Source organism: Sporosarcina luteola, from assembly GCF_007991495.1.
Taxonomy (GTDB): domain Bacteria; phylum Bacillota; class Bacilli; order Bacillales_A; family Planococcaceae; genus Sporosarcina; species Sporosarcina luteola.
The window spans coordinates 1-42,236 of sequence record NZ_BJYL01000031.1; the positions used below are offsets into that span (position 1 = coordinate 1).

Annotated in this window: 36 protein-coding genes, 1 tRNA gene and 1 pseudogene; 12 read left to right on the forward strand and 26 right to left on the reverse strand. The window is 40.9% G+C overall.

Features of this window, described 5'->3' with window-relative positions; translation table 11 throughout:
- Nucleotides 1-816: 816 nt before the first annotated feature.
- Nucleotides 817-2,868 (reverse strand): putative bifunctional diguanylate cyclase/phosphodiesterase, encoded by a 2,052-nt coding sequence (locus SLU01_RS11565; protein WP_170232685.1) that lies wholly within the window; start codon nucleotides 2,866-2,868, stop codon nucleotides 817-819.
- Nucleotides 2,869-3,087: 219 nt separating this feature from the next.
- Here SLU01_RS11565 and SLU01_RS11570 point away from each other — a divergent pair, with 219 nt between their 5' ends.
- A complete protein-coding gene (locus tag SLU01_RS11570) occupies nucleotides 3,088-3,558 on the forward strand; it encodes a YkyB family protein (protein WP_246110967.1) in 471 nt (156 codons plus the stop codon).
- A 40-nt stretch (nucleotides 3,559-3,598) separates the two neighbouring features.
- Here SLU01_RS11570 and SLU01_RS11575 read toward each other — a convergent pair.
- From SLU01_RS11575 to SLU01_RS11595, 5 genes and pseudogenes are all read right to left on the reverse strand, one after another.
- Nucleotides 3,599-4,474: pseudogene (locus SLU01_RS11575) on the reverse strand (NAD(P)-dependent oxidoreductase); the annotation flags it as partial.
- Nucleotides 4,475-4,617: 143 nt separating this feature from the next.
- Entirely contained in the window at nucleotides 4,618-5,859 is a 1,242-nt protein-coding gene (locus tag SLU01_RS11580; RefSeq protein ID WP_147058468.1) for a hypothetical protein, read from the reverse strand.
- A complete protein-coding gene (locus tag SLU01_RS11585) occupies nucleotides 5,802-7,010 on the reverse strand; it encodes a DUF58 domain-containing protein (protein ID WP_147058470.1) in 1,209 nt (402 codons plus the stop codon). The genes SLU01_RS11580 and SLU01_RS11585 overlap by 58 nt, the downstream gene beginning before the upstream one ends.
- Nucleotides 7,010-7,945 carry an AAA family ATPase gene (locus SLU01_RS11590; protein ID WP_147058472.1) on the reverse strand — a complete coding sequence of 312 codons (936 nt, stop codon included), beginning with the start codon at nucleotides 7,943-7,945 and terminating at the stop codon, nucleotides 7,010-7,012. Before SLU01_RS11590 ends, SLU01_RS11585 begins: the two co-directional genes overlap by 1 nt.
- 26 nt (nucleotides 7,946-7,971) lie before the next feature.
- A complete protein-coding gene (locus SLU01_RS11595) occupies nucleotides 7,972-8,139 on the reverse strand; it encodes an aspartyl-phosphate phosphatase Spo0E family protein (protein ID WP_246110968.1) in 168 nt (55 codons plus the stop codon).
- A 341-nt stretch (nucleotides 8,140-8,480) separates the two neighbouring features.
- Between SLU01_RS11595 and SLU01_RS11600 the strand changes: the two genes are divergently transcribed.
- Both SLU01_RS11600 and SLU01_RS11605 read left to right on the forward strand, forming a co-directional pair.
- Nucleotides 8,481-8,669 (forward strand): YkvS family protein, encoded by a 189-nt coding sequence (locus SLU01_RS11600; RefSeq protein WP_147058476.1) that lies wholly within the window; start codon nucleotides 8,481-8,483, stop codon nucleotides 8,667-8,669.
- 48 nt (nucleotides 8,670-8,717) lie between these two features.
- Nucleotides 8,718-9,347: a hypothetical protein gene (locus tag SLU01_RS11605; protein WP_147058478.1), complete on the forward strand. Its 630-nt coding sequence runs from the start codon at nucleotides 8,718-8,720 to the stop codon at nucleotides 9,345-9,347.
- A gap of 277 nt (nucleotides 9,348-9,624) precedes the next feature.
- Here the strand turns inward: SLU01_RS11605 and SLU01_RS11610 are convergent, their stop codons facing one another.
- Nucleotides 9,625-10,065: a MarR family winged helix-turn-helix transcriptional regulator gene (locus tag SLU01_RS11610; protein ID WP_147058480.1), complete on the reverse strand. Its 441-nt coding sequence runs from the start codon at nucleotides 10,063-10,065 to the stop codon at nucleotides 9,625-9,627.
- A gap of 79 nt (nucleotides 10,066-10,144) precedes the next feature.
- Nucleotides 10,145-11,572, reverse strand: coding sequence for an ATP-binding protein (locus SLU01_RS11615; RefSeq protein ID WP_170232686.1), 1,428 nt, complete (start codon nucleotides 11,570-11,572; stop codon nucleotides 10,145-10,147).
- A 188-nt stretch (nucleotides 11,573-11,760) separates the two neighbouring features.
- Here SLU01_RS11615 and SLU01_RS11620 point away from each other — a divergent pair, with 188 nt between their 5' ends.
- Nucleotides 11,761-13,503, forward strand: coding sequence for a B12-binding domain-containing radical SAM protein (locus SLU01_RS11620; RefSeq protein WP_147058484.1), 1,743 nt, complete (start codon nucleotides 11,761-11,763; stop codon nucleotides 13,501-13,503).
- A gap of 147 nt (nucleotides 13,504-13,650) precedes the next feature.
- On the opposite strand, the gene SLU01_RS11625 is transcribed toward SLU01_RS11620, so the two are convergent.
- The 7 genes from SLU01_RS11625 to SLU01_RS11655 all read right to left on the reverse strand — a co-directional run bounded on the left by SLU01_RS11625 (nucleotide 13,651) and on the right by SLU01_RS11655 (nucleotide 25,252).
- Entirely contained in the window at nucleotides 13,651-15,000 is a 1,350-nt protein-coding gene (locus SLU01_RS11625) for a TrkH family potassium uptake protein (protein WP_147058486.1), read from the reverse strand.
- A 130-nt stretch (nucleotides 15,001-15,130) separates the two neighbouring features.
- On the reverse strand, nucleotides 15,131-15,877 hold the full coding sequence (locus SLU01_RS11630; protein WP_147058488.1) for a TerC family protein: 747 nt from the start codon (nucleotides 15,875-15,877) through the stop codon (nucleotides 15,131-15,133).
- A 315-nt stretch (nucleotides 15,878-16,192) separates the two neighbouring features.
- Nucleotides 16,193-19,258, reverse strand: a complete 3,066-nt coding sequence (locus tag SLU01_RS11635) for an efflux RND transporter permease subunit (RefSeq protein ID WP_147058491.1) — start codon at nucleotides 19,256-19,258, stop codon at nucleotides 16,193-16,195.
- A gap of 168 nt (nucleotides 19,259-19,426) precedes the next feature.
- Nucleotides 19,427-21,001, reverse strand: a complete 1,575-nt coding sequence (locus SLU01_RS11640; RefSeq protein ID WP_147058492.1) for a peptide chain release factor 3 — start codon at nucleotides 20,999-21,001, stop codon at nucleotides 19,427-19,429.
- 146 nt (nucleotides 21,002-21,147) lie between these two features.
- Nucleotides 21,148-22,638, reverse strand: coding sequence for a UDP-N-acetylmuramoyl-L-alanyl-D-glutamate--2,6-diaminopimelate ligase (locus SLU01_RS11645; protein WP_147058494.1), 1,491 nt, complete (start codon nucleotides 22,636-22,638; stop codon nucleotides 21,148-21,150).
- 13 nt (nucleotides 22,639-22,651) lie between these two features.
- The gene (locus SLU01_RS11650) at nucleotides 22,652-23,701 is read right to left on the reverse strand and encodes a M42 family metallopeptidase (protein ID WP_373866415.1); all 1,050 of its coding nucleotides are present in this window, start codon (nucleotides 23,699-23,701) and stop codon (nucleotides 22,652-22,654) included.
- 165 nt (nucleotides 23,702-23,866) lie between these two features.
- A complete protein-coding gene (locus SLU01_RS11655; RefSeq protein ID WP_174842647.1) occupies nucleotides 23,867-25,252 on the reverse strand; it encodes an aldehyde dehydrogenase in 1,386 nt (461 codons plus the stop codon).
- 318 nt (nucleotides 25,253-25,570) lie between these two features.
- Here SLU01_RS11655 and SLU01_RS18010 point away from each other — a divergent pair, with 318 nt between their 5' ends.
- Nucleotides 25,571-25,723 (forward strand): hypothetical protein, encoded by a 153-nt coding sequence (locus SLU01_RS18010; RefSeq protein ID WP_170232687.1) that lies wholly within the window; start codon nucleotides 25,571-25,573, stop codon nucleotides 25,721-25,723.
- Between the two features lie 39 nt (nucleotides 25,724-25,762).
- Here the strand turns inward: SLU01_RS18010 and SLU01_RS11660 are convergent, their stop codons facing one another.
- On the reverse strand, nucleotides 25,763-26,602 hold the full coding sequence (locus tag SLU01_RS11660) for a DNA-3-methyladenine glycosylase family protein (RefSeq protein ID WP_147058498.1): 840 nt from the start codon (nucleotides 26,600-26,602) through the stop codon (nucleotides 25,763-25,765).
- Nucleotides 26,603-26,725: 123 nt separating this feature from the next.
- Between SLU01_RS11660 and SLU01_RS11665 the strand changes: the two genes are divergently transcribed.
- Nucleotides 26,726-26,798: transfer RNA gene (locus SLU01_RS11665), tRNA-Val, on the forward strand.
- Nucleotides 26,799-27,252: 454 nt separating this feature from the next.
- A complete protein-coding gene (locus SLU01_RS11670) occupies nucleotides 27,253-27,513 on the forward strand; it encodes a translation initiation factor 2 (RefSeq protein WP_147058500.1) in 261 nt (86 codons plus the stop codon).
- 362 nt (nucleotides 27,514-27,875) lie between these two features.
- Here SLU01_RS11670 and SLU01_RS11675 read toward each other — a convergent pair whose 3' ends face one another.
- Complete coding sequence (locus SLU01_RS11675) at nucleotides 27,876-28,202, reverse strand: four-helix bundle copper-binding protein (protein WP_147058502.1); 327 nt, start codon at nucleotides 28,200-28,202, stop codon at nucleotides 27,876-27,878.
- A gap of 144 nt (nucleotides 28,203-28,346) precedes the next feature.
- Nucleotides 28,347-28,757, reverse strand: coding sequence for a phage holin family protein (locus tag SLU01_RS11680; protein ID WP_147058504.1), 411 nt, complete (start codon nucleotides 28,755-28,757; stop codon nucleotides 28,347-28,349).
- A 280-nt stretch (nucleotides 28,758-29,037) separates the two neighbouring features.
- Between SLU01_RS11680 and SLU01_RS18245 the strand changes: the two genes are divergently transcribed.
- On the forward strand, nucleotides 29,038-29,331 hold the full coding sequence (locus SLU01_RS18245) for a phospholipase (protein WP_147058506.1): 294 nt from the start codon (nucleotides 29,038-29,040) through the stop codon (nucleotides 29,329-29,331).
- A 43-nt stretch (nucleotides 29,332-29,374) separates the two neighbouring features.
- On the opposite strand, the gene SLU01_RS11690 is transcribed toward SLU01_RS18245, so the two are convergent.
- The gene (locus SLU01_RS11690) at nucleotides 29,375-30,694 is read right to left on the reverse strand and encodes a sodium-dependent transporter (RefSeq protein ID WP_147058508.1); all 1,320 of its coding nucleotides are present in this window, start codon (nucleotides 30,692-30,694) and stop codon (nucleotides 29,375-29,377) included.
- Nucleotides 30,695-31,107: 413 nt separating this feature from the next.
- Nucleotides 31,108-31,623, reverse strand: coding sequence for a GNAT family N-acetyltransferase (locus SLU01_RS11700; protein ID WP_147058528.1), 516 nt, complete (start codon nucleotides 31,621-31,623; stop codon nucleotides 31,108-31,110).
- Nucleotides 31,624-31,780: 157 nt separating this feature from the next.
- Here SLU01_RS11700 and SLU01_RS11705 point away from each other — a divergent pair, with 157 nt between their 5' ends.
- Nucleotides 31,781-32,941, forward strand: coding sequence for an acyl-CoA dehydrogenase family protein (locus SLU01_RS11705; RefSeq protein WP_147058510.1), 1,161 nt, complete (start codon nucleotides 31,781-31,783; stop codon nucleotides 32,939-32,941).
- Nucleotides 32,938-33,495, forward strand: coding sequence for an SLOG family protein (locus SLU01_RS11710; RefSeq protein WP_147058512.1), 558 nt, complete (start codon nucleotides 32,938-32,940; stop codon nucleotides 33,493-33,495). The genes SLU01_RS11705 and SLU01_RS11710 overlap by 4 nt, the downstream gene beginning before the upstream one ends.
- 231 nt (nucleotides 33,496-33,726) lie before the next feature.
- Here the strand turns inward: SLU01_RS11710 and SLU01_RS11715 are convergent, their stop codons facing one another.
- Nucleotides 33,727-35,517, reverse strand: coding sequence for a S9 family peptidase (locus SLU01_RS11715; protein ID WP_147058514.1), 1,791 nt, complete (start codon nucleotides 35,515-35,517; stop codon nucleotides 33,727-33,729).
- A gap of 169 nt (nucleotides 35,518-35,686) precedes the next feature.
- Here SLU01_RS11715 and SLU01_RS11720 point away from each other — a divergent pair, with 169 nt between their 5' ends.
- Complete coding sequence (locus tag SLU01_RS11720) at nucleotides 35,687-35,944, forward strand: DUF4190 domain-containing protein (protein WP_246110969.1); 258 nt, start codon at nucleotides 35,687-35,689, stop codon at nucleotides 35,942-35,944.
- A 52-nt stretch (nucleotides 35,945-35,996) separates the two neighbouring features.
- Here the strand turns inward: SLU01_RS11720 and SLU01_RS11725 are convergent, their stop codons facing one another.
- The 4 genes from SLU01_RS11725 to SLU01_RS11740 form a co-directional block, all read right to left on the reverse strand.
- The gene (locus SLU01_RS11725) at nucleotides 35,997-36,404 is read right to left on the reverse strand and encodes a DUF4870 domain-containing protein (protein WP_246110970.1); all 408 of its coding nucleotides are present in this window, start codon (nucleotides 36,402-36,404) and stop codon (nucleotides 35,997-35,999) included.
- A gap of 100 nt (nucleotides 36,405-36,504) precedes the next feature.
- The gene (locus tag SLU01_RS11730) at nucleotides 36,505-37,215 is read right to left on the reverse strand and encodes a hypothetical protein (protein WP_147058516.1); all 711 of its coding nucleotides are present in this window, start codon (nucleotides 37,213-37,215) and stop codon (nucleotides 36,505-36,507) included.
- Between the two features lie 102 nt (nucleotides 37,216-37,317).
- The gene (locus tag SLU01_RS11735; protein WP_147058518.1) at nucleotides 37,318-38,112 is read right to left on the reverse strand and encodes a VLRF1 family aeRF1-type release factor; all 795 of its coding nucleotides are present in this window, start codon (nucleotides 38,110-38,112) and stop codon (nucleotides 37,318-37,320) included.
- Nucleotides 38,113-38,382: 270 nt separating this feature from the next.
- Entirely contained in the window at nucleotides 38,383-38,616 is a 234-nt protein-coding gene (locus SLU01_RS11740; protein WP_147058520.1) for a PepSY domain-containing protein, read from the reverse strand.
- Nucleotides 38,617-38,748: 132 nt separating this feature from the next.
- On the opposite strand from SLU01_RS11740, the gene SLU01_RS18015 reads away from it, so the two are divergent.
- Nucleotides 38,749-38,922 carry a YfhD family protein gene (locus SLU01_RS18015; protein ID WP_170232688.1) on the forward strand — a complete coding sequence of 58 codons (174 nt, stop codon included), beginning with the start codon at nucleotides 38,749-38,751 and terminating at the stop codon, nucleotides 38,920-38,922.
- A gap of 58 nt (nucleotides 38,923-38,980) precedes the next feature.
- Here the strand turns inward: SLU01_RS18015 and SLU01_RS11745 are convergent, their stop codons facing one another.
- Nucleotides 38,981-42,151, reverse strand: coding sequence for an ATP-binding cassette domain-containing protein (locus SLU01_RS11745; protein ID WP_147058522.1), 3,171 nt, complete (start codon nucleotides 42,149-42,151; stop codon nucleotides 38,981-38,983).
- Between the last annotated feature and the right edge of the window lie 85 nt (nucleotides 42,152-42,236).

Sequence of the window (42,236 nt, forward strand, 5' to 3'; positions counted from 1 at the left end):
GGGGGGGGGGGGCGGTGAGCCTCCTCGGTCGCTTCGCTCCACTGCGGTGTCTCACCTGTCCCGCTAATCCCCCAGGAGTTGCCGCCTTCCGCTCCAATCAACTAATTATTCCCGTTATACGTTTGAAGATTCCTAAAAGGCAGTCTGGACTTTGTCTTCCACTAATAAAACCGGTTTCATTTTTTAAAATGGGGCAATTGGCCAAACCAGCCTGGATTTAATCGGTGAGTTAGGTGACATTCGATGCTTTTAGAATCTGAGTCAGATCAATGCATATGCAGGGAATCAATTCAATAATATCAATCGGGCAAGCTCTAGTATCAGATTGGATTAATAATTGAGGGAACGTTAGGTTGAGGAAAATCCTTATTTCACGATCATGACAACGATCTTATCGTGAACGAAAAGATATAATTCAATCGTAGATTATTATGACCCTTTTAGTAAACCCCACTATAGCACATCAGACCTAACAAAAAATCAAATATTCGTTAGGTCTATTTGTCTTAACTATTTTTATTTACCCGGATCCACCTGTTGCTTGGAGTGGAGGCGCTCGACTCCTGCGGGAATAGCATGAGCCTTGAGACCCCACAGGGCGCATGCCTTTCGCGACCGAGGAGGCTCAAGCCATGCCCGCGGAAAGCGAGCGCCGGAACGGAAAGCAACAGACTGTTGACAGCACTTTGTCCCTTTAGTTCATTCAAATAGAATAAATCAGAAAAACAATTGACTACAGGAAAGAAAACATCCGCTTGAAGCGAAAATCCGGTTTTAAAAAAAATGTCCTTCATTTTTGTTGAAGGACAGTTTTTATTAAGACCATGAAAAATACTTTTCAACTACTTGCGCAGCCGGAATCGCCTTGCTGTATAAAAACCCTTGCGCTTTATGACAATCCGCCTCTTTAAGAATTTGAGCCTGTAAGTCTTTCTCTACACCTTCAGCAATTACTTGCATACCAAGATTATGTGCAAGATTAATAATCGTCTTAGCGATTGCTTCATTCTTTTCATCCAGCTCAATGTCCTTAATGAACGAACGGTCAATTTTAATAATATCAATTGGATATTGTTTTAAATAACTGAGAGATGAATAACCTGTACCAAAATCATCAACCGAAATGGTCACACCAATTTTCTTCAGCTTTTGTAATGTTGACAGTGTATCCCTCATATTCATTAAAGCGGATTCCGTTATTTCAACCTCAAATGAGGATGCATAGATCCCGTATTTTTCAATTAAGCTTTTAGCTTTCTCTGCGAACTCACCTGTGCGGAATTGCTTCGGCGAAATATTAACTGCAATTCGCACTTGGCGAAATTGTTTATCCTGCCATTCTTTCAATTGCTTGCATACATTTTCCAATACCCAGTCCCCTATTGTATGAATGAGACCGGATTCCTCGGCCATCGGGATAAATTGCGCTGGTGAGACAAAACCGAACTTCCGATTATTCCACCTTAATAACGCTTCAAAGCTATCAATTTTTCCCGTTTGCAAATTGACTTGTGGTTGGTAATGTATTTCAAGTTCATCAAATTCAATGGCACGACGCAGATGGGATTCCATTATGGCGGCATCCGTAAACGAAGTATTCATCTCTTCTTTATAAAACCGGTAATGGGAACGTCCGCGCTCCTTTACAAATAACACAGCTTGTTCCGCTTTTTTCAACAAATCATCCAATCCTGTTCCGTCATCAGGATAAACGGAAATACCTATTGATGATGAAATGAAATATTCTTGATGCTTGTAATAAAACGGCTTTGTGAAGTCGCTTAAAATTCGCTGTGCAATCTTTTCCGTTTTTTCAATGGAATCATTTCGAAGCAACAAGATATATTCATCGCCTCCATTTCTATAAAGTTTGCCTGATTGCGGGCAGACCATTTTGATTCGTTCAGCGATCATTTTCAAGATTTCATCAGCACCCGTCCTTCCAATTGAATCGTTAATCATTTTAAACCGATCCAAATCCAGGTGAACGAATGAAAGCTTTTCATCACTGCGGAGCGCATATTCTGCATCCTCTTCGAAATGCTCCTTTAATGCTCGACGGTTCCATAACCCCGTTAATTGATCATGGTAAGATAAAAACAGTAATCTTTCATTATTTTTCAGATGGGAAGATGTATCCCTTAAAATCAAATGAATTTCCTCTATATCCCCTTGAACCCAAACTGGAATCGTTTTCAAATAGGCCGTTAAATATTGTCCTTTCTTGTGGGAAAATGTGATGCCTTCCATTTCGATTGATTCTCCTGAAAATGCGGAATATAGGAATGAACCAAATTCCTCCACCTTCTCTTCCCCGATCAAATCGAAAATGGATCGTCCGGTCAATTCCTTCAAACGGTAACCGAACGTCTGATGGACAGATAAATTTGCATATGAAATTCGATTTTGACGATTGACTGTAATGATCGGGTCAAGATTATGATTAATGACCGACATATACTTTTGTTCATATTCCCTTCGCAACTTCTTCTCCATCATTAACTCATCTTGCGATCTTAATTCAATAAGAAACAGTTGATCATACTCATCAGACTGTTGCCTATACATATTCATCTCATGCAAACTGGCTTTGTCTTCTATGGAAAAAGAGCAATACGTTTTCATATGGGATCTGTTTTTAAATTCAGCAAATTGTTTATTGATTGTCTTCCAATGCTCACCAAAAAAATCAGCCGTTCCTTCACCAGGATTCCCATCAAAAAACCGGCATGCTTTCTGATTCGCCCCGACAACCTTCCATTTATTATGCTGCATACATCCAATTAAGATAACAAGGTCAAAAGGATGGTTGTAAAAGTATGTATCCATTGTTGTGCCAATAGGTTGTTCCACTGAATTATTCTCCATGAATACCTCCATACTTACTGCTTCTTGTACTGTTGGTTTTTTACTTTTATCCTATCCTATTATTCTACTTTATTTTACAAGTATACCTTTTTATTCGACAAAAAAATAGTCTTCCCTGAATCTTTTCATATCTTTTGACTCTTTACTTTGCAAATGAATCGGAAATGATTATGATAGAATGAAGATGAGAATATTTCACTTTAGTGAGGGGGGAATCCATTGAAGAAAGAAGATATGGTACGTCAACTGGCTATTGCTGTTTACACTGTCAACAGACATGCAAAAACAGCGCCGGATAATCGGGAACTGTATGCGTTAAAAAACAAAACGATCGAGCGGCTCCTTCAATCAGGGGATGCTCAAAAAATCGGATTGCATTTTATTGATAATCCTCAACTAAGCAAACAAAGCTCGACTGTACTCGTCAAATGTGGTGACTTCCTCTTTCATACCTTACCAGAAAAAGGAGACTTCACGTCCCTTCCCCATCTAGGTGAACAAGATCAGACTTTCAGAAATCCGCAAGAACGGATGAATTTGAAAGCCGCTAAAGAGTTATTAGTCAATTTTGTCGGCGAACAAAAGACGCCTGTAAAAGTAAACAAGAAAAGCTTTACTTCCCCCAATCGAAAAAGGACAAAGATAACCAACACCCAACCCTTCCGTTCATCTTATTTGGATGGAAAATAAAGCCGCCTCTTATTCAATTTTGAATAAAGGCGGCTTTCGCTTAATCGATATACTGTTTGTACAATACTTGTGTGCCCTTCTCGCCATATCCCTCTTCAATAAGGTTATTGTACATATCCCGAGCCAAACGGAGCCCTGGAAGCGGCAAGTTCATTAATTCGGCTTCCGATAAAGCGATATTCATATCCTTCAAGAAATGTTTAACGTAGAATCCCGGCTCAAAATCGCCCTTGATCATCCGTGGGGCCAAATTCGATAAGGACCACGAACCAGCCGCGCCAGACGCAATCGATTGAAGGATCGTATCCGCATCCAGTCCTGCTTTCCTCCCATACGCCAATGCCTCACATACGCCAATCATATTCGTGGCAATCGCAATTTGGTTGCACATTTTTGTATGTTGTCCAGCACCCGCTTCTCCTTGATAAACAATCTGCTGACCGAAAACTTCTAGCAAAGGAAGGACTTGCTTAAACGTTTCTCTTTCGCCCCCACACATGATCGATAAAGTTCCATTCTTTGCACCGACGTCTCCTCCTGAAACAGGAGCATCGATGGAATTGACTCCTTTTCGAGCGGCATCTTCGGCAATTCGCTTTGCCAGTGCCGGACTGGAAGTGGTCATATCAATTAATACTGCACCCTTTTGCGCATTGGCTAAAATGCCGTTATCTGCGTAATACACGTCTTCTACGTCCGATGGGTAGCCAACCATTGTAAAAATGATTTCTGCATCATGCACGGCTTGTCCAACCGTCTCGCTCCATTTAGCTCCCATGCTCAGTACCGACTCGGCTTTTTCTTTCGTGCGCGTAAAAATCGTCACTTCGTAATCAGCTTCCAACAAATGCTTAACGATGCTGCTCCCCATTACGCCCGTGCCGATAAATGCTAGTTTCTTTTTTCCCATTTGTACCCCTCCACATTTTTCTTTTCAATTCCATTATAATCTAAAGAAACAAAAAAAGGAGGACAGATCCTGTAAAAGGGTCTGTCCTCAAAAGGGGGAAATGAGAATGTTGCTGTGTTCAATTATAATGTCCCCCGTTTCAAAACATCTTAAACATCTTTTTTAAAAAAACTTTCTTTTATTCTCTCCAAACTTTGAATAAACAAATTATGTTCACGTTCAGATGGAACGCGCGAACCATATCGAACATCATTGTATGTCGATAATATATTGTCGTTCTGTTCCCAGCCCATCCGTTGGAACCACTCTTTTACAGTTTCTCCATGTAATCGATTAAACTTAAAAGTTTGGGCTTCCTTCTCGAATTGTTCAAATGATTTCCGTACTTCGTCCCTTGCAGAAGAATAGTCATACAACATACTTTGCTGATTCGTTTCATTTTCCTTTTTCCCCTTAAAAGAAAAAGAGTATGCTTCCTGTTTTTCACCAAGGCGGCCATTTTTCTTTTTCCTGATCAGAATAATTACCACAGCGATTAAAACGGCCAGCGCTATTGCGAGGGTCGAATATTCAAATATGGAAGATGTTGCTCCGAAGGTCGTCAATTCATCTTGCATTTCAGGGTCAGGGATACTTTCAAGTTCTTCCAAGTTCTCTTCGATGAAACGTTCAGAGCCCGATTTAAAATATTCTATAATAGGTTCCATCGCTTTTCCGAACAATGTGAATATGCCACCGAAAAGAAATCCAAACGTCTTGATGAATAGTAACCGGACAGGCTTAAGAGCAAACAGGACAATTAAAAACACAGATACTCCTAGTCCCAGAATAATACCTAAAACCCTTCCAGCTTCCACCACTTTGAAATTACGTAACTGTCTGCTATTTACTGCAATTGTCATCATCCGGATAAAATAGAACAAGAATGACGTGATCAAATAGATAATCAAAAGTTGCTTCATTAATTGCTGTGGATTCTCGAATACGAAAAACAACCTTGTGAAGAGGGAAAAAATGATTAACGCGGCTGTGTTAAAAGCGAAAAAAGGCCAGCCGTTAATTCGTGAACCATTAAAATTAGCTTCGGTTCTCCAGAGCACAAATACAAAAGATACCACTATAAGCATCAGCGGAGCCCCCATTAACAGCAGAGGCACTATTACTCCTAAAGAGAATCCTATCCCTAAACCGAACGAATAATCCCGGGAATAGAACAGTAAATAGGAGAGCACTCCAGCTACTATTGCGAGAAGCAGCCAAATATATGGCATGATGGACTTAGGATCCGCCAATAAGAATACGAATAAATAAGTCAGAAGAAACAGCTCGACGACTAGGCGCTCGGAAAGGCTGAATCGGTTCCGGTCTTTTTCAAAACTGGATTGTCCCATTCATTTCCACTCCCTTCGCTTGAGGTATCCATGATGACCGTGTATCGTTTTGACCACTTTTGTGCAACCGCGCCAATCTTATCATTTTCATGCGTTATCAATACGATTGTTTCCGGAAGTTGCCCGCTGCTTTCCATATTTAAAAGCATATCTTCATAACGCATTTTGGCATGTTTTTCAGATATTTTAGCAAGCATAACCATTGTTTTTTGGAATTGGATTTTTCCCGTTCCACTCGGTATTTGTAAAAATGGCGTAGCCCCGAATGTTCGTAAATTGATAGCAACGGAATAAGGAATGTTGTTTTGATTGCAATAATCCGCGTAAGAAACGAGTCGTTCCACCTTTTTCTCGAAATCCATATATCCTCTATCTTTCTCAAGTGCATTTAGGATCAACGCCACACTTTGCGCACTGACAGGGAGAAACTCCTTTGTTTGCAGTTTTTGCATCTTTGCACTTGCCGTCCAGTGGATTTGATCGAAACGATCCGTTGGGACATAATCACGGGTTCCAATCATTTGCAAAGTGTCAGTGAAGAGTGACTGCTTCTGTTCTACTTCCCCCGGCTTGAACGGAGATGACTGCAGTTCTCTTCCAAGTGGTGTCACACGCGGATAAACTAAACTTTGGTACGTAATCGGATCTTTCAGTTCCATATTGACAGAGCCTTCACCAAAAAGATGTGGGACTTCTAAAATCAGTCTTGTGACCCGCGACATCCCTCTCTTTTTACCTTCGAGAGGAATCCGAATTTCGACTTTCTTATTAGAACCTACGGCAAATGGGACAGATAAGTCATAAATGCCGCTATAATGTTTCCGATTATCAGTGCTCGGAGCAACGGGGTCTTCAATAGAGAGTATCAAGGTCCCATTCCAAATCGGGACCTTCCCATTTTCAAACTCCATGATTAATTCTTCCTCGCCATCTACCAATATACGCTTCTGTTTTGCCTGGAAGTTGACTTTCAAATCATTGCCTACCTTGGCAAAGTATACGTTCTGGAATGCAAGCATTGCAAAAACCGCTCCGAAGCTTGCCGCCAGCCACGGTTGTAAAAATATGAAAGCCCAGACAAAAAATATACCCGTAAAGGCCATTCCTAGATGAATTGTCTTAAAGCCATGCTCATATCGTATCCAGTTCATTAAACCGTAGCCTCTAATGGAGCTGGAATGGAACTGATTATTTCTTGCAATACTTCTTCGATACTCTTCGTCAATACCCCTTCCGTCGAAAGCTCCATGCGGTGTAACGCTGCTGGAGCGATAATCGCCTTCACATCATCCGGCGTCGCATAATCCCTGCCTTCAATATATGCTTTTGCACGTGTGGCACGAAGGATTGCGAGAGCAGCACGTGAACTCAAACCAAGTTCTAAAAATGGGTGTTCCCTTGTTTCCCGAACGATTTTCAAAATATACTTTTCAATATCTTCATGGACTTTAACGGTATGAGCTTCTGCCGCCCATCGAATGACAGTGTCTGCATCGATAACCGTATTTGTTTTTATATCCCCAGGCTTTTCACCGTATTGCTTTAAAATCTCATGCTCTTCTTCAAACGTTGGATAATCGATATTCAGTTTGAATAGGAAACGATCTAATTGAGCGGCTGGCAAAGGAAATGTACCTTGCTGCGACTCTATTGGGTTTTGTGTCGCGATGACCATGAATGGCTTTGGTAACTCCATCGTTTCACCGTCTATCGTCACTTGTTTTTCTTCCATTGACTCAAGAAGACTCGACTGTGTCCGCGGCGTTGCGCGATTTATTTCATCCGCTAATAAGATATTTGAAGAAACAGGACCTGCCTTTAGGATAAATTCCTGTAATTGGGGGTTAAAATAACGAATTCCTGTTACGTCCGACGGTAAAACGTCTGGTGTAAACTGAACACGTTTAAATTCTCCCTTGAATGCGTTCGCAAAACTTTTAGCCATCATCGTCTTACCAGATCCAGGCACACTTTCAAGTAAAACATGTCCTTCTTGCAATAGGGCAATTAACATCAAATCGAATTCTTTCTCTCTACCGATTACAGCCCGATTCAGTTCATCCTTAAATTCTTTAATAGTTACCAATCCAACCACCCTTTCCCATAACCCATCTATTCTATTGGTAGGTATTCACTTTCGAGAGAGTTGTAGCCATTGATCAGACAATCAAGCTCTTCGCTTAATTTCAAAGTATCTTTTGAGGTAAAACCTGTTTGTCCCGCGGTAATGATCAATTCCTTGCGCTTCTGTTCTATTTTCTCTTCCAATTTTTGTTTCAAGCGCAACCCCTCCGAATATAGAAGATACCTAAAATAATATTATACATGAATATTAAGACAAATAGCAATTCAATTAACGACATTTTCCGACAATAAAAAAAAGCGCAGGGCGCTGCTTAGAGTCGACAGGCATAAGTCAAAGATACGGAGTGGCGCCCTTTGCCACGCAGTTGCTTTGCCTTATGACCCGAGACTCTGGCGCCCGAAGCTGGATTGATGAAAAAGCGCAGGGCGCCAGGAGTTGGAAAAAAAAAGCGTTTTATTTTAGTATTAAAAGCTTTACGTCACTCGTTTTTTAAGGCAAACTATAAAGGATAATCTGTTTAAGGAGCTGGTTCACTATGAAAATTGCAGAAGTTGGAAATATTATAGAGTTTAAAGATGGTTTACAAGGGATCGTTGAAAAGGTTAATGAAAACTCGGTGATCGTCGATTTAACATATATGGAAAACTTCGATGAACTCGAGCTTGAAGAAAAGACCGTTATCAATCATAAACGCTATACGATTATTCATGGCAGTGATGAGTGAAACAAAGTTGCACGACAAACGTCCAATTAGGTATAGGAGGGATTTTCAATGAAATTAAATTGGAAAGTTTTATGCACAGGATTTGCAGCTGTGATTCTCCTTACGGCTTGTGGGACGGATGCAAATCCAAAAGAAGACACAAACTCGAATACTTCGGGACAAGTCACTGATAGTACCAATGGAAGTTCGGCAGACAACAACGATTCAGCTAATGTTAATGAAGCAGATGGAAACGATGCATCTGACAACATGACTGAAGCTCAACTAACTGAAAGTGATGAGCAGTCATTTTCACTAGAAGTTTTGCCTGAATATACATTGACGAGTGAAGAACCTGGACGAGATAGTTTATATGCGGAGCAAAACTCGAATGCCTTTATGCGAATTGAAACAAGAGCGATCGAAGAGGGTGCTTATGACAATTTGTTAGGGAATATGAAAGAAGTTTTAACCGCTTCAAGCGACGGTATGGAACCTGAGGAAGTCGAAAACATCTTTACAGCTGCAGACGATAATGAAATTAAAAACGTCAAAGCATTTAAAGTAGAAACGAACGAAGGTCCAGTCACAGGTATCCTATTTGAGAAAGAAGATAAAATCGTTAGACTTACCATTTTCGATACAGTTGAGGAAGAATACAAAACAGACTTCATCAACATGGCGCAAACCATTAAGTAATAAACAAAAGCGTAGGGCGCCTGCTTAGGCGCGACAGGCATAAGGCGAAGATGCGGAACGGCGCACTTTGCCGTGTAGTAGCTTTGACTTATGACCCCGAGCCAATCGAACTGCGAAGTGTTCGATTTGCCGTATTTCTGCGATTTTTGCAGAAATTAAGGCATCCTTCAAGCGCCCGGAGCTGGATGATAAAAAGCGGAGAGCGCCTGTCGCCTGAAGCTGGATGATAAAAAGAAAAAAAGCCGAGCAGCTGATGGGCTGTTCGGCAGTTTTGTGTTTACGAAAGATCTTTTACAGATAGCCCTAATTTCTTAAGCAGTTCAATCGCCGTATCCTGTTCCTCATCGGTAAGAGTAGACATTAAGGATTGAATGTTTTTTTCGTGGGATGGAAAAATCTTTTCGATCAGGTCCTTACCAGCTTGTGTAATGGACATATAAGTGATTCTTTTATCCTCTGTACAAAAAACACGTTCCAATAGTCCTTTTTTTTCGAGTTTATCAACAACATACGTCATCGAACCACTGCGCAGCAAAATCTTTTGTCCAATCTTTTGAATCGGCTGTCTGCCCTTATGATATAACAGTTCAAGCACTGCAAATTCGGTAGGATTAAGCTCATATGTTTCTATTAATTTATTCGCTTCTTCCAAAACGACCTTACTCGCCCTTGAAAGAACGATAAATAATTTTAATGCGCGTTCAGTATCTTTTCCCATTAGTTCGTTTCCACCTTCTAGTTTCCTACAAACGTTTTGCCACTATTATATCTGACAGATGAAGTTAATGTCAAAAAGACTAAATGACAGATTGCTTTCTTGCTAATTTACGACTAGCTTCATCAAGCGCCCTAGGAAATGTCAAAGTGAATTTCGTCCCCACCTCAACCTGGCTTTCAACGGAAATCGTTCCCCCATGGTCCTCTACTGCTTTCAGGACAAAAGGCAAGCCTAGTCCCGTTCCTCCTGGTTTCGAACTAAAAAAAGGCATGAAAACTTGGTTTACTTGATGACGCGTCATACCTTTTCCCGTATCCGCAACGAGTAGGACGAGTTTTTCTTCTCTTTCCGAAATCTGGATGGTGAGCTTTCCACCGGTTTTCATTGATTCCAATGCATTTTTGAATAAATTCAGAAGGACCTGTTTAAACTTATCCGGATCCCCATATATAAGCGGGTCTTTGTTCAATTCCACTGAACTTATCACTTCAATTCCATCCATCACTGCTTTTGGCTGCAAAATTGAAACCATATCGCTAACTAGTACCTCCAGCGAGAATATGGATTTCCTTTTTTTAGACGGTTTTGATAGGACAAGCATCTCACCTAAAATCGATTCCATTCGATCGATTTCATCTTCAATTACAGATATATAACGGATGGAATCCTCTGTTGCAGATGCTTTCAGCAACTGGGTAAATCCTTTCAATGTTGTGATTGGATTTCTGATCTCGTGTGCAATACTTGCTGCAATTTGTCCGATTGCGGATAATGAACCCGAATGAGCTAATTGTACTTGTAAGTTCTCTTTTTCCGTTGCATCTGTCATATGGATAACAAAAAAATCCGTTTCCTCGTCATAAAATGTTATAATACGATAGAATCTTTTGTCCTCCACCGATTTCTGATACTTTATAACAGATTCGACACACCCTTGTTCTGTAGCCTGTTCGAGGCAATTTGGAAGCTTCTCAATATTTTTAGGATCAAGCAAGGAAAAAACTTTAGTAATAGGTTCACCGACCAGTTCCTCTCTAGATTGGTCAATGTAAACTGTATGCATTTCATTAACATCCAATATTTCACCTTCACGGTCAACCAATAACATGAAGTTTGCGGATTGTTTGAAGATATTTATATACGTTTTAAGAGAAGGTATCTTTTGGGGGTCCAAGACATCGAAAAGCGCGATGATTTTATTGATATCTGGGTAATAAAAAAACTGCACATCAATCTTTCGCTTTTTCTTATACAGGATTTCCATCGGTAATATTTCCATTCGTATTTGGTCTGATTCTGCTGCTTTCGCTGCAAACTCTGTCCAAGCATATAAGGATGACGAGTCAATGACTTCATCGATAGTACGTCGTATTTGATTGTCGAAATGGATCTTAAATGGCTCATTTTTGTAAAGTATGTTTCCATTCAAATGCAAGATTAAACCTGGACGGAAACTTTCATCCAATAAAAACGACATGCTTTTTGCTATTTTATCAAGATTACTCAAATGGATGCCTCCTTCGCCTTTTACAAGACAGTATGTAAAATAACGAGATTTCATGCAAGTTAACTTTGTTTTATAACACTCTTGTTTCAGATTATTTCATATTATCAGTCAAAGTTATATAGTACGGAAGATCTGAATTGAGAAATGCAAGCATGAGCTAAAAGTATTATATTAAAAGGAGCAACAAAATGAACATAGTCCTAACGACTTTGAATGCAAAGTATATTCATACTAATCTCGCCATCCGGTATTTGAAATCATATGTCACACCTGAATACGAACCAATTCTCTCAGAATATACAATCAAAGATCCTATATTGAATATTGTATCAGATATTCATCAAAAAAAACCGAATATTGTTGGATTTAGTTTGTACATATGGAATATTGAGGAGTCTATAAAAGTCATCAGGGTCTTAAAGAAGACGAATCCTGGATTAGTCATTGTTGCCGGGGGTCCTGAAGTGACTTACGACTATGATAAATGGCTGGAGAAAGTTCCCGAAATCGATTTTATCGTCATCGGTGAAGGAGAAAGGACATTTAAGCAATTACTCGATTACCATGCTGGGAAGATCGACCTGAAGGATGTACAAGGCATTGCATATATAGAAGAAGGCAAGCTAAAATCTACAGCTCCCGGACCGAAACTTGACTTAAGGGATTCCCCCTCACCTTTCAGATTCGAAGAGGACATTCCACATTTACCTAATCGGGTCACATACATCGAGACGAGCCGAGGCTGTCCGTTCTCATGTCAATTTTGTCTCTCTTCGATCGAAGTCGGCGTTCGTTACTTTAATCGTGAAGGAATTAAGGAAGATATCCGTTATTTGATGCAAAACGGCGCGAAGACAATTAAATTTGTCGATCGCACATTTAATATTAGTCGAAGTTACGCTATGGAAATGTTCCAATTTCTAATTGATGAGCATCTGCCAGGAACAGTATTCCAATTCGAAATAACCGGTGACATTATGCGTCCCGAAGTGATTAACTTCTTGAACGAAAACGCACCGGAAGGACTGTTCCGCTTTGAAATTGGTGTCCAATCGACAAACGATCTTACGAATGAACTTGTCAAGCGAAGACAAAATTTCGATAAGCTTTCACGCACTGTAATGATGGTGAAAGAAGGCGGCAAAATTGCTCAGCATCTTGACTTGATTGCCGGATTGCCCGAAGAGGATTATGATTCATTCAGAAAAACATTCAATGATGTGTTTGCGATGCGCCCAGAAGAATTGCAACTAGGTTTCCTCAAATTATTAAGAGGGACGGGTCTGCGCATCCAGGCCGAACAATATGGTTATACGTATATCGATGAGGCGCCTTATGAAATTCTATCCAACAACGTTTTGACATTTGACGATATTTTACGCATCAAGCAAACGGAAGATGTACTTGAAAAGTATTGGAATGACAATCGAATGCCAAGGACGATCGAATACCTTGTAACTGAAGTGTTCGAAACACCTTTTGACTTCTTCCAGCAATTCGGTACGTTTTGGGAAACAAAAGGCTGGTCGAGAATTGGGCACCAGCTGCAGGACTTATATACGCGACTGGAAGAGTTCCTTATCGACTATGGCACAGCAGATATGAGGATCATACAAAGCCTGATGAAGATCGACTATTTAGCGCACCACTCCTTCCAACCGCGCCATATCTGGTGGAAAGATGATTTGAACCCGGATACAGTGTCGATGCTCGAACGATTGATTCTGGACGACACGGAGCTCTTAAACAGAACGACAACACCGACCCGCCTCAATGAGAGGAACATTCGAAAGCACACGTTCATTACACCCGTTGCGATTCGACCGAATGATAATGACTTTGTCGAAGAAGACGGCTATCTTGTCTCCTTCTTCTGCCGGGGACATCAACCACAATTCCATTTTCTTGAACTCGCGCATATTGAAGTTTAATTTATCTAGTAAAACGAAGCAGTAAAATGTTCATAGCAAATTCTGTTGCTTGTAGTGGAAAGCGTCCGCCTGGAACGGAAAGCAACTTTTCATGTTAAACTAAAAAAGCATCTTCCGACCATATTGATCGGCAAGATGCTTTTTTATTCACCCTATAATCACTCGCTCTTTTGGATAAGAATACGGTCTCTTATTCGTCTTGCCGCCTAAAGTATAAAGGAATGAAATCAATCCTACTCGCCCAATGAACATCAGGACCATAATGATCAATTTTCCGATGACCGATAAATCAGAAGTGATGCCAAGTGACATTCCACACGTTCCGAAAGCGGATGTAATCTCAAATAATAACGCAACTACAGGTACATTTTTTTCAGTTATAAGTAAAATTAACAATGCCGTCATCACCATTACGGCGGCGAGCAAGATGACCGCGTATGATCTGTAAACGTCAATCAGTTTAATTTCACGTCTGAATATATTTATAACATTATTGCCCCGTGCAAAATTGATAAGAAATAGAACAGCGATAGCGAATGTAGTCGTACGGATTCCCCCACCTACCGAACTTGGAGAAGCACCGATGAACATTAAGGACGAAATGAAAATATCCGTTGCATCACTGAATTGGGTAATATCATAAGTCGTCAACCCTGCGGACCTCGCTGAAACTGAATGGAATAAAGAAGCAAATATCTTTTCATGCCATGCGAGTCCTTTGAATGAATGAAAGGATTCTAAAATGAAAATCAATACAGCGCCCCAAACTAACAGCAATCCGAACGTAACAGTCGTAATTTTGGTAAATAAGGAAAATCTGAAGTTTGGCACCTTTTTTGAAAAATACCCCTTCACTTCAATGAGCACCGGAAAACCGATAGCCCCGAGGATAATTAGAATCATTATGACGGATTGGACAAAATAATCGCCAAAGTAAGGATGCATGGAAGAACCGGTTATATCAAATCCTGCATTCGTCGTAGCTGATACCGACATGAACATGCCGTTCAACAAAGCCTCACTGAAAGAGTCGTAAAACCTCATGATATATAAGGTTAAAATAATTCCACCGATTGCTTCAATCATGAAGATGATTACAACAATCTGTTTAATGAGCTGAACGACCCCAGCTAAGGAGTATTGATTATGGTCCACCATGATCAATTGACGCTCGCGTAATCCAATTCTTTTCTTTACAAGAAGCCAGAAGAACGTACCGATTGACATGATGCCAATTCCGCCAAATTGAAGGACAAGCATGAGCATGACTAGTCCAAAGACAGAATACGTATCGCTTATGCTAATTGAAGTCAATCCGGTTACGCTCACTGCACTCACTGCGGTAAATAGACTGTCTATGAAGCTGACTTTCACCCCAGGTAAATAGACGCCCGGAAGATTCAAAAAAAGAAATGAAAAACCGATAGCCAAGAAATAATAAAAAACGATAATTTGAGCAGGGGTGAACCTATGCAAATTTTCCCTTGTCAGTTTCATGCCACCAGTACCTTTCTATATTGAAGGAATCATCTCTTCATTTTAGAGAACTTTTCCCTAAAATGAAAGGATTGAACGTGAAAAATTAAAGGCCAGCACAAAATTTCATGTGCCGACCCTACCCATTCACTTATTTCTTGTTTTTAACGATAGCTGTCACATATCCACCGACAGCGATTCCCGCGAGTACAATCCAGAAGATTGATTTCCATAAAGTCGAATGCGGAAATGACTCATCAATAATCATTAAATTCGGATGCGCCAAAGTGAGAACGACCAATTTGACACCAACCCAGCCGACGATAAGAAAAGCAGCTGTTTCGAGAGAAGGATATTTTTCAAGCAATACAACGAACTGCCTTGCAGCAAATCGGATAATGATCAGTCCGATAATCCCGCCAAGTAACATGACTACAAATTGACCGCCATTGATGCCGCCGATATGAAAATCTCCAAGTTCAGGCAACGTCACTGCCAACGCAACAGCAGCAAGCATGGAATCGAGAGCAAATGCGATATCCGCGAGTTCCACCTTTAATACCGTCATCCAGAAACCGGATTTTTTCCGCGGCTTCTTTAAATCATCATGGTCATCTTTCCCTTTATCCAATAAGCTCTTAATCGATATGAATAAAAGATACGCTGCTCCTAAAGCCTGTATTTGCCAAATATTCACTAAAAACGTAATCATGAATAATGCTGCAAATCTAAAGACAAATGCTCCAAGGAGTCCGTAGAATAGGGCTTTCTTTTGTTCTACTTTCGGTAGATGTTTTACCATTACTGCCATGACGACTGCATTATCTGCCGCCAGTAACCCTTCTAATGCGATCAATACAACAAGTACCCATGCGTATTCTAATAATATTGCTTCCAACCTATTTCCTCCTTATTTTTCCATATAAAAAACCCTCACCTAATAAAAGGCAAAGGTCTCGCTAAGTCAGAAATTTAAGTGTAAATCCCACTATCATAACCGATGGCATTTGCCATGTATTGACGACTATGAAATAGGTTGCCCTATAGCTACTCCCCTTTGACAACTGTCAAAAGTGTTATTAAGTTGTTGAGTGCTTTCAAATGATTATACCATCAATGGAAGACTGATACAATTCATAGTCTGAAGTTTTTTAGCGACCCAGCTTACTTCAAACATCCGGAGATCATTTCCCTTCATCTCCGGATGTTTAATTTATTTACTTTCAACAGCCCGCTTGCGTGTTTGCCGATCAAATAGGCTATAGATGATCGGAACAATATATAACGTCAAGAACGTTGAACTGATCAAACCACCGATCACCGCGATCCCCATCGGTTGATTCATTTCCGTTCCTTCTCCAATTCCTAGCGCTAACGGCAACAAGCCGAGAATTGTCGTTAAGGCCGTCATCAATATCGGTCGGACCCGATCCCTGACTGAAGCAATAATAGCGTCATACGAACTCATCCCCGCTTCTTTCCGCTGATTGATGTAGTCAACAAGAACGATCCCATTATTGACAACGATCCCAACGAGAACGAGAATCCCAATAATAGCCGTTACACTTATCGGTGTTTTGGTGGCGAAAAGGCTTAAGGCTACACCAATGACCATTAGTGGAACGGAGAACATAATAACGAACGGGTATTTGAAGGATTCGAACTGGGCTGCCATGACGATGTACACGAGTACAACCGCTAGGGCGATTGCAAGAAGCATGTCATCGATGGCATTCTCGAATAGTTCTCGATCGCCCCCATATGACATTTCAGTCTCATCCGGCAAATTGAGATCATCCATAATTTCATTCACTTTGGCAGTCATATCACCTAACGACAACGATGATTCATATTTTATATCAAATGTGACGGAGTGAGCTTGGTCAACTCGCTGGATGGAAACGGGTCCTTCCGCAACGGAAATCTTCGCAACATCTTTCAATGCAATAAAATCTCCCAATTGCGTCCTCAATTTGATTTGTTTAAGCTTATCAATGCTATTACGATATCTTTCATCATATTTCACGATAATCGAAACAACGTTTTCATGTTTATCTACAAATTGAGATGCAAACGCCCCCCGCGTAAACGTATTGACAGTTTGGGCGATTTGATATGGAGCCAAGCCTAAGTCGGATGCCTTTTCCCGATTGATGTCTACATGGATTTCCTCAATTGTATCCTGTAAATTATTTGATACTTCTAATACCGAATCCAATTCACGGAGTTCTGCATTCAATTTCTCCACAGACTCGTTCAATCTCTCCTCATTTGTATCTTTCAATGAAAACGATAATGTATTCGGACTGGATCCCGCAGCTGTTTGCATAACAAAACTAACATTTGCATCATCACCCACCAAATCTAAAACATCTGGTTGGACATCATCGACGAATTCAAATACGCTACGCTCCCTTTCAGACAACGGTACGAGTTTGACATACATTTCAGCCGTATTCGATTCTGAACTGCCTTGAGACACGCTCTGCTGCGTCCCACCGACTAGACTGACATACACGTCAATCTCTTTTTCCTCCTTCAACTCAGACTCGATCTTTTTCACCACTTCATTCGTGGAAGCAAGAGATGAGCCATTTGGAAGCTTGATGGAAATACTGAAAAACCCTTCATCTGTCGGCGGCAAGAACTCGGTCCCTACTTTAAATAACCCAAAACCGCTAGCCACAAGTAGCACAATCGTCAACAATAAAATAACTGTCCGATGCCGCAGCGACCATTTGACGGATCGTTCAAAACTATTCAATGTCTTCGAACGACGTCTTCTCGCTTCAATGTTTTTCTTAGGCTTTTTAAGCATACGGCTTGCCATCATCGGCACAACCGTCAAGGCAACGACGAGTGAAGCGAATAAACTAAACGAAATCGTCAACGCAAACTCCGTGAAAATCTGACCGATTAAGCCGCTTATGAAAATGACTGGAACAAAAACAGCAAGCGTAGTTAATGTTGAAGCTGTAATCGCACCGCTGATCTCTTTGGCGCCTTCCCTCGCTGCATTCATCCGATCTTTCCCCATCGCCAGGTGCCGCTCAATATTCTCAATCACAACGATCGCATTATCGACTAACATTCCAATTCCGAGTGCCAATGCACCAAGCGTCATGATGTTCAGTGAGAAGTTCGCAAAATACATAAGTACGAATGTCACGATGACTGAATAAGGAATGGCAACGCCAATAATAATTGGGCTCTTAATCCCCCTTAAGAATAAAAACAAAATAACCATTGCAAACAATCCACCAAGAAGTAAAGATTGCCCAATATTTCCTATGGCAAGCTTCACATAATCTCCTTGGTCAAATAGGATGTCAGCTTCAATCTTTTTGAATTCATCTTCCGCAAGCAATTTATCCAATGATTCCTTGAACGCTGTAGAAACGGTTGCTGTGTTTGCTCCGGATTCCTGAAGAACCGACATGAGGACGGCTTGCTGATCATTCGCCCTTGTTTCGGAATTTGCTTCCGCCTCAAGTAACGCAACATCCGCAACATCAGAAACTTTCACCTTATCTCCTGTTAACGGATTAACACCGACCATGACATTCCGAATATCCGTAATCGTCGTTAATGAACTAATGATTCGTGTCGTCAATTGTTTTCCATCATCAGTCTCAATCGGTTCACCCGGCATTGATACATTATTCACCTGGATCGCCTGTACAACATCCGTTTGAACAAGCCCAAATTGCTCAAGTTTCTTTTGATCCAAAATGACTTGAACCTCTTCCACCAATTTCCCTGAAACAGTAACGCTTGCCACTCCATTCGTCCGGCGAAGCTCAGTTTCCAGACGTTCCGCGATATCCCTAATATCCGTTCCTTCCACATTTGTCCGTAACGACAACTGGATTACCGGAAATTGAGCGGGATCAAACTTCATGAATCGCGGGGCATTTGCTCCTTCTGGAACGGCGACCTGATCGATTCTCTGCATAATATCCAACTGCACATCATCTATATTGGTCGACCAGTCAAACATGAGTAAAATAAAATTCGCACCTTCCTGCGAAGAAGATTGCATCGTTTTCAAGCCCGGAGCAGTCGATAAACTCGCCTCCAGCGGCTTCGTCAATTTTTCACTTACCTCCGTCGATGAGGCCCCCGGATAATTTGTCACTACTACCGCAACAGGAGGATTCAACTCCGGAATTAACGTCACAGGAATTTTTAAAAAGGAAACCGCCCCTAAAATAATAACAAGAAACATCGTCACAATTGTAAACACAGGTCTATTGATGGAAAAATTACTTATCTTCATCTGCATGTTCCTTTCGTCAATCAAAACATCTATACCTATCATATTGAATGATACAAGTAACATCAAACACGAAGTATGGAAAAATCAGTCGAAATATGTATAAACTCCAATTTTCCTCAAACTCAAAAACCGAAAAGACTCAACGAGCCCTTTCGGTTCCACATGTTTTTATAGTAAATTATACAATTTAATATCCGGATATTTGTCGCCGAACCAACGTAGTGCGAAGTCGTTTTCAAATAAGAAGACAAGGTTATCATATCGGTCCTTTACAAGCATGGATCGTTGGCCTGTCATCGATTCTTTTACATCTGCCTCGTTTTCAATCCAGCGCGCCACTTTGGATCCGATATGTTCCATATGAACTTCGACATTGTATTCGTTTTTCATCCGATGTTCGAACACTTCAAACTGGAGCTGCCCAACCGCTCCTAATAAAACTTCTTCCGTATGCAATGTTTTATAATATTGGATGGCACCCTCTTGGACCAACTGAAGGATACCCTTATGGAAATGCTTCGATTTCATTACGTTCTTTGCTGTAACCCGAACGAAGAGTTCCGGCGTGAATTGCGGCAACGCTTCAAACTGAAAGTTCAACTTTCCACCGACTACCGTATCACCAATTTGATAATTCCCTGTATCGTATAAACCGATAATATCTCCGGCAACCGCTTCGTTGACAGTTTCCCGATCGTCTGCGAGGAATTGTGTTGTCTGAGATAATTTTATGGATTTTGAAATACGTGGTACGGTGACTGACATACCGCGTTCAAAATTCCCTGAAACTATCCGTACGAATGCAATCCGGTCACGATGAGCTGGGTTCATATTCGCTTGAATTTTGAAAATAAATCCAGAGAATTCGCCTGAATAAGGATCAACCAGCTGTTCATCTTTCGTTTTCCGTGGTTGCGGGGAAGGTGCAAATTGGAGGAACGTTTCCAAAAATGTCTGTACACCGAAGTTAGTCAAAGCACTGCCGAAAAATACCGGTGTCAACTCTCCTTTTGCTACACGATCCACGTCAAATTCATTGCCAGCTTCATTTAAAAGCAATACGTCTTCGAGCGCTTGTTTATAATAGGAAGTTTCGGTCATTGGGTGCTCAACCGCAAGCTCGCCTTCTTCATTCAAGGGAAGGAAGTGGCTTTCCCCTTCAACACGTGCCTGTTCAATTCGATTGTTGAATCGGTCATAGACGCCGATGAATTCTTTTCCCATTCCGATCGGGTAATTCATTGCATATGATTGGATTCCTAATACTTCTTCAAGCTCCTCCATTAATTCAAGAGGCTCTTTCCCTTGACGGTCCATTTTGTTCATGAATGTAAAAATCGGAATACCTCTCATTCGGCAAACTTTGAAAAGTTTGATTGTTTGAGGTTCAATTCCCTTTGCAGAATCGACCATCATAACCGCAGCGTCTACTGCCATCAATGTTCGGTACGTATCTTCACTGAAGTCTTCGTGTCCTGGTGTATCCAATATATTGACACGCTTACCGTCATAATCAAATTGAAGCACTGAGGAGGTTACTGAAATTCCACGTTGCTTTTCGATTTCCATCCAATCAGATGTTGCATATTTGCCAGTCTTCTTCCCTTTTACTGTACCCGCATCCCGGATAGCTCCACCGAAATAGAGTAGTTTTTCCGTCATTGTCGTTTTGCCGGCATCGGGGTGAGAAATGATTGCAAACGTGCGCCGGGATGTAATTTCTTCATTTATAGGTTTTTGCATTTTTTATGAACTCCTTCTTTTCCGCTTTTCTAAGCATAGACAGAAAACAAGTCAATTTCAACATTTTTTTCTCGATTGCATACATGTTGAACAAGAAAATTTATCCTGCAAAAAAAGCCGCCCGAAAAAGACGACTTTTTAACAACTTATTTTTCCACAATTCCTTCTCCAAACTTCTTTCCGGCTTCATCCAATGCAATTTTCGCGTCGGAATGAGGCAGTTTTTCCTTTCCAACAATTTGGAAATCCTCATGCCCTTTACCAGCAAAAATAATAATATCGCCTCGTTCAGCAACTGAAACCGCGTGGCGAACGGCCTCTTCTCTGTCGCCAATGCATGCATATTGATCATGCTTCATGCCCGCTTCCAATTCGGAGAGGATTGAATCATACGGCTCATCACGGGGATCGTCGGTCGTTAAAATGACATAATCGGCGATGGACGCCTTTTCCGCCATGATTGGTCGTTTCTTCCGATCCCTGTTGCCACCTGTTCCGATGACAAATATTAATTTACTTTCTCGATTTTTATAAGGAAGAATGGCTTGAATTGCCTTTTCAATTGCATCAGGCGAATGTGCATAATCGACATAGATCGTGAGCGGCAGGTCCGTTTCAACTCTCTCCATCCGGCCTTTCGCAGCTGGAATGACAGCTAATCCGTCCAAAATCTCCGTCATTTCAAGCCCTTTCGCGAACAGGGCAGCAATCGTCGCAAGTGCATTATACACATTAAATTCACCGATCAGCGCCATAGAAACTTCAAATTCACCAACAGGCGATCGCAATTGGAAGGATGTTCCTTCTGCTGTTAAGTTTAAATCATACGCTTTAAAATCTGCTTGTTCATGAACCCCATACGTCAATATCGGGAAAGGTGTCATTTCTTTCATCCGCCTACCCCAAGAATCGTCTGCATTCACAATTCCGAATTTCGACTGTGCCAAGTCTTGTCCAAGCTGAGCAAATAAAAGTCCTTTGGCATGCCCATAATTATCCATTGTCTGGTGGTAGTCCAAATGGTCATGTGATAAATTCGTAAAAACAGCAATATCAAATTCAGTGCCAGATAGCCTTCCTTCTATTAAGCCATGAGAAGAAACTTCCATCGTCATCGTTGTACAACCGGCATTCACTGCCTCGCTAATCATCCGCTGAGTCGTCAGCACATCAGCTGTTGTATTTTCCGTTTCATACAACACACCATCCAAATTAAAACCAATTGTCCCGGTAACAGCGGATTTTTCGCCTGCCTGCTGCAAAATCGAATTCAGCATATTGCTGACGCTCGTCTTGCCATTTGTACCGGTCACGCCAATCATCGTCATCTGCTTGGAAGGATAGTTAAAGAATCGCGGCGCCAGCAAGGCGATAGCCCTCGTCGTATCCTCCACATAGACGACAGCCACTTTCTCTGCATCCACGTTGACAGTGTCGGACGCTACAATAACGCGTGCCCCTTGGTCAATCGCCTTTTGGACATAAGCATGTCCATCCACCGTGAAACCTTTAATGCAAACAAAAACGCCCCCCGCGTTGACTGCTCTGGAATCGACAGCAAGATCCGTGACGATTTCAGGTAAAATCCCTTCCACTTTCTTTATTGGTAAGCTCGAAAATAAGTAGTCGCTTTCCATGACTTGCCTCCCGTTAATCCATCATTTCTGAAGTAATATACGAATGTAATAGTAGTGCAGTCGCTTTCAATGAGTCGACATGAGTCCTTTCCAAAGCATGTGACGACTCAATCCCCGGTCCGAATAACGCATGTTTCACATCGAAGCCTGCGCGAATTGCAGCAGAAGCATCCGACCCGTAATACGGGTAAATATCAAGTTTGAATGGAATGCTCCCTTTTTCACATAATCCTGTCAAATGCCTTGTCAATGCGTAGTGATAAGGACCGCTTGAATCCTTTGCGCAAATCGATACTGTGTATTCATCTGAAGTTTGTCCATCACCGATCGCTCCCATGTCAACGGCGATATATTCTACCGTTTCAGCAGGAACATTGGAATTCCCTCCATAACCGATCTCTTCATTATTCGAAATGTAAAAATGTGTCGTATGCGGCAATTCAATTACGTTTTCTTTTACGGAACGAACTAGATCTACCAACAATGCTGTACTTGCTTTATCGTCCAGATGACGGGATTTAATAAACCCGCTAGGCGTCACTTCGAATCTCGGATCAAATGAAACGAAATCTCCAACTTCAATGCCAAGCGCCTTCGTCTCTGCAGCATTTTTCACCTTTTCATCGATTCGCACTTCAATATTGTCAGCATTTCTTTCAGCAGTACCAGCATTCCGATACACGTGTACTGTTGTCTGGTGCATTAAAATCGTCCCACGAACCTCTTTGCCGGAAGCGGTATGTATATGGCAATATTCGCCTTCGACAGCATTCCAATTGAATCCGCCTATCATCGCCAGTTTAAGCCTGCCATTGCTTTTAATTTCCTTTACCATTGCGCCAAGCGTATCAGTGTGGGCAGTCAATAGCCGATGTCGCGAATCATCCTTGCCCTTTACAGTTGCGATAATGGCTCCTTTATTCGTCTTTTTATACGGAACACCAATATCTTCAAACTCATTACTAATAACCTTCATTACCTTCTCGGTAAAACCGGAAGGACTCGGTGTTTCCACTAATCTCTTTAACAGTCCAGTTGTTCTTTCCTCATTAAATTGATACATACTTCCCATCCCCTTCGTCTTTTTAAAAAAATCCATTTTTACATGATTGCAAATGTATGATACATAGTTTACTACTTTTTTTAGATGTGCATCAATGAAAAACTAAAATCCATTCACTGAAATCCACTAACCTAATTATAGATTAATGGGTTGTTCAATGTGCGATTAACGAATTATCGGCTTAATGATTGAAAGCTTTTTCCCATAAGGCGGAAAACCAAGTCGGACAGAGAGTTTAGTACTTTTCTTCATGATCGATTTCGAATGGGTGAACAAGTCAAAACTCGCTTTGCCATGATAGGCATTCATACCTGATGTGCCGATTCCACCAAACGGTAAATGTATGTTTCCAACATGAGACACCGTATCATTAATACAGCCCCCACCGAAAGGAAGGTTTTCCAAGAAATAGTCTTGTGCTTTTTCATTTTCAGAAAACAAATAAGCAGCCAACGGTTTTGGCAAATGCCGAATCCGATGAATAGCCTCCCCTAAATTTTGATAGGTGATGATCGGAAGAATCGGACCAAAGATTTCCTCTTCCATTGATGGGCTATTCCATGAAATATCATCTAAAATCGTCGGACTGATATAGAGGTCATTTTGATCTGTCTTGCCGCCGAAAATGATTTGATTTTTTTCTTCCTTAAGCATCTTATTTAACCGGTCGAAATGTTTTCTATTGACAATTCTTCCATAATCCTCGCTCTTCGAACTATCTTCGCCGTAGAATTCAAGGATGGAATTACTGATTTCCTTCAGAAGTTTCTTTTTTACCGTTTCATGGACGAGTATATAATCAGGCGCAACACATGTCTGGCCATTATTGACAAACTTCCCCCAGACAATCCGCTCGGCAGCTATTTTAATATTTGCGGTCTGGTCCACAATCGCAGGACTTTTCCCACCAAGTTCCAACGTTACCGGGACGAGTCTTTCGGCAGCTGCTTTCATGACGACCTTTCCTACCGCGGCACTGCCTGTAAAAAAAATGTAGTCGAACGGTGCATGAATAAGTGCCGTCGTTTCTTCAATTCCACCTTCCACAATTTGAACGTACTCTGCAGGATAAATGTCGGTTAATAAATCTCTTACGACCGCCGCGGTGTGGGCAGCCATTTCTGACGGCTTCACAATCACGCAATTGCCAGCTGCAATCGCTCCGACTAACGGATCCATTACTAACTGAAACGGGTAATTGAAAGGTCCGATAATCAGTACCGAACCATACGGCTCCCGTACGATAAAACTTTTCGCAGGTTGTAAATGAGCCGGTGTCTTCACGTTTTCCGGTATCATCCATTCCTCTAAATTCTTTATCATGAATGAAATGCTCGATAAAACAAATCCTACTTCTGTTACATAAGCTTCAAATGGACTTTTTCCTAAATCTTTTTTTAATGCCTCATGAATTTTCTCTTCATTCGATTTGATGGCATCTTTTAAACGCATTAACATATCAATTCGAAATTCGACATCTTTAGTCTTTCCCGAGAAATAGAAGTTATGTTGAGAAGTAATCATTGATTCGATATTGTGTGAAATAGACATTATAATCTCCTCCTCCGATAAATCAAATTGTCAATATAGCAAAAGGACTGAATATCAATCGTCAAATTCCGACCAATTACGCAGTTTGGGAAAACGCCCGTCAACATATACTATCATTACACAATTAATCGATTCGTTTTGCGTTTTTAGTATGAAATAAAGGATGAAAACAAAATGAACTCGATTGCAGTTAAACCGATAGCAAGCGATAGGCCTTAAGATACTTTTTCGGTAGTTTGCGTTTCAGTTCCTCTCATTCAAGGGTAAAGAATTAACACATCACTACTAATGATTATGAATGAAATGGAGGAAATGAACATGACAACAACAGAAACTTGGTGGGAAACAATCTTTGAAGGAAATCTTTCATTAGGTCTCAACAAGGAGCGCATCACTGACCTGGATGATGAGACTTTCCTCTACTTTGACGATGAACTTGAACAAGATCATGAACAAATACACACTCAATAATAGATAAACTTGCTTCCCTTTCGTCTAAGGGAAGCTTTTTCATTCAATACTTCTCCATAAATACAATGCTGCGTAACTTAAGTAAGGTGACCAGTCAGGAAAACGTTCCATCATTTCTTCCTTCGTCGGTTTGCGGTCAAGTCCCCACACTTGTTTCAAAGCATTTTGCAACCCAATGTCCGCGATTGGGAATAAGTTTGGTCTCCCTAAACCGAACATGAGGAAATTTTGTGCTGTCCACGGACCAACACCACGATGCGCAACCATTTCACATATGACTTCCTCATCTTCCTTATGATCAAATTTAGTTAAATCCAATTCCCCTTCAACAATCGCTTTCGAAAGACCGATGACATATTCCGCTTTTCGCCCGCTAAACTGCAACTCCCGCAAGTTATCCACTTCGAGAGCGGCAATCTTATCAGGATTCGGATATCTCCAGACACCATCTTGATTGTCACCAAATGTCTCTACAAAACGCATTGTCAACACATGCGAAAAGGTCAGGTTCAGTTGTTGATGAATGATATTTTTCATTAGTGTACCGTAAAGTGAAAAGCTTTTAACGAGCGGTGTTCCTGCATGGTCGATGAAAAGTTGTCCTAAATCGGTATGCTTAAAATGCTCGGCAATCGTATCTAGACGCCTGTCAAAATGAAAGATGGATTTCACTTTTTGAAGTTGCGCATCATCTAGTACATTATCAATCAAGAATGAAGGCGAATCCGTGGAGCCTAAACCGCGAAGGCTAACAATATTCCCTTCTTCCATTGGAATCCGCACTTCTCTTTTCTGCAAATCGACCGCATTCACCGGATCCCCCGCCAACCGTTCGAGCGCGCGGTCAAAATCATACTTGAACGGTAATGAAATTTGCATATCGCTCCCCCCTTTTCTTTCCATTCTACCTTTTTATCGTCATAAGGAAAAACTTTTAGAAAAAGTGTTGACTTCTATTACAAACCCGCTATAATAATAAATGTGCAGTAAGCAAGTCATCCCGATTCCGTAGCTCAGCTGGGAGAGCGCTACCTTGACAGGGTAGAGGTCGCTGGTTCGAGCCCAGTCGGAATCATTGGGTGCCAAACCCGTAGGAAGGTTGTCGGAACAACAACCTTCTCCAGAAACAGTCCTATTAGGCCGGATGCCTAGGGGCTGTTTTTTTATGCGCTGGGATAAAACTGGGGTTGAAATTCTTAATGGGCTATGTAAAATGCTAATAATAGATGAAAAAGAGGAGCCCCCTCTTTTTTTACATACTCCGTACTTTGACAATATCGCCCGCCAAAATATTGTCCTTTCCGAATGGTCCCTCGACCGATATACTCTGTCGTGCCAGACCCAGTCGCATGACCTTTCCTATATATGTATCTATTTTGCCTGCGCGCCAAGTGTTACTAGCAGCTTCAGTTCTTTTCGTATTTCATGAATACTATCAGTGACAGGAGGAACCTGTCTTTTTTTGCCTACATGGACAACTTTCATATTTCGTCTTCCTCCATAAAATAAACAAGGAGGATTGGTAGATAATGTACAATGACAATAATGGACAATTTAGCGAAAACACAGATTCCCAAGAACTTTATGCTGCCAAACTTGCATGGCTAGGCGCTGCGTTGTCTACATTAGGAGATGGAATATCAACCATAGCCGCTGGCCTTGCGGTACAACAACTAGTAAACACGAACAAACAAAACTCTGGTGATACCCAAAAACTATCCAAAGACATAGATCGCATGCAGAAACAAATAGATCTGTTAAATAAGCAAATCAACATTATGAATCGGTAAGAGATGTTTATTCCGAGGTAAAATCAAACCCCATATATATTTAATTGTCAGGGACTGATTTGAGTTCCTGTCTTTTTGGTTGCTCCTAATCTTCAGGATGAACAGTAACTATGATCTTTGAGTTTCTTTCACAAACAGGACACGGTACGATAATCCCTTTTGATATATCAACGATTACTGCAACCTGTCCGCTGCACTCTTCGCAAGTGTCCATGGCTTTCCTCCTTTCAATGTCCAAACTATCCATAACATATAAATAAAAAACCTTTCCCGACTGACTTAGGGAGAGGTTTTAAAAGATGCTATCCCAAGACACCATTTAAATTTCTTGGGATAGCTCGTTTGTTAAGTTACTGTATCGATTACGCCACCGCTTGACGGCACGCTTCTGCACATTTGCGACATGATTCAGCACAGCGTTTACAATGATCCATGTCATGTTTAGCACACTCTTCTGCACAGCGGTCGCAGATTTCTGCACAAAGTTCTAAAATCTGTCCAGCAAATGGGCTGTTGCGTGTTATCGCCTGCGCAACGAATGTACAAATATCAGCACACTCTCTGTCCAACCGAATACATTCAGCCATCATCTTAACATCTTCTTCTTTCAGGCATGCATCGAAACAAGTATTGCAGTCCTCCAGACACTTTAGAATCACCTTAAGGGTCTCTCCGTATTTTGTATCCATGGACTCACCTCCTCAACTTTTCATTCGTTACTAATTTTCCCACGAGGCAACATTTCAAACTAAAAGTGTGCATCTCATTGGAAAGTAATCTGATGAAATATTAAGTAGATAATTTGTTCATGCACTCCCCAATGTCCTACTTCCTCATTTATTGTTCTTTTTATTCTTTAAAATTGCTATCGCATTCTTTATATATTCAGGTACTGGTAATCCAATTCTGCCGGCATTTTCGGTAATGGATAGAATTTCATTGATTGCATAGAAAACGATAACCATCGTCATCACCACTTCAGACGACTCAATCCCGTTCTCTATTAATAGAAGGTCGATGAGATGGGCTACAGTCACCATTGCAAATATAAAAACTTTGCGCGCGACGCCAAGCAAACCTACATTACTTCTCAATTCCCCTTTCAATGCACTCGCAAGCATCCCTGTAATATAGTCAATTACAACAAGTGCTACTAAAATAGCTAGCAATACACTCCAGCCTCCATATAAAAACGTGAGTATTCCAACAAATAATGAAGGAACCGACTTCAAATAAATCCCCATCTATAAGCACTCCTTGTTTTATTCACTAACCCTAATTTTGCAGCTGCCATTTGCTTTTTGAAGAACATTCAAGCATGTCCTATACATTTGTACAGAGTAAAGCCTGTCTATCTAGCTTATTCGAGCCCGCATGTTATTGGAGTGTACCAATGTCATGTCGCTACAGATGTTTTTCAAATTGACTCTGCATAGGTTCCTGCTTATTTGTTAGCTCCAATCGGGGAATAAAATAGAATGATCCCTTTTAGAATGGCTTTTAAAAAGAAAGGAGGTAGTCTGGTTGTTTCCTAAGGACAATAAGAGAATTCGCTTTTGTGTATTTCCAGGTTATAACTGGTGTGGACCTGGTTGTAGCGGACCGGGTTATCCCGTTAACAAGGTGGATGCCTTATGTAAAGCACATGACGAATGCTATCGTCTGAATGGCGACCGTTGCTATTGCGATAGCGAATTACTTCGACGTCTACGACCATATTTAGCTGAAGATACGCAAATGGGAAATCACGCAAGAAATCTTCACAACTATATGAGGCTTCAGATGAGGTTCACTTGCAGGAGGAGAAGAGCTTGGTAATACTAAATTCAAAAACCGCCTACACATTGTAAGCGGTTTTTGTTCAAGTGAAAAATGATGCGATGAAAATAATTATAATGGCTAACGGTGCGATGAAACGGACAATAAACTTCCATGCACGATTTAAAAACGGATGCATTCGCAGTTCATCATTCGTGTCCGCAGTCGTTAAGACGAATCCAGCAAAAATGGAGATAAGAAGCGCGCCGATTGGCATTCCGATCCGGCTTGTCAGCATATCTGCAAAGTCAAAAAACGAACCTCCAGGCATTTCTACGTCTGATAGAACACCAAATGATAAAGCACTTGGAATTCCGACGATAAAGATGAGCAAACCGAACACCCACGCAGCTTTCTTTCTTCGATCATTCCTATTTTGGATGCCTGTAGACACTACAATTTCAAGCATTGCAATCGAAGAAGTCAATGTTGCGAATAATAATAGAATGAAAAATAGAATCATGAAAAATCCACCGAACGGAATCTCATTGAAAATAGCCGGCAAAATGACAAATATTAACCCTGGCCCCTCCGCAGGGGATTGCCCTAACGCAAATACTGCCGGAAAGATGACGATACCCGCCAACAAAGAAATGAATATATTTAAGATGGATACATTAAATGCAGATTGGCCAAGCTTTTCTTCTTTTGACAAATAAGATGCATATGTAAGCATTGCTGTTACACCTACACTTAGCGAGAAAAATGCTTGTCCGAGTGCAAGTAAAAATGTTTTTCCCGTTAAATAAGACCAATCTGGGACGAAAAGAAAACGTATCCCTTCCATTGCTCCGTCAAGTGTTACCGATCGTATCGCAAGGACGATGAAGAAAATGAATAATAAAGGCATCATCCATCGGCTGGCACGCTCAATCCCACCTTTAATGCCGCTCTGCACAATCCAAATCGTCAATATCATAAAGACGGCCTGAGCAAGCAGCACTTCAACTGGATTTGCGATAATCGAATTAAAAAGGCCGCCATAGTCCGTTGTATCAAGGCGTGACACAATTGCCCTCGCCAAATAAGATAATATCCACCCTCCAACAACGCTGTAAAACGATAATATAATAAATGAAGTGCCTAAACCCAGCCAACCGATTAAATGCCATTGCTTACCGGGAGCCAACCGTTTCAAAGAAGTGACCGCATCATGCTGTCCCCTTCTGCCAACAACAAATTCCGCCAATAAAATAGGCAAACCTATCGCCAACGTACAGACGATAAATAATAATACAAATACGCTTCCGCCGTTCGTCCCCGCCATATACGGAAACTTCCATATCGCGCCAAGCCCTATAGCGCTGCCCGCAGCAGCTAATACAAACCCGATCTTCGAAGTCCATTGCTCTCGTTGTTTCAACTACATCGCTCATTTCATGTACAGTGCCTAGCCACTGAAGTTTTGTCCCATTATAACGTAAAGTGATTGAAGATTATATAGCCTATATGAGGTTTATTTATTTTGCGGAAAGGTTAGTACTTTAGGAAAACATTAACATTGAAAACTCTCTGTAACCAATGTATTATATATACATAAGCTGCATTGTACGTATAACATTAAGTTTTAACCTTTATGCTGTAAAAGGGAGTTTTATATAAGAACAGGAATGGCAAGCCCTATCCAATACTGATGGGGACAAACAGGAATGTTTTTGCGAACACCCACTTTGAGGAGTGGTGGTTTAAAACTTTCTATGATTTGATACGGCAAAGGCGGCTTACCTATATTAAATTATTCAGCACCACTCTTAATTGAGTGGTGCTTTTCTGTCGTTAATTTTCAATACTCTCATTCAGAAATAAAACCATCAACTCTTCGTCATAATAAATGCCGTCGATTTTCAAAGCATTTTTCTCATGCCCGTATGTTTTAAATCCAAGAGAAGCATATAACCCAAGCGCAGCCGCATTTGAACTTACTACTGTTAAATGAATTTGCTCAATGCCTTCTATCGTCTTTGCCGTTTTGATTGCTTCTTTCATGAGTTCTTTCGCTAAACCGTTTCCCCGTTTTTCAGGCGTTACATACATGGCGACAATTGATGCACGATGTTGCAGTTTAGTCATTTTTTCAGGAATTAATGTAATGACGCCAATTAGTGCTGAATCATTGAAAGCACCGAAGGTAAAAGAATCGTCAGCTGCAAATCTTTCATTATATTTCTCAGCAGTCTGTCCACTTTCCTCCAAGTAACTACTGGCAAACGCTTCGGGGTTGGTACGTAAAGCTTCTAATCGAATTTCAAGGTACGCATTCGCATCTTGCGGGCGTAATCTTCTAATCTCCATTTTCATCCACCTGCCCTTTTCTCTATGTCTTTACATTAATTCACCTGAACGTCTCTGTCTACCTCATTACTAACACAAGATTGTAACCCTGCAAACTTCTCCAAGTTGCGTATAATAGAGATAGATAACGATGATGTCGAATAAAGGATGTGTCTAAATGTCAAAGGAGCTTTTCATCACAACCGATCAGCAAAGAGAATGGATGGATAAATTAAAGGGCCTAGAAATGCAAATTCGAAACTCAGCTGAAAAGACGGATCGACTTGCCTCATTTCCGAAAGAAAATATTCATTCGCTCGTCGAACTGGGCTATACGGCGCTCACCCTTCCAAAACATTATGGCGGTGGCGGAATCACCGTAACAGATATGGTTTTGATGCAAGAGACGCTCGCCTCCTACGATGGAGCCACCGCTTTGTCCATCGGTTGGCATCAGGGGGCTGTCGGCGACCTTTATGAAAATGAGCTTTGGAAAGCGAATCGATTGGAGCAATTTTCAAAAGAGGTCTTGAACGGCGCATTAGTAAATCGGGCAGCGAGTGAAGCCCAAACCGGCAGTCCGACTCGGGGCGGACGTCCGCGAACAACTGCCGTTAAAGAAGGCGTATACTGGGTCATTAACGGACAGAAAAACTTCACGTCCATGTCTCCTGTCCTTACCCACTTCCTCGTATCCGCTTGGGTAGACGAGGAGGAAGGAATCGGCTTTTTCTTAATTGACAGGAATAGTGCAGGCTTATCCATTCAAGAGACATGGAATACGGTCGGCATGCGGGGCACTGAAAGCCATGACATAGTTTTGGATCATGTGAAAGTCGATGAAAAAAACTTTGTCGAATTCAGCAAAGGTCGGCGGGGAGATAAATTAAACGGATGGCTACTGCATATTCCAGCCTGTTATTTAGGGATTGCGCAAGCAGCTCGTGATTATGCAGTGAAATATGCTGTCGAATATAGTCCGAATAGTATTCAAGGGACGATTTCCGATTTGCCGAATGTGCAGAGCCATATCGGCGAAATTGATCTCAATTTAATGAAAGCGAGGCACTTTCTTTACAGCGTCGCAGCTGCATATGATGATCCGAGCCGAAGAAAGTTCATTCAGCAAGAATTAGGTGCGGCAAAGCATGTTGTAACAAATGCGGCGATCCGCATCGTCGATCAAGCGATGCGTATCGTCGGGGCGAAAAGCTTGGATCTTTCCAATCCAATGCAACGCTATTATCGGGATGTCCGCGCTGGTTTGCATAATCCGCCGATGGATGATATGGTCATCTCAAAATTGGCGCATACAGCCATCAAGGATATGAATAAATGATTAAAAGACTTGTCATAACAGGTTATAAAGCACATGAATTAGGCATCTTTAATGATAAACATCCGGGCATTGAAATTATTAAGAAGTCTTTGGAAAGCCGCTTGACTCCATTGCTTGAAAGTGGATTGGAATGGGTGATTATTAGTGGCCAACCGGGAGTTGAAACGTGGGCGGCTGAAACTGTTATTGAGTTACAGAACGATTATCCCGAATTGAAATTCGCTGTCATCACCCCTTTCCTGGAGCAAGAGAAAAACTGGAACGAGGCGAAAAAGGAAGCGTATCAACTCATTCTTGCGCATGCGGATTATACCGTCAGTTTGACGAAACGCCCTTACGAAGCTCCATGGCAATTCATCGAGCGGGATAAGTTTTTATTACGAAATTCAGACGGAATATTAATCGTTTACGATGAGGACAATGAAGGATCCCCGAAATTCATGAAAAGAATGGCATTAAAATTTGCGGAGACGAGCGAGTATGAGGTACTGACAATTACGGCAGATGACTTGCAGCTTGTTGCCGAAGATTTGCAAAGGCAGGACTGGGAGTAAAGAAGAATTTTTTCGGCAGGAATGAGAACTCTTGGACGATGAACGAGAACTCTATAGGCTTAAAGGAGAACTCTCGGGCGATGAACGAGAACTTTACAGGCTTAAAGGAGAACTCTTTGAATACGAACGAGAACTCCATAAGCTTAAATGAGAACTCTTTAACGAGGAACAAGAACTCCTAACAAAAAAGCTGTCCATCGGTCAATGTCACCGGTGGACAGCTTTTTCCAATCACTTCTGATGTTTCTCAAGAAATTCTAACATCAAACTATAAACTTTAATTTCATTTTCCTTCTTCGAGAATCCATGCCCTTCATCATCCAGCACTAGATATTCAACATCGCGTCCCAGCTTTTCCAGCTTGGCAACAATCTGATCGGATTCTTCTTTCACGACACGGGGATCCTTTGCACCTTGGATAACGAGCATTGGCTTCACCATTCCATCGAGATACGTAACAGGAGAATCTTTTACGAATCGCTCTTTATCCCGTTCCGGATCACCAAGCCATCGATCCATAATCGGTTTCCAGTGCGGCGGCACGGAATTGACGAATGTGAATAAATCGGATGGTCCAAAAATGTCTACAACAGCTTTAAAATAGTCGGCATGACGTCCGTGCAGCAACAATGCCATATAGCCTCCGTAGCTCCCCCCAACGAGGAAGAGACGTTCACGGTCGGTGATGCCATTATCAAACAGCCATTCAATCCCCGCTAAACAATCAAGGCGCGGGCCTTCACCCCAGTCTTGCTCCACCATTTTCGTGAATTCAGAGCCGTACCCTGTGCTACCTCGGAAGTTTGGTGCGAAAATGTTATATCCTCTGTTCAAGAAACATTGGAACATCGAACGGAACATTTTGCGCTCCGAAGATTGAGGACCACCGTGCGGCCAGAAGATTGTGTAGCCATTGGCATTCTCTGGTTTTGCCTTAAATAATAAAGCTTCAATTTCCAAGCCATCAAAAGACTTATAAGAAACAACATCCGGTTCAACCATTCCCTCCTGACTGACACCAAGAACCCTATTTTCCGTGAGTTGCTCCCACTTTTGGCCATCTTCCGATTTGAATAGATTATGTGGAACCGTCGCGCTTCTTCCTAAAATATAAAGATTACCTGACTTAGTAGAGCTAATTTGATCAACTACATCTACAGGCAATTGGCACTCTTCCACCTGTTCCCCATCCAGTTGATAGCGATATAATTTATCCGAAACGCCTTTGGAAGTGATGAAATAAAACTCTCCCTTGTCCTTATTAAACTTGATCGTCTGGACGCTCTCCCCTTCAACTTCCAATACCTTCGAGAAAGACTTTGTCGTCAAATCAAATTTCGCAATATAAGAGAAGTCGCTTTCATAATCCGTTACAAAGTAGATTGTTTCATCATCCGTGAACACTGGATCATAAGAAACATGCACTTTAGCTGCATCGGGCGTTAAATTAACTGTTTCCTCTCCAACTTTCACAAAGCTGATCACATACGTATTCGCAAATGCGCGCGAAAAGACGAATTTCTTTTCGTCATCCGAAACTGCAGCAAGCTCTGTCGGTGAAATTTCACCAATGTTCAAAAGCGTATCCACACCACTTTCCAAATTGCGCATATGCGTATTCAAATACATCGGGTTTTCCAAGGATGTAACATAATAGATCCGCTTTCCATCTTCACTCAGATGACTGAAATAAAATTTCTCACTTGCATCCCCCGTAATTAAGGGTTGTGGTAACCCACCCTCAAATGGAATGGAGTAGACTTGATAATTTTCATCACCGTCACTATCGAATCCAGCGAGGACATAGCGGTTATTCGGATCGAATTTTATGAAATTACATGACTCGTCCCGATGGGCAAACATATAAGGGAATGAGCCCGGTAAATCCATTGCCCATAAATTCATCTTTCCATTTAAATTCGTATTGAAGATAAGTTTCGTCTCATCGTTGTTTACTGCAAAATTAGTAATCGTGTACGTGCGGAAAAACTGCTCAACTGTTGGTTTTTTAAAAGAAATCATGATTCTCCTCCTAAGCGACATACTATTGTCCATCCGACTAATAGTATAACATTTCTATACTCACGAAAGAATCAAATTTTACTATTTTCTATGAATAGTTACATATCCGCTGGTTTTAATCAAATCACTCACCTAATCAGCATACGCTGTCATAGTGGGGGTGAAGTTTTTGGAAATTGAAAAACAGCAAACAAACGGAATGGCTGTCAGTTCACTCGTTCTGGGAATTTTAGGTGTCGTATTAAATCTGGTTCCTCTCCTTCCTTATTTACTCGGTATCCTCGCGATTATTTTCGGAACGATGGGCAAAAAAACGGAACATGGAAAGGGAATGGCATTTGCAGGCGTCATTTTAGGCAGTATCGCTTTAGTGATGAAAGTACTTTTTTGGTTATTCGTTATAGCTATAGGAGGATTGGGGTATTAGGTGTCCAATTAAAAAAATCCGTCTCGAACACATTTCGGGACGGATTTTTGGATTAAGCTTTATCCAATTGATTCTCCACCATATCGCCAATAAAAGGCAATTTGTAGTATTTCCCTTGATACGCTTGATACATCATGAATATCATTAATGCGAAAGCGAGTGGACCTAGTAGCAGACTAAGAATAATCCCAAGGACAGGTATAAAACCTATTACAATGCTGATCAGGAAAATCGCAACAGCCAAGAACACCGCTTGTAAAGCATGGAAGCGGATGAAACGGTTTTCTTTTTCCATAAAAAGAAAAATAAGACCGATAATAAAGATATAACAAAGCATTCCGCCGACGTTCTCTGTTAGACCGATAGAGGTTTTTCCACCTTCAGTTTTGGCAACAGGTTCGATGCTCTGTTCGATTGTTTTCTCGACTGTTGTTTCTCTCAATTTTTCATTTTCATTCAATCGTTTACCTCCTTTTACTTCTACTATATGGACAACAGCAAAGAATGATACCAATCGAACCCCACTTAACACTTTACGTCTGTAATGGGGTTGGCGTTAGTTAGTCGGAATGCGATTGTTTAGATTTACCTTTCAAACTACTAATATAAGTTGTCGTCAGCTGATAGCTTTTATCGATTTTCTCTGCAATGAAATGCGACCGTTCAAACAAGACTGATTTCAGGAAATCCATCTGTCTCATCATTTTGTCGATTAACCCCTCTTGCTGCTCCAATTTATCTACCATTGTCAGCTGTGTTGTCTTCTGTTCTTCTAATGAAAGGGAGAATTGATGTTGTTTTTCGATTTGTTCATCCATTTTTTGAAGAAGCAATACCTGATCCGCATCAAATTTATCCAACCGTTCCGCAATTTCTGAATTAGCCTGATTCAATAAATTAATTTGGCTGACAAGATCTTCATTCGCTTTCTTTTTTTGATTCAAAACGTTTTGAAGTTCTATATTCTGTCGATCTAACCGTTCAAGCGCATCGATCGCGTCTTGTTCGAATTGATGATGCTGAGATTGGTTATCTACGATTTCATCGAAGCGTATGCTTGCTGTCCTCCAGCGGTCTGACTGAATTCTTCTTTGTTTTTTTAGTTGATTTTCCATTTCACTATATTTTTCATTCATTTCATCATATGCCTTTTTTTGTACTTCTATCGCTTTTGTTATTGAATCAGATCGATAGATCGCTTGATTCCTCTCCGAAACTTGTTCGCCTTTATATATATTCAATTCATTTTTTCTATTAAAGAATAGTCCCACAGTACAACCTCCCATCGATCGTTTTCTCTATGATATGTCAATGGCTATGTATTCGTCCGAAAATGTAAAAACCGCCTCCATGTAAGAGACGGTTTAGCTTGATTATTTTTCAAAGACTTGATGAAGGACTTTTTCAGGTTGCACGTTAATCAAGTTTTTATAAATACTGTTATTCGGTTTTGTCCGAAGGGCTTTCGTGAATGAATTTGCAAGTTCAGCTTCCCCAACGACATAGATTTCTTTCCAGTTTCGGTCTTTTCGCATCTTTTCGACAGTTGCACCCAACTCCTTATAAAACCGTTCAAGATTTTCCCTCAAACGATCGTCGAATTCGTCACTTTGTCCGCCGCCAGACCCTCTTTGGACTGAAGATCTTGCGCCATTTGCCTCTTTCCATACTTGAAGGCCCGAGTCGAATTCATAAGTCATCTCATCGTTAATGAATCCCATTGCAGTATCTAAAATACGCACTTCTCCGAGGCTCGGTAATATGATACCCGCTTCTGGATATGCTTTTAACATATACTCCATCTCTTCAGTTACCGCATGATCTTCCCAGTGAAAACTCGTTTTCACTTGTACTTGAACATAATGGACGGACCATAATTCCGGGTCTTCAGACGCAAAAATAACGACCCCTTTATTAAAGTCGTTTTGATTACCTTCAATTTCTTTCGTTACTTTATCCTTCAGTTTTTTGAACGCTTTAATTTCATTTTGATCCTGAGAGGCTTCCAAATACTCAGCTAACCGCTTCAAACCATTTTTCAGATGAATGCGCCATGCACCATTCTGTTGCTCCGGATCAGCTGGGTTCGTATTTAGATAAACACTCAACACACAACGGGAATTACATTTGTATTCCTTTAGGCTTTTCAGTTCTTCACTTAGTGACATATATCCCGAACCTCCTTATAGTATGCTCCTTTTTAGCATACCCTATCCAGAACATTCTAAAACCGAAAGGCGCTTGCACAGATCCGACAGGCATAAGGCGAAGATGCGGCGTGGCGGTCTTTGCCACAGAGCAGCTTTGACTTATGACCCGAGCAAGTCGAACTGCGCAGGGTTCGATTTGCCGTATTTCTGCGGCTTTTGCAGAAATTAAGGCATCTCCCTAGCGCCTGAAGCTGGACAACGGGAGGTTCAGCAAAAAACAAAGCAAAATTAGTCGAGCTTAACTCTAATCACTTCTCCTGTTACCGCATCCACTTTCACTTCATATTTTACGCCTTGAGCGTTGCGGATCTCAATATCGTAAAGCAAAACGCCATCATCATAATCCAATTCCGCTTCGACAACATCACCCGGAACACGCTGTAATGCTATTTCAATCGCCTGCGCCATTGTAATCCTGCGATATTGCGGATTTTGCCAATGTCCTTCCCAATTGTTAACCATTCTAGAAAAACCTCCAAACATTTTTTCGTTCATGACATCATATTCATATGCCTAGAAAAGGTACCTTGTTCAGCATAAAACAATTAAATTACGCCATATTATGAACGACGATAATGAAAGGAGCGAAAAATCATGGGAAGAGATGAACATAACAATAAGACCGGAAATAATACAAATTCCTTGCCTCAAACTCCTAAAAACCAAAAGATCAAACCAAAAGATATGAAAGAGGAAATTGCGAAGGAGTTTGCGGAATTGCGAGCGGGTAATAAAGATAAAAAGAAGAAAAATTTCAGATGGCCTTAATCATCAGACGCCTCTACACTCTTATCCTTGTGTAGGGGCATCAGTTTTAGTACTTGAGTTATCTATTTATTTCCAAACATTCATACACCGCCATCATCTCCCGTTTATTCAACTCACGAATACGATTAAAAATCGGGATGTTTGCAACATCTTTTGTATACAAGCTTTTATCCACAACATCACTTACATTACCCAAAAGCCAAGTATGCACATTTACCTCTTCGACAAATTCTTTGAGACCTTCCTCATTGATACCAGTAGCTCGGCAACTAACACACGGAATCGTCAACTTAAATACCCCATCATGCAAATTATCTTCTGCTATCACTTTTTTGCCTTTACAATATGGGCAAGGATTGCTCTTTCTAATTTTATTTATTTGGGTAATTAATTTTTTATAACCAAATGCTTCATACACATAAGTCAGTTTTTTATATTTGCCATTTGTGAAGTATTTATCGATAATGGTTTCTCTTGTTTCATTCACATTTGGGAAATCACAGATTGTCACTTGATTATTATTGCTGATCGATTTGATATTATCTTCAATCGTATTCCAAAAAGGCAAGACATTTTGCAATACCATTTCATATCCCATAAAGCTTGCCTGTTCCAGCTCAACTATTTTCAAGGCTACTTGTATTTCCCGAGGAAGCAAGGATACGTCCTCATTCAACGTCATATCGCCGCCAACAATCGATTTCAGCTTTGTGAGTGCAGGCAAGTCACCTACGATCTTCAATACTTCGTTAATCGGCATTCTGATCATCTCGCGAATATCTTTTTTTCCAAATGTAAGGGGCTTCTGGTGATTTAAGACTGTTCCCTCACAAATAGGACAATCAATCATTACTTTAGAAGCTTTCATCTGCTCTTTTATAATTGATTTTGAAACAAAGATGTACATTCCAAGAATTGTATTAAAGCCTACCCACGTTCTGCGCGCCTTGCCTTCCTTATCATAAAACGACTTCTCAAAATATCCATACCAAAATGTATGCTTTTCTTCATCGGTCATTTCGTTATAGCTTTTTGTCAGATCATGACCTATTTCATTCTTAATTTCCCCAAATAGGAACTCCAACTTTTCATATTTATAAAATTTCAACACATCCATCACGGCTGGATGAAGCATTCCATCCCAGAATGGAACATTTTTGTCTTGCATGACAAGATCTTTATCAAACACTTCAATCTGTAGACGGCCCGAACATGAAGGACAATGATTGTCTTTATTATAGAAATCGAAGCTTTTCGTATCCTTATTCGTCGGATGCGCAGCCACAATATGGTTGATAAGACCGCCAAGTTCATAAAGAAAACTATATTGGCTATATAAATGTCTTTCAAGATCGATTGCAATAACAGGTGCAATTGTATCAGATTCGTATTCGCCGTAAATCAAGCGAGCCATTGAAGACAAACTTTTCAAAATGCCGCCTTTATAAATATTCTCGGCGTTCTTAAAATAGTCGATATGATTTTCTTCCAAGTAGCGGACACCTTTTTGCTGTTTGAGTGCAGACGAAATTGGTGCCGGCATCTCCATACTATCTTTGTTTTTATTGACGAAATAGACGTCGTGACTGACAACTTCCAAATGGGTGACAGGTTCGTTCTGTCGCTTCCCAAAATCGACGATATAATCCGAGCTTTCCATCATATACTCATTATGCTCAATCATAACGATTGAAACTGTTTCATCTTGCAAAATCAGCCTGATACTATCAATGAATTGATTTAATATATTTTGGGACAAACCTTTCGAGGGCTCATCAAAAATAAAAAGGGTGTGTGGTTTTTTCGTGTTTGCAAACAGTTCCGAAACTAAATGGACACATTGGAATTCACCCGTCGACAATGTCTGTGTCTTTCTCTCCAACGTCAAATAACCGAGCCCAAGTTTGATCAATAAACTTAGGCGTTTATGCGCGATATCTTCATTTGGCAATTCGACAATAATATCTTCTATTGAGCGCTCAAAGATATCATCGATTTCGTCGCTGTATTTGTTAAGTTTCTGTTTAATATCAAGAAATGTTGCAACGGTTGACCGGCTTGTTATTGATTGGTTACGATCCTGACCTACCATAACCAGTTTGTCTTTTGGATAACGCTTGAGAAAGTCTTTCGCCACACATTCATTGACAAGTGTTGATTTACCGCAGCCAGACTCCCCTGTCACAGTAACGAGTCTGTTTTTTGGAATGTGAAACTCATCCATTTGAATAGTACGGCAGTAAAGATCTTTAAATTGATAAAGTTCTGTGGGCTTTGTCTCATTCAATTCCTGAAAAACAGGTTTAGGCCGGGGCGATTCATCCACGATCTTCCCTCCGTATTTCCCACTACCAGGACCGAAGAACAATTGCTCATCCGTTGTATCAAGTACAGTATCAGAATGATCGATGAGCCAAATTTGATTTTTATAGCCTAATTGCTTTATTTGCTCCAGAATTTTCAATAGTGTTTGACGATCAAGCCCCACTGAAATTTCATCGATAATAATTGTGGTATTTTCGCTAGTCGCCATGAATTCCGCCAAATAGAGTCGTGTTAATTCTCCGCCCGACAATGTTCCCATAATCCGATTTAACGTTAAGTAACCGATATTCATATTGATTATATTTTTGAGAATAAGTTGTTTTGCTTCGCCTATATGTAATTCTTCGGCTAGTGAAAGGATTCTCTCGACACTCAAATTATTAATATCAGAAATAGAATGCGTAGTATTGAATAAATCAATTGTGTATTGTTCAACTTCTGGGCTGTACCTCTTCCCACCGCATGTTTTACACTCCACATTGCTCGTACTGCCGCGCCCTTTACATTTTGGACACCAGCCTAACTCGTTATTAAATGAAAATGTTTCCGGAGAAAGATGAAATTTTTCTGCAAGACAATCGCGGATTTCCTTAAATACTCCTGTATGCGTCCCAATTGTTGAGCGGGGATTTGAAGAAATGGATGATCTTCCGAGAAAAAGCACTAAAGGCATCTCTTCCATTTTGATGGCACTGAAATTCGTTTCCATGATACTTGGGAACAGATACTGGTAGTCCGCCTTTGGTAATAAGGAAACGAGACGCTTTTTTGATTCCTCCCCGATAGTTTGGCAGAATGTCGTTTTTCCAGATCCAGATAATCCAGCGATACCTAGCGATTTGTTTTTAGGAAGATCTGCATCCAATCTTTTAATATTGTTGGCGATCAATTGATTTATTTTCATTAACATCCTCTCCATTCTTTGACACTAGTATTACCTGTTATATAAGATCTCTAATCCATGCTTTCAATCGAGTAGGAGGGAGTGA

Excerpts from the sequence above, each read along its gene's own strand:
- SLU01_RS11565 (WP_170232685.1), bottom strand. The coding sequence starts at position 2,868 with ATGGAGAATAATTCAGTGGAACAACCTATTGGCACAACAATGGATACA.
- SLU01_RS11580 (WP_147058468.1), bottom strand. The coding sequence starts at position 5,859 with ATGGGACAATCCAGTTTTGAAAAAGACCGGAACCGATTCAGCCTTTCC.
- SLU01_RS11585 (WP_147058470.1), bottom strand. The coding sequence starts at position 7,010 with ATGAACTGGATACGATATGAGCATGGCTTTAAGACAATTCATCTAGGA.
- SLU01_RS11600 (WP_147058476.1), top strand. The coding sequence starts at position 8,481 with ATGAAAATTGCAGAAGTTGGAAATATTATAGAGTTTAAAGATGGTTTA.
- SLU01_RS11605 (WP_147058478.1), top strand. The coding sequence starts at position 8,718 with ATGAAATTAAATTGGAAAGTTTTATGCACAGGATTTGCAGCTGTGATT.
- SLU01_RS11610 (WP_147058480.1), bottom strand. The coding sequence starts at position 10,065 with ATGGGAAAAGATACTGAACGCGCATTAAAATTATTTATCGTTCTTTCA.
- SLU01_RS11620 (WP_147058484.1), top strand. The coding sequence starts at position 11,761 with ATGAACATAGTCCTAACGACTTTGAATGCAAAGTATATTCATACTAAT.
- SLU01_RS11625 (WP_147058486.1), bottom strand. The coding sequence starts at position 15,000 with ATGAAACTGACAAGGGAAAATTTGCATAGGTTCACCCCTGCTCAAATT.
- SLU01_RS11635 (WP_147058491.1), bottom strand. The coding sequence starts at position 19,258 with ATGAAGATAAGTAATTTTTCCATCAATAGACCTGTGTTTACAATTGTG.
- SLU01_RS11640 (WP_147058492.1), bottom strand. The coding sequence starts at position 21,001 with ATGCAAAAACCTATAAATGAAGAAATTACATCCCGGCGCACGTTTGCA.
- SLU01_RS11645 (WP_147058494.1), bottom strand. The coding sequence starts at position 22,638 with ATGGAAAGCGACTACTTATTTTCGAGCTTACCAATAAAGAAAGTGGAA.
- SLU01_RS11650 (WP_373866415.1), bottom strand. The coding sequence starts at position 23,701 with ATGTATCAATTTAATGAGGAAAGAACAACTGGACTGTTAAAGAGATTA.
- SLU01_RS11655 (WP_174842647.1), bottom strand. The coding sequence starts at position 25,252 with ATGTCTATTTCACACAATATCGAATCAATGATTACTTCTCAACATAAC.
- SLU01_RS18010 (WP_170232687.1), top strand. The coding sequence starts at position 25,571 with ATGACAACAACAGAAACTTGGTGGGAAACAATCTTTGAAGGAAATCTT.
- SLU01_RS11660 (WP_147058498.1), bottom strand. The coding sequence starts at position 26,602 with ATGCAAATTTCATTACCGTTCAAGTATGATTTTGACCGCGCGCTCGAA.
- SLU01_RS11670 (WP_147058500.1), top strand. The coding sequence starts at position 27,253 with ATGTACAATGACAATAATGGACAATTTAGCGAAAACACAGATTCCCAA.
- SLU01_RS11675 (WP_147058502.1), bottom strand. The coding sequence starts at position 28,202 with ATGGATACAAAATACGGAGAGACCCTTAAGGTGATTCTAAAGTGTCTG.
- SLU01_RS11680 (WP_147058504.1), bottom strand. The coding sequence starts at position 28,757 with ATGGGGATTTATTTGAAGTCGGTTCCTTCATTATTTGTTGGAATACTC.
- SLU01_RS11700 (WP_147058528.1), bottom strand. The coding sequence starts at position 31,623 with ATGGAGATTAGAAGATTACGCCCGCAAGATGCGAATGCGTACCTTGAA.
- SLU01_RS11705 (WP_147058510.1), top strand. The coding sequence starts at position 31,781 with ATGTCAAAGGAGCTTTTCATCACAACCGATCAGCAAAGAGAATGGATG.
- SLU01_RS11710 (WP_147058512.1), top strand. The coding sequence starts at position 32,938 with ATGATTAAAAGACTTGTCATAACAGGTTATAAAGCACATGAATTAGGC.
- SLU01_RS11715 (WP_147058514.1), bottom strand. The coding sequence starts at position 35,517 with ATGATTTCTTTTAAAAAACCAACAGTTGAGCAGTTTTTCCGCACGTAC.
- SLU01_RS11735 (WP_147058518.1), bottom strand. The coding sequence starts at position 38,112 with ATGTCACTAAGTGAAGAACTGAAAAGCCTAAAGGAATACAAATGTAAT.
- SLU01_RS11740 (WP_147058520.1), bottom strand. The coding sequence starts at position 38,616 with ATGGTTAACAATTGGGAAGGACATTGGCAAAATCCGCAATATCGCAGG.
- SLU01_RS18015 (WP_170232688.1), top strand. The coding sequence starts at position 38,749 with ATGGGAAGAGATGAACATAACAATAAGACCGGAAATAATACAAATTCC.
- SLU01_RS11745 (WP_147058522.1), bottom strand. The coding sequence starts at position 42,151 with ATGAAAATAAATCAATTGATCGCCAACAATATTAAAAGATTGGATGCA.